At 63.6% G+C, this 56847-nt stretch carries 54 protein-coding genes and 1 riboswitch (1 of these 55 running past the window's edge); of the genes, 29 read left to right on the forward strand and 25 right to left on the reverse strand.

Going from position 1 to position 56847, the window contains the following annotated elements:
• Positions 1–79 precede the first annotated feature (79 nt).
• From MUB52_RS10355 to MUB52_RS10370, 4 genes are all read left to right on the forward strand, one after another.
• A complete protein-coding gene (locus tag MUB52_RS10355) occupies positions 80–1027 on the forward strand; it encodes an ABC transporter permease (protein ID WP_263844141.1) in 948 nt (315 codons plus the stop codon).
• On the forward strand, positions 1024–2907 hold the full coding sequence (locus MUB52_RS10360; protein ID WP_263844142.1) for a dipeptide/oligopeptide/nickel ABC transporter permease/ATP-binding protein: 1884 nt from the start codon (positions 1024–1026) through the stop codon (positions 2905–2907). The genes MUB52_RS10355 and MUB52_RS10360 overlap by 4 nt, the downstream gene beginning before the upstream one ends.
• Positions 2904–3857, forward strand: coding sequence for an ABC transporter ATP-binding protein (locus MUB52_RS10365; protein ID WP_263844143.1), 954 nt, complete (start codon positions 2904–2906; stop codon positions 3855–3857). The genes MUB52_RS10360 and MUB52_RS10365 overlap by 4 nt, the downstream gene beginning before the upstream one ends.
• Positions 3858–3942: 85 nt before the next feature.
• A complete protein-coding gene (locus tag MUB52_RS10370; RefSeq protein WP_263844144.1) occupies positions 3943–5013 on the forward strand; it encodes a saccharopine dehydrogenase family protein in 1071 nt (356 codons plus the stop codon).
• Positions 5014–5016: 3 nt separating this feature from the next.
• Here the strand turns inward: MUB52_RS10370 and MUB52_RS10375 are convergent, their stop codons facing one another.
• Complete coding sequence (locus MUB52_RS10375) at positions 5017–5796, reverse strand: aspartate/glutamate racemase family protein (RefSeq protein WP_263844145.1); 780 nt, start codon at positions 5794–5796, stop codon at positions 5017–5019.
• A 111-nt stretch (positions 5797–5907) separates the two neighbouring features.
• Between MUB52_RS10375 and MUB52_RS10380 the strand changes: the two genes are divergently transcribed.
• Complete coding sequence (locus MUB52_RS10380; protein WP_263844146.1) at positions 5908–7152, forward strand: NAD(P)/FAD-dependent oxidoreductase; 1245 nt, start codon at positions 5908–5910, stop codon at positions 7150–7152.
• On the opposite strand, the gene MUB52_RS10385 is transcribed toward MUB52_RS10380, so the two are convergent.
• Entirely contained in the window at positions 7149–7736 is a 588-nt protein-coding gene (locus MUB52_RS10385) for a TetR/AcrR family transcriptional regulator (protein ID WP_263844147.1), read from the reverse strand. The genes MUB52_RS10380 and MUB52_RS10385 overlap by 4 nt on opposite strands.
• Here MUB52_RS10385 and MUB52_RS10390 point away from each other — a divergent pair.
• Together MUB52_RS10390 and MUB52_RS10395 are read left to right on the forward strand one after the other, a co-directional pair.
• Entirely contained in the window at positions 7705–8436 is a 732-nt protein-coding gene (locus tag MUB52_RS10390) for an NAD(P)H-dependent oxidoreductase (protein WP_318527418.1), read from the forward strand. The genes MUB52_RS10385 and MUB52_RS10390 overlap by 32 nt on opposite strands.
• 400 nt (positions 8437–8836) lie before the next feature.
• Positions 8837–9388, forward strand: coding sequence for a dihydrofolate reductase family protein (locus MUB52_RS10395; protein WP_263844148.1), 552 nt, complete (start codon positions 8837–8839; stop codon positions 9386–9388).
• Positions 9389–10048: 660 nt separating this feature from the next.
• On the opposite strand, the gene MUB52_RS10400 is transcribed toward MUB52_RS10395, so the two are convergent.
• The 3 genes from MUB52_RS10400 to MUB52_RS10410 form a co-directional block, all read right to left on the reverse strand.
• Positions 10049–10507 (reverse strand): BLUF domain-containing protein, encoded by a 459-nt coding sequence (locus MUB52_RS10400; protein ID WP_263844149.1) that lies wholly within the window; start codon positions 10505–10507, stop codon positions 10049–10051.
• Positions 10504–12222 carry a putative bifunctional diguanylate cyclase/phosphodiesterase gene (locus tag MUB52_RS10405; RefSeq protein WP_263844150.1) on the reverse strand — a complete coding sequence of 573 codons (1719 nt, stop codon included), beginning with the start codon at positions 12220–12222 and terminating at the stop codon, positions 10504–10506. The genes MUB52_RS10400 and MUB52_RS10405 overlap by 4 nt, the downstream gene beginning before the upstream one ends.
• Positions 12223–12709: 487 nt before the next feature.
• Positions 12710–13606, reverse strand: a complete 897-nt coding sequence (locus MUB52_RS10410; RefSeq protein WP_263844151.1) for a LysR family transcriptional regulator — start codon at positions 13604–13606, stop codon at positions 12710–12712.
• Between the two features lie 138 nt (positions 13607–13744).
• Here MUB52_RS10410 and MUB52_RS10415 point away from each other — a divergent pair, with 138 nt between their 5' ends.
• The 4 genes from MUB52_RS10415 to MUB52_RS10430 are packed head-to-tail and all read left to right on the forward strand — an operon-like array spanning position 13745 to position 16847.
• A complete protein-coding gene (locus tag MUB52_RS10415) occupies positions 13745–14296 on the forward strand; it encodes a carboxymuconolactone decarboxylase family protein (protein WP_263844152.1) in 552 nt (183 codons plus the stop codon).
• Between the two features lie 32 nt (positions 14297–14328).
• Positions 14329–14523 carry a hypothetical protein gene (locus MUB52_RS10420; RefSeq protein ID WP_263844153.1) on the forward strand — a complete coding sequence of 65 codons (195 nt, stop codon included), beginning with the start codon at positions 14329–14331 and terminating at the stop codon, positions 14521–14523.
• Positions 14524–14553: 30 nt separating this feature from the next.
• On the forward strand, positions 14554–15180 hold the full coding sequence (locus tag MUB52_RS10425; protein WP_263844154.1) for a glutathione S-transferase family protein: 627 nt from the start codon (positions 14554–14556) through the stop codon (positions 15178–15180).
• Positions 15181–15215: 35 nt separating this feature from the next.
• A complete protein-coding gene (locus tag MUB52_RS10430) occupies positions 15216–16847 on the forward strand; it encodes an FAD-binding oxidoreductase (RefSeq protein WP_263844155.1) in 1632 nt (543 codons plus the stop codon).
• A gap of 83 nt (positions 16848–16930) precedes the next feature.
• On the opposite strand, the gene MUB52_RS10435 is transcribed toward MUB52_RS10430, so the two are convergent.
• The 9 genes from MUB52_RS10435 to MUB52_RS10475 all read right to left on the reverse strand — a co-directional run bounded on the left by MUB52_RS10435 (position 16931) and on the right by MUB52_RS10475 (position 26095).
• Positions 16931–18436 (reverse strand): aldehyde dehydrogenase (NADP(+)), encoded by a 1506-nt coding sequence (locus MUB52_RS10435; protein ID WP_263844156.1) that lies wholly within the window; start codon positions 18434–18436, stop codon positions 16931–16933.
• A gap of 25 nt (positions 18437–18461) precedes the next feature.
• Complete coding sequence (locus MUB52_RS10440) at positions 18462–19331, reverse strand: NAD(P)-dependent oxidoreductase (RefSeq protein ID WP_263844157.1); 870 nt, start codon at positions 19329–19331, stop codon at positions 18462–18464.
• Complete coding sequence (locus MUB52_RS10445) at positions 19328–20332, reverse strand: 4-hydroxythreonine-4-phosphate dehydrogenase PdxA (protein ID WP_263844158.1); 1005 nt, start codon at positions 20330–20332, stop codon at positions 19328–19330. The genes MUB52_RS10440 and MUB52_RS10445 overlap by 4 nt, the downstream gene beginning before the upstream one ends.
• Positions 20333–20335: 3 nt before the next feature.
• Positions 20336–21046, reverse strand: a complete 711-nt coding sequence (locus MUB52_RS10450; RefSeq protein ID WP_263844159.1) for a GntR family transcriptional regulator — start codon at positions 21044–21046, stop codon at positions 20336–20338.
• Positions 21047–21958, reverse strand: coding sequence for a dihydrodipicolinate synthase family protein (locus tag MUB52_RS10455; protein WP_263844160.1), 912 nt, complete (start codon positions 21956–21958; stop codon positions 21047–21049).
• Positions 21955–23130 (reverse strand): L-rhamnonate dehydratase, encoded by a 1176-nt coding sequence (locus tag MUB52_RS10460; protein ID WP_263844161.1) that lies wholly within the window; start codon positions 23128–23130, stop codon positions 21955–21957. The genes MUB52_RS10455 and MUB52_RS10460 overlap by 4 nt, the downstream gene beginning before the upstream one ends.
• Positions 23131–23133: 3 nt before the next feature.
• Positions 23134–24630 (reverse strand): tripartite tricarboxylate transporter permease, encoded by a 1497-nt coding sequence (locus MUB52_RS10465; RefSeq protein WP_263844162.1) that lies wholly within the window; start codon positions 24628–24630, stop codon positions 23134–23136.
• A 4-nt stretch (positions 24631–24634) separates the two neighbouring features.
• Positions 24635–25075 carry a tripartite tricarboxylate transporter TctB family protein gene (locus tag MUB52_RS10470; RefSeq protein ID WP_263844163.1) on the reverse strand — a complete coding sequence of 147 codons (441 nt, stop codon included), beginning with the start codon at positions 25073–25075 and terminating at the stop codon, positions 24635–24637.
• A gap of 75 nt (positions 25076–25150) precedes the next feature.
• Positions 25151–26095: a Bug family tripartite tricarboxylate transporter substrate binding protein gene (locus MUB52_RS10475; RefSeq protein ID WP_263844164.1), complete on the reverse strand. Its 945-nt coding sequence runs from the start codon at positions 26093–26095 to the stop codon at positions 25151–25153.
• A 204-nt stretch (positions 26096–26299) separates the two neighbouring features.
• Positions 26300–26388, forward strand: a riboswitch (TPP riboswitch).
• Positions 26389–26437: 49 nt separating this feature from the next.
• On the opposite strand from MUB52_RS10475, the gene thiM reads away from it, so the two are divergent.
• The 6 genes from thiM (at position 26438) to MUB52_RS23995 (ending at position 31310) form a co-directional block, all read left to right on the forward strand.
• Complete coding sequence (gene thiM, locus MUB52_RS10480) at positions 26438–27214, forward strand: hydroxyethylthiazole kinase (protein ID WP_263844165.1); 777 nt, start codon at positions 26438–26440, stop codon at positions 27212–27214.
• A complete protein-coding gene (thiE, locus tag MUB52_RS10485) occupies positions 27211–27831 on the forward strand; it encodes a thiamine phosphate synthase (protein WP_263844166.1) in 621 nt (206 codons plus the stop codon). The genes thiM and thiE overlap by 4 nt, the downstream gene beginning before the upstream one ends.
• A 10-nt stretch (positions 27832–27841) precedes the next feature.
• Complete coding sequence (thiD, locus tag MUB52_RS10490) at positions 27842–28660, forward strand: bifunctional hydroxymethylpyrimidine kinase/phosphomethylpyrimidine kinase (protein WP_318527419.1); 819 nt, start codon at positions 27842–27844, stop codon at positions 28658–28660.
• Positions 28657–29595, forward strand: coding sequence for an ABC transporter substrate-binding protein (locus tag MUB52_RS10495; RefSeq protein WP_263844167.1), 939 nt, complete (start codon positions 28657–28659; stop codon positions 29593–29595). Before thiD ends, MUB52_RS10495 begins: the two co-directional genes overlap by 4 nt.
• Positions 29592–30278, forward strand: a complete 687-nt coding sequence (gene tenA, locus MUB52_RS10500) for a thiaminase II (RefSeq protein ID WP_263844168.1) — start codon at positions 29592–29594, stop codon at positions 30276–30278. Before MUB52_RS10495 ends, tenA begins: the two co-directional genes overlap by 4 nt.
• Before the next feature lie 828 nt (positions 30279–31106).
• Positions 31107–31310, forward strand: a complete 204-nt coding sequence (locus MUB52_RS23995) for a hypothetical protein (RefSeq protein WP_318527420.1) — start codon at positions 31107–31109, stop codon at positions 31308–31310.
• 368 nt (positions 31311–31678) lie between these two features.
• Here MUB52_RS23995 and MUB52_RS10510 read toward each other — a convergent pair whose 3' ends face one another.
• Complete coding sequence (locus tag MUB52_RS10510) at positions 31679–32251, reverse strand: type 2 periplasmic-binding domain-containing protein (RefSeq protein ID WP_263844169.1); 573 nt, start codon at positions 32249–32251, stop codon at positions 31679–31681.
• Between MUB52_RS10510 and MUB52_RS10515 the strand changes: the two genes are divergently transcribed.
• Together MUB52_RS10515 and MUB52_RS10520 are read left to right on the forward strand one after the other, a co-directional pair.
• The gene (locus MUB52_RS10515; protein ID WP_263844170.1) at positions 32228–33085 is read left to right on the forward strand and encodes a methyl-accepting chemotaxis protein; all 858 of its coding nucleotides are present in this window, start codon (positions 32228–32230) and stop codon (positions 33083–33085) included. The genes MUB52_RS10510 and MUB52_RS10515 overlap by 24 nt on opposite strands.
• Positions 33072–33587, forward strand: a complete 516-nt coding sequence (locus MUB52_RS10520) for a methyl-accepting chemotaxis protein (RefSeq protein WP_263844171.1) — start codon at positions 33072–33074, stop codon at positions 33585–33587. The genes MUB52_RS10515 and MUB52_RS10520 overlap by 14 nt, the downstream gene beginning before the upstream one ends.
• A 543-nt stretch (positions 33588–34130) precedes the next feature.
• On the opposite strand, the gene MUB52_RS10525 is transcribed toward MUB52_RS10520, so the two are convergent.
• From MUB52_RS10525 to MUB52_RS10535, 3 genes are all read right to left on the reverse strand, one after another.
• Positions 34131–34571 carry a hypothetical protein gene (locus MUB52_RS10525; protein WP_263844172.1) on the reverse strand — a complete coding sequence of 147 codons (441 nt, stop codon included), beginning with the start codon at positions 34569–34571 and terminating at the stop codon, positions 34131–34133.
• A gap of 557 nt (positions 34572–35128) precedes the next feature.
• Positions 35129–37813 (reverse strand): EAL domain-containing protein, encoded by a 2685-nt coding sequence (locus tag MUB52_RS10530; protein ID WP_263844173.1) that lies wholly within the window; start codon positions 37811–37813, stop codon positions 35129–35131.
• A gap of 62 nt (positions 37814–37875) precedes the next feature.
• Positions 37876–38907, reverse strand: coding sequence for a FecR domain-containing protein (locus MUB52_RS10535; protein ID WP_263844174.1), 1032 nt, complete (start codon positions 38905–38907; stop codon positions 37876–37878).
• Between the two features lie 343 nt (positions 38908–39250).
• On the opposite strand from MUB52_RS10535, the gene MUB52_RS10540 reads away from it, so the two are divergent.
• The 8 genes from MUB52_RS10540 to MUB52_RS10575 are packed head-to-tail and all read left to right on the forward strand — an operon-like array spanning position 39251 to position 48608.
• A complete protein-coding gene (locus MUB52_RS10540; RefSeq protein ID WP_263844175.1) occupies positions 39251–40171 on the forward strand; it encodes an SMP-30/gluconolactonase/LRE family protein in 921 nt (306 codons plus the stop codon).
• A 20-nt stretch (positions 40172–40191) separates the two neighbouring features.
• Positions 40192–41052 (forward strand): FAD binding domain-containing protein, encoded by an 861-nt coding sequence (locus MUB52_RS10545; RefSeq protein ID WP_263844176.1) that lies wholly within the window; start codon positions 40192–40194, stop codon positions 41050–41052.
• 14 nt (positions 41053–41066) lie between these two features.
• A complete protein-coding gene (locus MUB52_RS10550) occupies positions 41067–41567 on the forward strand; it encodes a (2Fe-2S)-binding protein (protein ID WP_263844177.1) in 501 nt (166 codons plus the stop codon).
• Between the two features lie 22 nt (positions 41568–41589).
• Positions 41590–44076 (forward strand): xanthine dehydrogenase family protein molybdopterin-binding subunit, encoded by a 2487-nt coding sequence (locus MUB52_RS10555; RefSeq protein ID WP_263844178.1) that lies wholly within the window; start codon positions 41590–41592, stop codon positions 44074–44076.
• A gap of 9 nt (positions 44077–44085) precedes the next feature.
• Positions 44086–45021 (forward strand): BKACE family enzyme, encoded by a 936-nt coding sequence (locus MUB52_RS10560; protein WP_263844179.1) that lies wholly within the window; start codon positions 44086–44088, stop codon positions 45019–45021.
• Positions 45018–45758, forward strand: a complete 741-nt coding sequence (locus tag MUB52_RS10565) for a TetR/AcrR family transcriptional regulator (RefSeq protein ID WP_263844180.1) — start codon at positions 45018–45020, stop codon at positions 45756–45758. Before MUB52_RS10560 ends, MUB52_RS10565 begins: the two co-directional genes overlap by 4 nt.
• The gene (locus MUB52_RS10570) at positions 45748–48168 is read left to right on the forward strand and encodes a transketolase (protein ID WP_263844181.1); all 2421 of its coding nucleotides are present in this window, start codon (positions 45748–45750) and stop codon (positions 48166–48168) included. Before MUB52_RS10565 ends, MUB52_RS10570 begins: the two co-directional genes overlap by 11 nt.
• A gap of 53 nt (positions 48169–48221) precedes the next feature.
• Positions 48222–48608, forward strand: coding sequence for a VOC family protein (locus MUB52_RS10575; protein ID WP_263844182.1), 387 nt, complete (start codon positions 48222–48224; stop codon positions 48606–48608).
• Positions 48609–48659: 51 nt separating this feature from the next.
• Here MUB52_RS10575 and MUB52_RS10580 read toward each other — a convergent pair whose 3' ends face one another.
• The 5 genes from MUB52_RS10580 to MUB52_RS10600 all read right to left on the reverse strand — a co-directional run bounded on the left by MUB52_RS10580 (position 48660) and on the right by MUB52_RS10600 (position 53384).
• Positions 48660–49301, reverse strand: a complete 642-nt coding sequence (locus MUB52_RS10580) for an aspartate/glutamate racemase family protein (protein ID WP_263844183.1) — start codon at positions 49299–49301, stop codon at positions 48660–48662.
• A gap of 5 nt (positions 49302–49306) precedes the next feature.
• Positions 49307–50146 (reverse strand): ABC transporter permease, encoded by an 840-nt coding sequence (locus MUB52_RS10585; protein ID WP_263844184.1) that lies wholly within the window; start codon positions 50144–50146, stop codon positions 49307–49309.
• On the reverse strand, positions 50146–51000 hold the full coding sequence (locus MUB52_RS10590) for an ABC transporter permease (RefSeq protein ID WP_263844185.1): 855 nt from the start codon (positions 50998–51000) through the stop codon (positions 50146–50148). The genes MUB52_RS10585 and MUB52_RS10590 overlap by 1 nt, the downstream gene beginning before the upstream one ends.
• A 93-nt stretch (positions 51001–51093) precedes the next feature.
• The gene (locus tag MUB52_RS10595) at positions 51094–52359 is read right to left on the reverse strand and encodes an ABC transporter substrate-binding protein (RefSeq protein WP_263844218.1); all 1266 of its coding nucleotides are present in this window, start codon (positions 52357–52359) and stop codon (positions 51094–51096) included.
• 41 nt (positions 52360–52400) lie between these two features.
• Complete coding sequence (locus MUB52_RS10600; protein ID WP_263844219.1) at positions 52401–53384, reverse strand: ABC transporter ATP-binding protein; 984 nt, start codon at positions 53382–53384, stop codon at positions 52401–52403.
• 226 nt (positions 53385–53610) lie between these two features.
• Between MUB52_RS10600 and MUB52_RS10605 the strand changes: the two genes are divergently transcribed.
• Both MUB52_RS10605 and MUB52_RS10610 read left to right on the forward strand, forming a co-directional pair.
• Positions 53611–54300 (forward strand): GntR family transcriptional regulator, encoded by a 690-nt coding sequence (locus tag MUB52_RS10605; RefSeq protein ID WP_263844186.1) that lies wholly within the window; start codon positions 53611–53613, stop codon positions 54298–54300.
• Positions 54297–55109, forward strand: coding sequence for a GNAT family N-acetyltransferase (locus tag MUB52_RS10610; protein WP_263844187.1), 813 nt, complete (start codon positions 54297–54299; stop codon positions 55107–55109). The genes MUB52_RS10605 and MUB52_RS10610 overlap by 4 nt, the downstream gene beginning before the upstream one ends.
• A 41-nt stretch (positions 55110–55150) precedes the next feature.
• Here the strand turns inward: MUB52_RS10610 and MUB52_RS10615 are convergent, their stop codons facing one another.
• Positions 55151–56326 carry an acetate/propionate family kinase gene (locus MUB52_RS10615; protein ID WP_263844188.1) on the reverse strand — a complete coding sequence of 392 codons (1176 nt, stop codon included), beginning with the start codon at positions 56324–56326 and terminating at the stop codon, positions 55151–55153.
• Positions 56323–56847 carry the 3' end of a bifunctional enoyl-CoA hydratase/phosphate acetyltransferase gene (locus MUB52_RS10620; protein WP_263844189.1) on the reverse strand. The gene runs 885 nt beyond the window's last position, so 525 of the gene's 1410 nt are visible here — the last part of the coding sequence; its start codon lies off the right edge, out of view; it ends in the stop codon at positions 56323–56325. The genes MUB52_RS10615 and MUB52_RS10620 overlap by 4 nt, the downstream gene beginning before the upstream one ends.

A 56847-nucleotide genomic window follows, 5' to 3' on the forward strand; every position in this document is an offset into this window, starting at 1 on the left:
CGCGCGCCCCCCCCGGCCGGGGGGCGTTGCCCCCCGGACCCCCCAGGATACTTGCAGCCAGAAGAAGGGGATCCCGCGCATGGCTGGCTACATTCTCAGGCGACTGCTGTCTGCCATTCCGGTGCTTCTGGGGATCACGGTCATTGTCTTTGTGATCATGGCGCTGATCCCCGGAGATCCGGCCACCGCCATTCTGGGCTCTTTCGCGACGCCGGAGAATGTCGAGAAGCTGAACCGCGATCTTGGGCTCGACAAGCCCTTGGTCGCTCAGTACTTCATCTGGCTTGGCAATATGCTGCAAGGCGATTTCGGTCAGAGCTTCGCGCTCAACCGACCCGTGATCGACGAGGTGCTGGAGCGCTTTGGGGCGACATTGATCCTCGCCGGAACGGCCTTTGTGCTCTGTTCCCTCTTCGGGGTGATCGCAGGCGTCGTCTCGGCGGCGCGGCAATATGGGTTTGCGGATAAGGTGATCACCTTCGTTGTGCTCTTGGGCATTTCGATCCCGTCTTTCTTTCTTGGCATGATGATGATCCTCACCTTTGCGGTGAGTCTGCGCTGGTTTCCCGTCTCCGGCATGTGGCCGATCTATGGTGCGCGAGATCTTGCTGCGCTGATCGACCACCTGACGATGCCGGCGCTGGCGTTGGCGGTGGTGGCGACGGGGGTGATCGCGCGGCTGTCGCGCTCGGCCATGCTGGAGGTGTTGCGGCAGGATTTCATCCGGACCGCACGTGCGAAGGGCGTGCCGGAGGGCCGCGTGGTCTGGCGCCACGCCTTGCGCGCTGCGATGGTCTCGATCATCCCGGTGCTGGGCATCCAGGCAGGCTTCGTCCTTTCGGGGGCCGTCTATATCGAGATCGTGTTTCAATGGCCGGGTGTTGGGCGCATGCTGGTCGACGCGATCCTCAAGCGGGATATTCTGCTGGTGCAGGGTGGCGTGGTTTTGGTGGCCGCCTGTTATGTCATGTTCAACATCGCTGTGGATGTGGCGCAGAGCCTGCTCGATCCACGGATCAAGACGTGAGGGCGTTTCTGACGCTGCTGGCGCGCAACCGGCTGGCGCTGTGGGGCGGCGTGGTTCTGGCCGGGGTCGTTCTGCTGGCGCTGATCACGCCCCTTCTGCCACTGGCTGAGCCCGATGTGACGGATACCGCGAACCGGTTCAAGGCGCCGTTCTCTGAGGGCGCGCTGCTCGGCACCGACCATCTGGGGCGCGATCTACTGAGCCGCTTGCTGTGGGGGACGCGATTGTCCCTGGCGGTTGGCTTCGCGGCCGCGATGATCGCTGCGACCCTTGGGGCGGCCATCGGGATCATCGCGGGGTTTTACGGGGGGCGGGTGGACAACGTCATCATGCGCGGCGTCGATATGCTGATGGCGTTCCCCTACATCCTGCTGGCATTGGCAATTGTCGCGGCCCTCGGGCCGGGGTTGCTCAATGCGTTGATTGCGGTGGCGGCGGTTAACGTGCCCTTCTTCGCGCGCAATATTCGCGGGGTAACGGTCAGCATTGCGCACAAGGAATTCGTCGATGCCGCGCGTCTTGCGGGGATGAGCAATGCGCGCATCATCCTGTTCGAGATTCTCCCCAATGTGCTGCCGGTGATTGTCATTGCGATGTCGACAACCATCGGCTGGATGATCCTCGAGACGGCGGGGCTATCGTTTCTGGGGCTCGGGTCGCAGCCGCCGCAGGCCGATCTGGGCTCGATGCTGGGGGAAGCGCGCGCAGCGCTGATCACCAACCCGCATACGTCGATTGTCTCGGGCGCGATGATCCTCGTGATCGTGATGTGCATCAACCTCTTGGGCGATGGGGTGCGCGATGCGCTGGACCCGCGGCTGAGGTCCGGCGCGCTGAGCCGCCCGGTGCCTGCCACGGCGGTGTCACGGGAAGACGTCCCCGCGGCGAAGGGTGAGGCCCTGCTGGACGTGCAGGTGTTGCAGACGCAGTTTCACGTCAAGGATCGGGTCTACCGCGCAGTGGGCGGGGTCGATCTGACGGTGGAACCGGGGCAGTGCCTCGGGATCATCGGCGAAAGCGGGTCAGGCAAATCGGTCACCGCGCTGTCGGTGATGGGGTTGGTCGCCTCGCCACCCGGCGTGATCACGGGGGGTGCTGTGCGCTACAAGGGGGACGATCTGATCGGTGCGCCCTACGAGGTCTTGCGGTCGCTGCGCGGAGATCGCGTGGCGTATGTCTTCCAGGACCCGCTGGCGACATTGCATCCGCTCTACACGGTGGGGGACCAGCTGATCGAGGCGGTGCGGGTGCATCACCGCGTGGCACGCGCAGAGGCGCGTGCGCGGGCGATCGAGCTGTTGACCTCGGTGCGCATCCCCAATGCGCAGAGCCGCGTCGACAGCTATCCGCACGAGCTGTCGGGGGGCATGCGCCAACGGGTGGGCATCGCCATGGCGCTGGCCAATGACCCGGAGATCATCATCGCGGATGAGCCGACGACGGCGCTGGACGTCACGGTGCAGGCGCAGATCCTGTCGCTGCTCGATGATCTGCGGCGGGACCGCGGGCTGGCGATCATCTTCATCACCCATGACTTCGGTGTCGTGGCCCAGCTCTGTGACCGGGTCGCCGTGATGTATGCCGGCCGCATTGTCGAAGAGGGGCCGACCGAGGCGATCCTGACCTCGCCTGCACACCCCTATACAGCGCGGCTCATGGCCTGCGTGCCGGAGCTGGGGCAGGGGCGGCGGCGCTTGGAGGCCATCGCCGGGCTGCCACCCGCCGTCGACAGATTGCCAGCCGGCTGTGCCTTTGCCGAGCGCTGCGTGAAGGCCAGAGAGGCCTGCCGGGCCAGCGAGATCGCGCTTGCGGGCACAGGCGCGCGCGCGGTGCGCTGCATCGATCCCGATGTGCCCCTCGCGGCGGAGACTGTGGCATGACCCCCGCGCTGCGCCTGATCGATCTGTCGAAGACCTTCGAGGTCGGCAAGTCTTTCTTCGGCCCGCCGAAGGGCAGGGTGCATGCGGTGCACCCGATCACGCTTGATGTGCAGGCGGGTGAGACACTGGGCATCGTGGGCGAGTCGGGGTGCGGAAAGTCTACGCTCGCGCGGTTGCTGGTGGGGCTGACCGCCCCGACCACGGGCCGGATCGAAATTGAAGGCGATGTGCTGAGCACCGCCGATCCGGCAGCCTTTGGCAAGCGCATCCAGTATGTCTTTCAGGACCCGATCAGTAGCTTGAATCCGCGCAAGACGATCCGCGAGATCATGGAGGCCCCGCTCAAGCACCTGCATGGGCTGAACCGCGCGGACCGGTCCGTGCGCATTGCCGAGATTTTCGATGCGGTCAATCTGCGTCAGGAGTTTCTCGACCGCTACCCGCATGAGTTCTCGGGCGGACAGGCCCAGCGGATTGGCATCGCTCGCGCGCTGGCGGCTGAGGCGCGAATCCTGATTCTGGACGAACCGGTCTCGGCGCTGGATGTCTCGGTGCAGGCGCAGGTGTTGAACCTGCTCGCCGATCTGCGGCGGCAGATGGGTCTCACCTATCTCTTCATCAGCCACGATCTGGCGGTCGTCGAAGCGGTGAGCGACCGTGTTGCCGTCCTCTACTTCGGCTCGATTGTGGAGATCGGGCGGGCTGAGACCATATTTGCCAAGCCGGCGCACCCCTACACCAAACTGCTCGCGGACAGCGCGCCGGTCGTGGGGCGCGCACTGACAGCACCGGAAGGGCGAGAGACGGAGCTGCCGGATCCGCTCAACCCGCCGGAGGGCTGTGCGTTCCGCGCTCGTTGCCCGCGCGCGAGCACACTCTGCGCCACGGTCGCACCGCCGCTGCGGGATCTGCGTCCGGACCATCGCGTCGCCTGCCACAATCCCGTCTGAAAAAGCGGATTGCACTCTGTGTCAGAACGCGATTTCCATGGCACCGGGGCGGCACAACGCTGCCTGACACCATGAAGAGGCCGCCATGAACCGCGTTGTTGTCTTGGGCTTGGGAAAGGTCGGCACGTTGGCCGCCGAATTGCTGCACGAAGCTGGTTTTACGGTGACCGCGGTCGACATGAACGGCGGCGACAGGGCTCTGCCGTTCGAGACTCGGGCGTACGATCTTGCAGAGACGAACCAGCTCGAAGCCGACCTGCAGGCGGCGGATGCGGTTCTGTCCTGCCTTCCCTACCACTTGAATGCGGCGGTCGCGGTCTTGGCGCACCAGGTCGGCCTGCATTACTTCGACCTCACCGAAGATGTGCCCACCACAAAGGCGATCCGCAAGATGGCCAAGACGTCGCGGGGCCTTATGGCGCCGCAATGCGGGTTGGCGCCGGGCTTTGTCGGCATTGTCGGCGCCGACCTGATCGGCCAGTTCGACGACTGCCGGATGTGCAAGATGCGGGTGGGTGCGCTGCCGCAGCATCCCACCGGCCTCATGGGGTATTCCTTCAACTGGTCGCCCGAAGGCGTTGTGAACGAGTATCTGAACGACTGTGAGGTGCTCGAGGACGGGCAGATCAAGGTCGTGTCGCCCATGGAGTGGATCGAGAAGCTTTACATTCACGGCACGGAACTGGAGGCCTTCACCACCTCCGGGGGGTTGGGCACGATGTGTGAGACCTACCTCGGTCGGGTGCCGAACATCGATTACAAGACAATGCGCTACCCCGGTCACGTTGCGCTGATGAACTTCTTCTTTCACGAGCTCCTGATGCGCGACCGGCGGCAGGAGGCGGGCGAGATCCTAGTGAATGCAAAACCGCCCGTCGAGGACGATATCGTCTATGTGCACGTCTCCGCAGAAGGAATGATCGGCGGCCGGCTTGCGCGGCGTGAATTCGTGCGGGGCTACAAGCCCATCTCTCTGGCGGGGCAGCGGCGGACCGCCATTGCCTGGACAACCGCCTGCTCCGTGGTCGGCGTGATCGAGCTTGTGCGCGACGGCGGCTTGCCGGGATTGGGTTTTCTGAAACAGGAAGACGTCCCGCTTGCCGGCTTCCTTGAGACCCGCACGGGTCGGATCTATGCCCAGGAGGGCGCGTTCTGATGCTCAGAGGATCCGTGGGTCTGCGATTTCGGTCGCGAAGCGGGGCGGCGACAACGCGCTCTGGAACCAGTTCACCAATGTGTAGATCGAATAGACCGGGCGCCCTGTGGCAAGGCGTACATCCTGCGCGTAGGGCACCATATTTGTGCATTCAAGCACGATTGCGCCCACATCCGGATGCGCCTTGACCAAGGCCGCGGCGCTGTCCAGCATGTCGAGACGGCATGCCTCGAAGTCGATCGTCGCTTGATCGGTCAGGAACGCCTGCGAGAAGGCGCGCCCGCCTTCGGTTCCGACGATGGGAACGTCTGGCGCGGCACCGGCCGATGTCAGATGGGCGCGGCTCAGGCTGGTTTTGGAGACGGTCAGCACACCCACCTGCTGGCCTTGGGGCAGGGTTCTCTGGATCATCGGGATTTGCATCAGGGCGGAGCTTGCGACCGGCACGCCCAGCCCGAGTGCCAGATCGCTCTGCAACACGGAGAGAAAACCGCAGTTGGTGACGATCCCGTCACAGCCCATGCGCACGAGCGCCTTGCCTTCCGAGATAAAGGAGTCGCGCATCGCGCGGGCGTCTTTCAAAACGATCAGGTCGGGTGTGGCGCCTTCGACAACCCGGTAGTGCACCGGGAACCGCCATGTGGTGGCATTGCCGATGTCCCCGGGTATCCGCGGAAACCGCGTCTCCAGCATCAGGATGCCGACGGTCGCCCCATAGACTGTTTTGCCGCCCGACTGGACCTCCATGGGACGCTGCTCCGTGCTGGTTGCTTCCCGTTTCATCTTGCATGCTGACGCAGTTGGCGGCAAAGGGCAAATCCGCGGTGCGCTCGGGCAACGATTGACGAGGGCGCGCGGGCCGGCAAAACTGGGGCGCGTTGAACTGGGCACGGCATGACGAGGCAGGTGATCATCATCGGCGCCGGAATTGTGGGCGTCTCGACCGGCATCTGGCTACGTCGTTATGGTGTCGAGGTCATGCTTGTCGATCGGCAAGCACCGGGCCAGGGCACCTCCTACGGCAATGCCGGCGTTCTTGCCGCCTGTTCGATGGTTCCCGTCACGGCGCCTGGCCTCATCGCGAAGGCGCCGGGCATGTTGCGCGACAAGGATTTTCCGTTGTTTTTGCGATGGGCCTATCTGCCCAAGCTGGCGCCTTGGTTGATGCGGTATCTCAGCCACGCAAACGACAGCGAGACGCGCCGGATCGCCGAAGGGCTGACGCCGATTGTCGCTGATACGGTGGCGCAACACAAAGCCTTGGTGCAAGGCACCCCGGCCGCTGAATGGGTGACCGACAGCCCCTATCATTTCGCCTACCGGGACCGTGCGGCCTTCGAGGCGGATCGTTACACCTGGGATCTGCGCCGCGAGGCGGGCTTCGTACCCGAGATCGCGGAAGATGCAGAGGTGCAGGAGATCGAGCCGAACCTCTCGACCACCATAGGCTGTCTGGCGACCATGCAGGATCATGGCTTCATCCGAGATCCCGGAGGCTATGTCGCCGCGCTTGCCGAGGTGTTCCGTGACATGGGAGGGCAGATCAGAACCGCAGACGTGACGGAGTTCGAGCGGGTTGACGACCGGGTCGTCGCAGTCTGCACCACCGAAGGACGGCTGCGTTGCGATGAGGTGGTGCTTGCAACAGGGGTCTGGTCCAAGCCACTGATGCGGAAACTCGGCCTCAAGGTGCCGCTCGAGAGCGAGCGGGGCTATCATATCGTCTTCGAAGAGGCCCGGAACGGCCCCCTGGCTCCCACGATGGTGGCCCGCGGGAAATTCGTTGCAACGCCCATGGCCGCCGGGCTGCGCTGTGCCGGGGTCGTCGAATTCGGCGGCCTGGAGCTGGGGCCGTCGCAGGCGCCCTTCGCTTTGCTGCGCAGGCAGGTCCGATCAGCCTATCCCGCGCTGACCCATGGGCGGGAAGAAGAATGGATGGGCCACCGCCCGGCCCCCGCGGACAGCCTGCCACTGATCGGGGAAATCGGTGCCAGCGGGGTCTACAGTGCCTTCGGGCATCATCACATCGGATTGACGGGCGGTCCGAAAACGGGCCGGCTGATCGCGGATCTGCTGACCGGGCGGACGCCGAACATTGATCTGCGCCGCTACAGCCCCAACCGGTTTGCAAGCAGCTAAGCCGCGGCGCCCCCGGGCGTCAGCCATGCGTCGAGGTAGGTCTCCAAACGCGTGATCATCGGCTCACCGTTGTGGATAGCGCAGAATTGCAGGCCCATGGCCTGTATCGCGAAGGCCTGAACCCCATCGGCGAGCAGATGCGGCGAGATATCCTTGCGGAAGGGCCCGTCGGCCAGCCAGTCGGCGATTACGCTGATTTGGCGGGAAAAGGTCTTGGCGATCGGGCCGATCTCTTCGCGAGCGGCGGCACCTGAGTGCCGTAGGATCACATCGAAGACGTAGCGTTCCTGGGTCATGAACCCCAGAAGCGGGCGCAGATGGGTGACCAGTTCTCCAACGCTGGTAGGGGCGTCTTGCTGGGCCAGTTTATCGAGCTCAGCATCGATGCGCGCGCCGATCATCAGGTCCATCAACGCATCCTTGTCCGGAAAGTGAGCGAAGAAGGTGCCCTTGGCCACGCCCGCTTTCTGCACCACCTCGTCGATCCGCATGTCCTGATAGCCTTTCGCCGCAATGATCTCCTGTGCGGCCGCAATCAGGTTGCGACGGGTGATGAGCGTGCGTTTCTGGACGGGTTTGGTCATGGCTCAGTCATACACTTTAAATGACCGTGGTCAAGTTTTTATTGACCGTGGTCATTTCCATATTTATGACCGCGGTCAATTATGGAATCAGTTGGAGCACACACCCATGTCTGGCAAACGCATCTTCGTCCTGAACGGTCACCCCGCGCAGACCTCCTTAAACCGACATCTGGCGGAAACCTATGCCGCAGCGGCGCGCAAGGCCGGTCACGAGGTCCGTCTGACACACCTTGCGGATATGGAGTTTGACCCCGATCACGGCTTTGCGGGATACGCGCAGCACAAGCCTTTGGAAGCGGTTTTGCAGGCCTTTCGGTCGGACGTCGAATGGGCCGAACATATGGTGCTCACAACTCCGATGTGGTGGGGCGGTCTTCCAGCCAAGCTGAAGGGCCTGATCGACCGCACATTTCTGCCCGGATGGGCCTTTGATACGCGAAACCGCAATCGCATCGGGATGCCTCGACCGATGCTCGGCGGCCGTACGGCGCGGGCGATCGTGACGTCGGATTCGCCGGATCTCTTCTTTGCTCTGATGTATCGCAAGGCGTTGCTGCGCCAGATCAGAGGCCAGATTTTCAACTTCGTCGGCATGCGGCCGGCCAAGACCACCCATCTCGCGCCGGTCGGTGAGGCGAACGCTGGCACGATAGAAGGCTGGCAAAGGCAGATTGACGCGCTGGGTGCCGCCGGGCGCTGACAAGCGGTTCCTAGGCGGTCGAAAGCGGCGGGCGCGAGCCGACGAAATTGGGCAGGGGCGTCAAAGACAGCGGAATGTGTCTCGAACGCGCGTGCCACTGGCCGGTCCCGTGCGCGACGACCCCGGCACGGCTCGAAGGCTCCGATCTTGCGTCGTGGATCCGTTCGAGGGCACACTGGTTTCAAAGGCGTTTCGGCTGCTGGTCGCCGGCAAGAGCGATGGCTTGGGCCGCTCCCACCGATCCCGGACGGCGTCGGAGCGCAAAGCTGCAGGTGATGATCTGTCTTTGCCGATTGTCCCGCCCGCGGCGAAGCAGGCCACATTCTGTTGAGAACTGGCTGCGCTGAACCCGTTCAGCGGCCAGCACGCACCGAATCCCAGCAATGAGAAAGGACGCGCCATGGCGAAATTCGTGTTCGGAATGAACCTGTCTCTGGATGGCTATGTCGATCACGAGGCATTTGAACCCGGAACGGCCCTGTTCCGATACTTTATCGCGCAAACAGAGCGGGTGAGCGGAAGCCTCTACGGCCGTCGCATGTACGAGGTCATGCGATACTGGGACGAGGACGATCCAAGCTGGAGCGACGATTTCTGCAACTTCGCTGACGCGTGGCGCCGGCAGCCGAAATGGGTCGCCTCCCGGACCCTGCGCTCTGTTGGCCCGAACGCCACACTTGTCGAAGATGATCTGGGGTCATTTGCGAAGAACTTGAAAGGCGCGGTGTCGGGGGAGATTCAGGTCGCTGGGCCGGACGTGGCGCATCATCTTGGGCAGCTCGGTCTCGTTGACGAGTACCAGCTTTTCCTTCGGCCCGTCGTGCTTGGCGCGGGTAAGCCGTTCTTCAAGGGAGCGCGCCCCAAGCTCCAGTTTGTGGGCAGTGACAGAATTGGAGAGGACGCCGTAAGGCTGACTTATGCGAACCCAGACCCGGAACCGTTCGCAGAGTGACGCCTCCCACCGTCTGCTTCCTTTGCAATAGGACGATCTTATCCCCAATGCCGATAGTCGCGCCGGCAACGTTGCGGGGTCTGAGCCTTAGTTGATCCAACTCAGTCTTTTGTCAGCCCAGGAGGTGAAGCCTATCGATGGCCTAGGAATTCTTTTGCCGATCTGGCATCAGCAAGAGCGGTGGATGCGAGCACTGGTGATCTGAAGGCGTGCAAAGTCGGGTGGAACCGAATGCAACGGAGATGGCGCAAGCGGGGTGGTGGTCAGGACACTCACTCAGCAAAGCGACCTTGGCCGTTGATTTCTCAATCCATTGTCGGTTCGAGGAGCAGTGCGAAGGCCGGGGCCGTTCGTACGAAACCTGCCATGCATTCGGCTCCGGCACACTGGATGTTGCGTGTCCTGCGGATGCTAGCGCGGGCCGCACGACAAAAGCGACTGCGACCGACTTGAAGACTTAGCAGTCACACGCGACACAATGACCGACGACAGCCGACGTTGTCGACCAACAACCGGCGATGCCACTGGTCTCCACGCTCGTGCTTGAGACCAGCTTCGAACCTAACACACCCCGCGAAGCAGGCTGACTGCCGAGCTACGGCCAGATTGAGCTGCCCTGCACAGACCCGTGCTACCGACGACTTCGCTTTGAACCGAGGATCAGGCCGCGCGGTCGGATATCTCGTTCTTGAGGGTCAGCGCGTGCAGTGTCTCAAAGATCTGCTGGCCGCTCAACCGCGAGATGTCAAAGGCTGTCTTGGAGCCGATCTCGCCGAAAAGCTCGGCACAGACGCTGTCGCTGCCGATAAAGCCCATGGACCAGCGGGGAAACGATCTCTCGGTGATGCGGCTGGTATCCAGAACGGTGATGTGATCATGCCGTTCGTCCATCTGGATGCGCTCAAAGGTCTCTTCTACGGCGTCAATCGGGCCTTCGAGCACCTGTCCGAACACACCCGAATTGAAGATGAGCGCCCCGGTGACATTGAACCGTCCGTTGTTGAACTGAGATTTTTCCAGGATCTTGTCTATTTCCCAGGCCATCATTTCACGATCGGTATCGTAGGTCTGGTAGCTGAAATAGACAACGCGAAGCAGGTCCTCTTCTGTATGCGTCATGATGTGCTTCCTTCTTTTGGGGGTGATTGCAACGAAGCCAGTTCGGGAAGTGGGACTTCGAGAAAAGATCCGATTTCCGCTGGTTTGATGGGGCGTCCGATCAAGTACCCCTGGATCGCCGCGCAACCGTTCTGACGAATTCTCGCAAGCTGTTCGACGGTCTCGACCCCTTCTGCCAGCACATTCATGCCGAACGCCGTGCCCAGCTGCGCAACGGCTTCGACGATGTGGTGGGCGTTTTCATCTGCAAAGGGCTCGCGCACAAATGACTGGTCTATCTTGACCTTGTCGAAAGGATACTTGCGCAGGTAGTTCAGGGATGAATACCCTATTCCAAAGTCATCCAGGGATATCCTGACACCAAGAGCCCGCAGGTCGTTCATGCGCTCCAGAACAACGCTGTCGTTCTTCAGCAACGTCGTTTCGGTGATTTCCAACTCAAGCCGATGCGGTGACAAACCGGACTTTTCCAGTGCGGACCCGACCGCGGTCAGGAACCCGTCGTCTTCGAACTGAATTGAGGACACGTTCACCGCGACAGCGATGTCCTCCGGCCAAGTTACGGCCGTCTTGCACGCTTCCGCCAGAACCCATGTTCCGATTTCGACAATGAGCCCGGTTTCTTCGGCAACACTGAGGAAGTCCAAAGGAGCAACCTCGCCCCGGACCGGGTGATCCCAGCGGATCAGGGCCTCGAAACCACTGACTTTCTGTTGCTCAAAGCTCATTTGCGGTTGAAAGACGATCTTGAATTGATCCAGAAGAACGGCCTTGCGCAGATCGATTTCTATTTCGCGCCGTTTCTCCAGCTCGGCAAACATCTCGTCTTTGAACCAATTGAACTGGTTCCGACCGCCGCGTTTGCTCTCGTAGAGCGCAATATCGGCCCTTTGCAGCATCTTGTCGGGGTCGTTTTCATTCGGGAGGCGCGCAGCCAATCCGACACTCGCGCCGATTGTGATCTGGTGCCCATCGATCAGGAAGGGGCGGCTGATCATCTTGATGATGCGGCCCGCGACATCTTCAGCGGCCGGGAGGGCGCGATCGGACACCAGGATTGCAAATTCATCCCCACCCACGCGCGCCACAAGGTCGTCACGGCGCACTGTTTTCTTCAACCGCTCAGCGACCTTGCACAACAGACCGTCCCCGACCGCGTGCCCCAGCGTATCATTGACTTGCTTGAAGTGGTCGAGGTCGACAAAGAGTGCGACGATCCGCTGATCTCTCCGATCGGCGTCTTCTGACATTCTTTCAAAGCAGGCCTTCAGATGTTTCCTTGTTCCCAGTCCGGTCAGCTCATCCGGTTCGAAGAGCAAGGCGGGGCGCGCTGCTTGGCTCGGTGGAGCAGTGACGACGCCAATCCATCCGCCTGCGCTGTTCGACGACCAGATGATCTTTGCCGTTCGGTCCGATGCGGCGTCAGCCGTTCCTGTTTCGTCGCCAGTGCGCCGCAGTGTGCTGGACGGCAGCGGGCAGGTTGGACAGACGTCTTGGAAGCTCTTCCCGAGGACGGCTGCGCATTCGGTCTCTGGCAGGTCGAATGCTGCAAGAAATGCGTTGTTGACGAATGAGATTTCGTTGTTCGCCGAGAGCGCCACAAGGCCGACGCCGGCATCGCGCAAACCGTGAAGGATCTCGACCGACGGATCGTCGGACGGCGCTGCGGAACTGGATGGGTCAGTCATGCCCACTGCCGAATGATGCTGAGACAACGCAATACTCCTTCACTACGGCCAAAAGACGTATCATCGCAATCGTGTAAGAAATATTGACGAGTAATGCGCTTACATATTGTATTTATTCGAATTTTTAAGGATGCTTGCGCTCTTAAGGTTTTGGCGCCGACGGGGGCAGGGCCTGCTGTGTGACATCGCGCCGCGTTGGGGGTCTAGTGTACGGCCTTGACCTGCCTGTGACTTCTCTTGGGGTCACTTGGCTCAGGGATGCCATCGGTGACCGACAGTTAAGCCTTTCCCGTACCGCGCCTTTTCGGCCTCCTCGACGGCCCGCCGCGGGCCGCGAGGCCGTCCGTGTTGCAGGTCACCTGAGGCATTGCGAAGATCGAACCGCCGGTGGTCGAGATCAGATGCGGCTGCGAAAAGCGGGTCGGCCTGCGCTGGTCGGTTTGGTGCGCGCGCATATTGCCTTTCCCGGGCACAGTCGCATGCGGGATTGACCCAAACGAGCAGGGGTTGTCGTTCAATTCAGGATGGCAATGCCGCGCAGGCGGTTCTTTGCGAAATCGATGAACGCCCGGACCTTTGCAGGCGCGCGGCGTCCTTCCACATGGACGAGGTGGATGGGCAGAGGTTCGGGCTCGAACTGTTCCAACACCGATTGCAGCACGCCTTCCTCGAGATCCGGCCCGACCTGGTAGGACAACACGCGCGCCAGACCCCAGCCTCGGCGGGCAACGGCGATGGCGGCTGCCACGCTGCTGACGGTGAGGCGAGGGGCCACGCGCACGACATCTTGCATGTCGCGGCCGAAGCGCCACTCCGACACCGGGCTGACGGGCGCCGCCGAGACGATCTGATGCGTTGCCAGCTCGGACGGTGTCTGCGGGATACCGTGACGCTTCAAGTAGTGCGGCGCGCCACACACGATCCGCCTGACTCGTCCGACCCGCACAGCCGACAAACCGGACGAAGGCAGCGGCCCGATGCGTACAGCCACATCGAAGCCTTCTTCGACCATGTTCACGATGCGGTCGACCATGAGCACATCGCCCGTCACATCCGGGTAGCTGTCGAGAAAGTCGGTCAGGATCGGAGTGACATAGATCCGGCCGAACTCGTTTGAGCAGGTGATGCGGAGTTTCCCAACCGGGTTCGTGGCGGCCCCGGCCGCTGCGTCATCGGCTGCCTGCACCTGAGCCAGGATATGGCGTGCGTCCTCGAGATAGGCTCGCCCCACTTCGGTGAGCCGAACCCGCCGGGTCGTGCGGGAAAAGAGCCGAGCCCCGAGACGCGCTTCCAGCGCATTCACGCCGCGCGTGGCAGAAGGGGCGCTGAGGCCAACGGTCCGGGCGCCGCCGGCAAAGCTTTCGGCCTCGGCCACCGCGATGAACACTTCAAGGCTTTGCAATCGATCCACGTCGGCACCTTCGATTAATATCAAAAACCGAAATAATGTCTTTCCAAGAAGATATATTCATTTGCCTTTTGGGGCAATCTAACTTCAGGGCACGGGTCAATACAGCCCATCACAGTCAACTCGACACAGGAGACGACGATGTCCCGCATACCCACACCCGAAACTATCTCTGCGGCGCCCGCCGCCAGTCAGCCGCTCTTGATCGCTGTCGAAAAGATGCTCGGTTCGACACCGAACATGGTCCGCCTGATCGGCAACAGCCCGGTGACGCTGGAAGGCTATCTCGGTCTCAACAGCGCGCTGGGCAAAGGCCGGATCAGCGCTGCCACACGCGAACGCATTACTCTGGACATCGCCAATTTCAATGGCTGTGACTACTGCAACAGCGCGCACACTTACCTGGGCAAGGCCCTCGCCAAGCTGGACGACGCCGAGATCGCGGCCAATCGCACGGGCCGATCCACCGACGCAAAGGCCGATGCCGCCGTACGCTTCGCGGTGTCGGTCGCCGAGGCGCGCGGCCGGGTGACGGCCCAGGACGTCGCCGCGGTGCGCAACGCCGGCTATTCGGATGCGGAAGTGGTCGAGATCGTCGGTCATGTCGCGCTCAACGTGCTGACCAACTACATCAACGAGGTGTTCGAGACCGAGATCGACTTCCCGGTCTTTGAAGCTGGGCGGGCCGCCTGAGCCCTCCGATCGGCCGCAGGAGGATCACCAGTATGACCCGCATCGCACCCGCTACACTTCTTGAATTGCGCGCCCGCCGCTTCGACGCGTTAAGCTGCGCCTTGGCGCGCGCGGGCCGCGCGATCCTCCTGCGTCTGCGTTCGCATGCGTCGGTGGCCCTTCCGCACCGGCCCGAAACCCAGCAGCACGACCTGACCGCCCCCCCAATATGTCTCCAGCCTCACTGACCTTGGCTTCCACGTGAAAGGACACCTGCCATGACCACAGCCGTCAAACTCTACCGCAACCCCAAATCCGGCCATTGCCACCGTGTCGAACTGATGATGTCGCTTCTGGACGTGCCTTACGAAACGATCGATCTGGACATGGCCAACGGTGCGCACAAGGCGCCGGCCTATCTGGCCATCAGCCCTTTGGGCCAGGTGCCGGCCATCGACGACAACGGCACCACGCTGTCGGACAGCAACGCCATCCTCACCTATTTGGTCGCTCGCTACGGAGATGACGCCGAATGGACAGGGACGACCCCGGTCGAGAAAGCCGAGATCCAGCGCTGGCTGTCCATCGCTGCGGGCGAGATTGCCTCGGGCCCAGCTGCCGCGCGGCTGGTTACGGTCTTTGGCGCCGGTCTCGACCACGCTGCCGCCAAGGCGAAGGCGCATGCGCTGTTCACGGTGATGGACGCAGCGCTCGAGGGGAAGACCTTCCTTGTGGGCGAGCGGCTCACCATCGCTGACGTGGCGGGCTACAGCTACATCGCGCATGCCCCGGAAGGCGGCGTGCGCCTCGAAGGCTACCCCAACATCCTGGCCTGGCTCTCGCGGATCGAAGCCCAGCCGAAATTTGTCGCGATGGCGAAGTCTCCGGTCCCCGCGGGCGCCTGACAGCAGCCCCCTTCACTCAACCAAAGGACAGACCGATGCGCGATGCAGCCGATCCTTTCCACGCCGGTGAACTCAGGGCGCAAGCCCTGGCCGGCAAGACGGATGTTCCGGAATGGGCAGCCGGCTTCATCCGCCCCTTCATGCCCGACCAGCACCGCGATTTCTTCTCGCAACTGCCCTTCCTGGTTCTGGCGGGCGCAGATGATGCAGGCCGGCACTGGGTCACGCTGCTCGACGGTCCTGACGGGTTTGTCCGCTCGCCTGACGATACGACACTCGCGATCGCCTCCACATTCGATGCGCAGGATCCATTGGCCGCGGCACTCGGTGCCGGAACCGACGTGGGTGTGCTCGGGATCGAACTGGCCACGCGGCGTCGCAACCGGATGAGCGGCAGGTTGCGCCGGAGCGGCGCCGGCTTTGTCATCGATGTCCGCCAGAGCTTTGGCAACTGCCCGCAATACATTCACGAGCGGGAGTGGCGCCGCGTGCCGACACACGATGCACCGGACGCCCTGCGCAGCACCGCTTTGACGGCGGACCAGACCGCCCGCATCCGCGCGGCCGACACGCTCTTCATCGGAACCGGGCAGATGAGCCGGGACGATCATGCCTCGAACGGGTTTGATGCCTCGCACCGGGGTGGTGCGCCTGGGTTCGTGTCGGTCGTGGATGCGACGCATCTGCGCATCCCGGATTACGCGGGGAACAATTTCTTCAACACCATCGGAAACCTGCTGGAGAACCCCGCAATCGGGCTTGCCTTTGTCGACTTCGAGACAGGCGGGCTGTTGCAGCTGAGCGGGACGGCCAAGATCGACTGGGATGCCACGGACAGCCATGATCCGGGCGCGTTGCGGATGATCGATGTCACCATCGACGCGGTTGTGGATCGTCCTGCGGCCCTGTCCTTGCGCTGGTCGGCGGACACCTCTGACCTGCAAGACTTGGTGGTGGCGAAAAAGGTCGACGAGGCGCAAGATATCACCTCGTTCCACCTGGTTGCTGCGGATGGTGGCGCGCTTGAGCCCTTCGAAGCAGGGCAACATTTGCCGATAGAACTCGAGATCCCGGGCCAGCCCGGCCGAACCCGGCGCAGCTATTCGCTATCGGGCGCCCCCGACAGTGGGACATATCGGTTGAGCATCAAGCGAGAAGGCCAGGGGCTTGCGTCGCGATACCTTCATGACAGCGTCCAGGTGGGAGACCGCATCCGCGCCCGCAGGGCGTCTGGCGAATTCGTCGTGCCCTGCAGCAACTGCCCCTTGGTTCTGGTCAGCGCGGGGGTTGGCCTCACGCCCATGGTCTCAATGCTGCATGCCGCCGTCTCTGAGCGGGCGGACCGGTCGGTCTGGTATGTGCACGGTGCCCGCAGCGGCGCGCATCATGCGCTCAAGTCCGAGGTCGATGCCCTGGTAGCGCGGCGTCCAAACCTGGTCGCCCACACGCTCTACAGCCGTCCGGAGGAGACCGACAGGCCGGGCATTGATTTCCACGAGACGGGGCGCGTGACGGCGAAGACCCTGCTGAACCTGACCCCGGGTGACGATGCGCATTACATGCTCTGCGGTCCGGCGAAGTTCATCGCCGACATCCGCGATGGCCTTGAGGCGGCCGGGGTGCCCGCGCAGCACATCCATTTCGAAACCTTCGGGCCTACCGGATAAGGCGGCAGCACGCTCGAACAGGGCACGTCGTGCGGGCGCATGTCTCGCAGCACGGCGCGGCGTTGCCAAACCGGCAGCTGGCGTCAGAAGACCTCGGGCAGAAGCGCGTCCGGGACGTTCTGATAGCAGACCGGTCGCAGGAAGCGTCGGATCGATAGGGTGCCGACGGAGGTTGCGCCGAAGTTCGTCGAGGCCGGGAAGGGCCCGCCGTGGACCATACTGTCAGCGACCTCGACACCGGTGGGAAAGCCATTGACGAGCACGCGCCCGGCCTTGCGTTCGAGAACCGGCATCAGCGATTGGGCAAGCGGCGTGTCGCCATCATCCATGTGGAGTGTGCAGGTCAGCTGGCCGTGCAGCGCCTGCGCGATCTCGGTCATCTCATCGGCGGTCTCGGCGGTGACGACGATGCCAAGGGGGCCAAAGACCTCTTCCTGTAGCTCGGGAGTGGCGCGCCACTCCCTGGCGGAGACGCGGAAGAGGTAGGGCTTGGCTTCCCGTCCGGCGCAGGCCGCGCCCAGCAGCTCGGTCACGCCGTCCGCACCCGCGACCCGCGCCGTGCCGCTTCGGTAAGCCTCGGCGATGCCGTCGGTCAGCATGGTTTGTGCCGCAGCCTCCCGGAGGGCGGCTTCCGCGGCCTCGATGAAGGCGTCCGATCCGGGCAGCACAACCGCGATGCCGGGGTTGGTGCAAAACTGCCCCGCTCCCATGGTCAGCGAGCCCGCCCAGCCCGTGCCGATCTCTCCGCCCCGCGCCTTGACTGCTTCGGGCAGAAGGAACATCGGGTTGACCGAGCCCAGCTCACCAAAGAACGGGATGGGCTCCGGCCGGGCTGCGCAGAGATCGAACAGCGCCCGTCCGCCGGCCAGCGACCCCGTGAAGCCCACCGCGCGGATCATCGGGTGCTGAACGAGGGCCGTGCCCACGTCGCGTTTGCCGCCCTGGATCAGGCCGAAGACGCCCGCGGGCATCTTGCAGTTTGCGATGGCCGCATGGACCGCTTCGGCCACAATCTCGCCTGTGCCGGGGTGAGCGGAATGCCCCTTGACCACCACCGGGCAGCCCGCAGCGAGCGCCGCTGCCGTGTCTCCGCCTGCGGTCGAGAAGGCCAGTGGGAAGTTCGACGCGCCGAACACGGCCACAGGGCCGATGGGCCGCTGCAGCATCTTTAGATCCGGGCGTGGCAAGGGACTGCGATTCGGCAGGGCCGGATCATGGCGCCGGTCAAGATAGTCGCCCTTCCGGATATGATCGGCAAACAGCCTCAGCTGCCCGGTGGTCCGTGCCCGCTCTCCTTGCAGGCGGGCTTGGGGCAGCCCGGATTCCTGTGTTCCGATCTCTGTGATGGCCTCTTCCCGCGCATCGATCTCGTCGGCGATGGTGTCAAGGAAGTCCGCCCGCGCCTCGCGTGAGGTGTAGCCGTAGGACAAAAGGGCCTCTTCCGCCGCTGCACAGGCCCGATCGACAAGCTCCGGCGTGCCGACGCAAAACGCATGCGCCGGACCATGTGCCGGCGCGGAGGTGAAGGTCTGGTCGCTGTCGACCCAGTGACCTGCGATCAGGTGCTTGCCGTGGGGAGTGAAGCTCATCTTTGGCATCCGTCCATTCAGTGTTTCAGGAAGTCTCGGGTTTCAGCATGGTGCTGACGAAATCATCGCCGTGCCCCGCTCGGGCGAGCGCGCTCAAGCGGTCGGCCAGAACAGCGGCGAGCGGTGCCCGCGAGGGCGCGGATTGAGCAAGCAGCGCTTCGGCATAGCGCAGATCCTTGGCGGCGTTTGCGATGGTGAACTTGGCGCCGGCATAGTTGCCCTCGAGCGCCGGGCCCACGGCGTTCTGAAGCGTGCCGGACCGTGCTGCCCCCGTCATCATCACGTCGTAAAGCGCTTGCGGGTCGACCCCGATTTTGGCGGCACATTGGTAGGCGTCGCTGAGAAGGATCATCGTGCCTTGGGTCACGAGGTTGTTGAGCAGCTTTGCGGCATGCCCGCTGCCGGGCGCGCCGAAGCGACGGATGGTTTTCGAATAGGTCCCGACGATGGCTTCGATGGCCGGACAGTGCTGTTCCACGCAGCCGACAAGTGAGGCGAGGGTCCCGGCTTCGGCTTGAGGGGGCCCGCCGGTGACCGGGGCATCGGCGAAAATAGCGTCACGCTCGCCCAGGCGTTCGGCCAGTTGCACGCTGGTGCCAGGGCGGGACGTTGTGGTGTCGATCCAGATTTGACCGGCACGAAAGCTCGGGACCAGCGCGTCGGCGAGGATTTCCACCACATCGGCATTGGGCAGACAGGTCAACAGAACGTCGCACCGATCCAGCAGGGCAGTGCCATCGGGCGCTTCCTGCGCGCCCCGGTCGAGCAGCGCATCGACCGGGGCGCGGTTGCGATGCGCCACGACATGCACCGGATGGCCTGCCGCCAGAAGCCGGTGCGCCATGCCCGCGCCCATCAGTCCGACCCCGATCACCCCAATCGCGGATTTGCTCATGCAGCGGCCTCGTTTCTGGCGGTGTGTGCCATGCGCACGAGCAAGTCGAAGGCCTGACGCGTTGCGCCTACATTGGCGATGCCCTGGCCTGCGATGTCGAAGGCCGTGCCATGCGCCGGAGTAGCAACCGGGATAGGCAGCCCGCCGGCCACGGTCACGCCCCGCTCGAAGCCCATCAGCTTGATCGCGATCTGACCCTGGTCGTGATACATGGTCACCACCGCGTCGACCTCGCCGCGCTTGGCCTTCAGAAAGACGGTGTCCGAGGGCCAGGGGCCGGTCACATTCATCTGCCGCGCCTGGCAGGCTTTGACAGCCGGTTCGATCACGTCGATCTCCTCGCGTCCGAATTTGCCGTTGTCGCCCGCATGAGGGTTGAGGGCGGCCACCGCCACATGGGGCCGCGCCTTGCCTGCGCGCGCGAGGGTCGCATGCGCCAACTCGATCGCACGCTCGATGCCGGGGCCGTCGATGTTCTGCGCCACCTCCTTCAGGCCGATATGGCTGGTCACGCGGGTGGTCATCAACTCGTCGAGCACATTGATTTCCGAATGATACCCGGTGAAGCCCAGATAGCGCGCCATGTACCGGTGCTCATCTTCGGCATCGAGGCCTGCGGCGGTCATCGCGGCCTTGTTGAAGGGAGCAAAGAGCACGCCATCCACATGCCCCGCCTGGGCCAGATCGAGCGCCTTGTCGAGACAGCGAAGTGACGTGGTGCCGCCGGCGACGGTCACTTCGGCGATGCGCACGTCGTCCGCATCAACGGTAGCGAGGTCGAGATGCAGAAGGCCTGTGAAACCGGGGACTTCCGCCTCATCGATCGTCGTCAGCGCGATCTCCAGCCCCGCCTGCGCCGCTCCGCGCTGCCATAGATGCGCGTCGCCCACGAGCAGGATGTCCGCGGCCTCGCGCACGCCGTCCTCGGCGAGGAGTTTGGCGATCAACTCCGGCCCGATCCCCGACGGATCTCCCGGAACGATTGCAAGTCTCGGACGCATCTTTCAGGCTCCTTCCTGTTCGGTCGCCTCGGCCATGGCGGCGGCGATATTGGTCTCCGCGGTGCGCAGGTGCTGGGTGAGCGCGCGCCGCGCCGCGGAGACATCGCGTGCCTTGAGCGCCTCGACAATCTCCAGATGCTCGCGGCGCGTGGCCTCTCGACCGGCCAAGCGCTGTGAGGACAGAAAGCGCACGCGCCAGAGCCGCGCGTTATAGCTGGCATGGGTTTCGCGCAGCGCAGCATTGCCCGAGGCGGCGACAATGGCTTCGTGAAACGTCATGTCCCGGCGGAAGGCCTCCAATTGCCCGTCCGCATCGCGTGCTTCCTTGATCGAGGCGTTGATGCGCGCGATCTCGTCAAGTTCTGCATCGGTCGCGGCGCCACAGGCCAGCTCGCCCGCCAGCGCCTCAAGGGCGCCTTGCACGCGCAGCCAATCGTTGATTTCCCGAAGAGACGGATCGGCGACAAAGGGCCGCCGGGTGGGCCCGTAGACAATGAGCCCTTCGCTTTCAAGAATGCGCAGCGCTTCTTTCAGGGGCGTCCTGCTGATGCCGAAGGCGCTGGCCAGATCGCGTTCGCGCACGGGCATGCCGGGCGCGAGCTTGCCGAGCATGATGAACTCGCGCAGATTGTCAGCGGCCTCGGAGGCGAGCGAGCGGCGCGGCTTCAGCTCGACGAATTCGCGCAACTCATTGGTCCAGATTTCATCAGCCATTTACGTACCCCACCGCAAGACGAGAGGATCGAGAGGCCTCAGCAGGTCGATCAGCCGAGAGCGGATCGCCGGGTGCAAGGGCGGGATCGGGTGGCGACAGAATTCGGATTTGATCACGCCACCCTCGACCATCGCTGCCTTGCAGGACTGCCAGCCGCATTGTCGGTTTTCGTGGTTGATGGCCATGGCCACCCGCCCGTAGGCCTCGGTTGCACCCGCCACATCGCCTGCAAGATGCCTGGTGATCACCGGTTTGATCTGATCGACGATCATGCCGCTGGTCATGGACCCCGTTGCGCCCGCATCGAGATCGGCGAGCAGCGTGATGCCCTCTTCCCCGTCGAAGGGGGCCTCAATGGCATCGCCACCCTGTTCGATCAGCGCGCGGATCTTGTTGGCGGCACGTGGGCATTCGATCTTGAAGAGCTTCACCGCCTCGATCTCGCGTGCCATGCGCACCAGCAGCGGCACGGGCAGATCGACGCCCGAGAGCGGCGCGTCCTGGACCATGATCGGGATGCCGACCTCGCCCACGGCGGCGAATTGCTCGAAGCTCTGCTCAGGCGTGCCCTTCAGCAGCGCGCCGTGGTAGGGCGGCATCATCATCACGATATCCGCGCCCAGGTCCTTGGCAAAGCGGGCGCGTTCCACCGCGATCTGGGTGGCATAGTGGCTGATGGTGACGATCAGCGGCACACGGCCGGCCACATGCTCGACGCTCAACCGGGCGAGCGCGTCGCGCTCGGCGTCCGAGATCAGGAACTGCTCGGAGAAATTGGCCAGCACGCAGATCCCATCTGCGCCCTGGTCGATCAAACAATCGAGCACGCGCCTCATGCCGTCCAGATCAAGCGTTCCATCATCATGGAACGGGGTCGGGGCGACGGGCCAAATGCCGGAGTATTGGGTCATTCTATGATCTCGAAATGCTTCAGGTGTTTGTCGCTAATGGTGATGCCCAGACCCGGCGTGTCGTCATCCAGTTGCAGATATCCGCCAGAGGCCTCGGCATCGCCCTCAAAGATGTAATAGAACAGCTCGTTCCCGACCTCGACATCGAAGACCGGAAAATACTCGCTGATCGGGCAATTCGTGTTCGCCATGGTCAGGTGATAGTTGTGCATCTGCCCTGCATGGGGGATGACCGGAATCTGCGCGGCCTCGGCGATCGCGTTGATCTTCTGCGCCGCGGTGATACCGCCCACCCGGTTGGTGTCATATTGCAGGACGCTCACCGCCTTGCGCTGGATGAGCTCATTGCAGCCCATCACGCTGAACTCATGCTCTCCGCCGGAAATCGGCACAATGCCCATGGCGTTCAGCTCGGCATAGCCTGCCACATCATCGGCGATCACGGGCTCTTCCAGCCACCGCGGCTCGAACTTTGCAAGCTTGGGCAGCATGCGCTTGGCGTAATCGAGGGTCCAGCCCATGTAGCATTCGAGCATGAGATCAACATCGTAGCCCAGCACCTCGCGCAGTGCCTCGACGCGCTTGAGATTCTCGCGCATGCCCGCCATGCCATCCTTCGGGCCAAAGCCGAAGCGGGACTTGAAAGCGGTGTAGCCGTGGCGCGCAGCCTCTTCGGCCTCGCGCTGCATCGCCTCGATGCTGTCGGCGTAAAGCTTGGAGTAATAGACCGGGATCTTCTCTTTCGTGCGCCCACCCAACAGCCTAAACACCGGCTTGCCCACCAGCTTGCCCATCAGGTCCCAGATCGCGATGTCGATGGCAGAGATTGCTGTCATGCCGATGCCCTTGCGCCCCCAGGCATGCGTGCGGCGGTACATCTTTTCCCAGATATAGGCGTAGTCGAACGGGTCTTCGCCGACCACCAAGGGCGCGTACCAGTCGTCAATCGCCTGCTTCACGACCGTGGGCGCAAGCGCGGCGTTGCCGATGCCGGTCGTGCCGTCCTCGGTCTCCACTTCGCAGGTCAGCCACTGGTGAAATCGGAAGGAGGCCATGGCATCGCCCTTCATCCAGAGCGCGTCCGAGGCGTTGGTGCAGAAATTCCCCTGCGGCGGGACGGTGGGGCCTGTCCAGCTCCAGACACGGGTGCGAACGGATTTGATTGGGCTCACGGCTTATTCTCCCATGGACACCATCGGATCACGTCGCTTCAACCGGCCCCAGAGGAGCGGGCCGAATAGGGCGAGGATGGTCAGTACAAAAAACAACAGGGTCAGCGGGCGGGTGAACATCAGCCACCACTGATCGTCCAGCATGATCAGCGACTGGCCGAGGCGCTTCTCCAGCATGCCGCCGAGGATCAGACCGATGGCCAGCGGCACGACCGAATAGCCAAAGCGGCGCATGAAGTATCCGATCACACCCGAGGCCAGCGCGATGAAGACGTCCAGCATGGACTGATCCAGCGCATAGGCGCCGACAATCGAGAAGGTGAAGACGATCGGCCAGAGGATCTGCACCGGCACGAAGGTCACGCGCGCGAAGAGCTTGGCACCGAAGAGGCCGACGAAGATGAACATCACATTCACCAGCAGCATGGCCCAAAAGATCGCATAGGCGAACTCGGCCTGTTCGGTGAACATCGTGGGCCCAGGCTGCAACCCATGCACCATGAGGCCCGCGAGGATCACCGCTGCCGTGGGGCTGCCGGGTATACCAAGCGCCAGCGTCGGCACCATCGCCCCTCCGGTGGCGGAGTTGTTCGCAGCCTCGGATCCGGCGATACCCTCGACGGAGCCCTTGCCGAATTCCTGCGGTTTCTTCGACCAACGGCGCGCCTCGTTGTAACCGATCATCGAGGCGACCGTGGCGCCTTCGGCGGGCAGGATGCCGATAAACGTCCCGATGCCCGAGCTGCGCAGAATGGTCTTCCAGACCCGGCGGTAGTCTTCTCGGCTGGGCAGCTTGATCGCCTTCATGACGACCTGCTTGCGCTCTACGTTCAGCCGTTCCGCCTGCACCAGCAGTTCCGAGATGCCGAAGATGCCGATCATGACCGGCACGAAGCCGATGCCTTCCGAGAGTTCGTTGAACCCGAAGGTGAAGCGCTCCACGGTGGTCAGCAGGTCTTTCCCGACGGTCGCCAGCAAAACCCCCAGCGCGCCTGCGATGATGTTCTTGAGCGGTGTACCATCGCCGATGGTGGCCAGCATCGAGATGCCGAAGACCGTAAGGGCGAAGTACTCTGGCGGCGCGAAGTTGTAGGCCATGCGCGCCATCAGCGGGGCGGCCAGCATCAGGCACACCACCGAGATGATCCCGCCAATGGTCGAAGACACCGTCGCCATGCCGAGCGCACGCCCGGCCTCGCCGCGCTGCGCGAGCGGAAAGCCGTCAAGGCAGGTGGTCGCGCTCGCCGAGGTGCCGGGCGTGTTGATCAGGATGGCCGTGATCGCACCGGCAAAGGTGGCAGCACAATAGATCGTGGTGAGGATGGCGATGGCCGGGATCGGGTCCATCGTGATGGTGAAGGGCAGGAGCAAGGCGGCACCGGTGGTGGCGTTCAGTCCCGGCAACGCGCCGATGATCACGCCGCCCAGCGTGGCCGCAAAGAGCAGGATAAGCAGGTTGGGCTCCAGCAGCGCGGTCAGTCCCAGAAACAACGCGTCCATCAGATCACCCGTACCAGAGGTTGGTCAGCAGACCGCGCGGAAAGCGGATCTTGAAGACCTGGTCGAAGAGCAGAAAGATCAGCAGCGGGCTGACCAGCGAGACGAGGCCGAGACCCCAGAGGCGGCGCTCGCCCCAGGCCCAGGCCAGCGCGACGGCAAAGACGCCGAGGCCCAGAAAGAGATCGACCTGCGCGACCAGAGCGAAGACCACGAACAGCCCCATGCTGGTCCAGACGTTCGGGGCAACCGGTTCATGCTCGATCGGCTGGTCGAAGATCATCACGAGGACCGACAGCGCCATGATCAGCAGCAAGACCATCTGCGGGAAATCTGCAGGCTGCATGCCCCGCAACAGGATCGGCGGGACCCGATCGAACTGCGTGCTGAACCAGAAAGCGACCAGGCAGAAGACGATTATTCCAGACGGAACGGCATAACGGATCATCGCCACAACCTCCTTGGAGCGGGCAGAGCGGTTGGTCCGCGGCAATGAGCACCGCGGACCGATCTGACGGCGGGCCTACTCGATGAAGCCCAGCTCACGCAGGGCCGCATCCATGTCGGCCTGCATGGAGGTCAGCTGATTGCCCCAGACCTCCGCGCCAGCGACGGACGTTTCGTCAAGGCCAACGGACGTCAGAAACCCTTGATACACAGTGTGGTTCATGGCGTTGAGCAGCGCTTCCTCGATCTTGGCCGCAACCTCATCCGGGGTGTCCTTGTGCACCACGAAGCCGCGGACCGTGGAGAAGTTGGCATCGATGCCAAGCTCCTGTGCGGTGGAGACATCGGGCAGGCCGCTCATGCGCTCGGGCGCCAGAACGACGATGGGGCAGATGTCGCCCGCCTCGATCTGCGAGCCAGCCTCGGCGAGGTTCAGCACGGCCACATCCACCGCACCTGCCACCAGCTGAGTGGCAAGCTCGCCGCCACCCTCGAAGGGCACGATCTTGGGCGTGGCCAACTCGCCGCGGCGCGCGAACATGAAGGCCGAGACGTCATCGATCCCACCGAGATGCGTGGTGCCATATGTCAGCGGCTCGCTCTTCTGTGCATCGACAAAGGCCTGGGCGCTGTCATAGACGCCACAGCGCGTCATGAGGATCTGCGGGTCATCCGTACCGCGCGCAATCGGGCGGATATCGTCGAGTGTCATATCCGTCTTGCCGAGCGCGACGGTGGCCGAGTGGCCGATCGTGAAGGTCAGGATGCTGTGCCCATCGGCGGGTTGCGTGATGTAGTAATCCATAGCGGACGCGCCACCACCACCGCGCTTGTTTACGACGACCATATCGGTGCCAAGCTCGCGGCGTGCTCTGATCATCATCATCCGCGTCGTCACGTCGGTGCCGCCCCCATTGCCGGCATGCGTGACCACCTCGATGGTCCGCGCCGGGAACTCCTCGGCGACGATTTCACTCCCGATGACCGCAGCGGCCGCCGCCAGAACGAATAGTTTTTTCATTGCATCCTCCCATGCGTTGGCGCGCAAGCCGCGCCCTGCGACTCCGTCTAGCATGGCATTCAATATTTTGGAATACCAAATTTGCAGAGATGATCCGGCACGGTGCCAAACATGTCGAAATGCTGATTGCGCCGGTCGGTCCGGCAGCGTTTTCTTGCCAGCCGGTCAATGCCGTTTGACGACGACACGCTGTTGGGCTACTCCCGATCTCACCAGGGGCGCTGAAAAGCTGAGATGTACCCTTTGAACCTGAACCAGATAATGCTGGCGGAGGGAGGTCACAGTCGCTGAACAACGGCCAGCAGACAGGGGCTCTTTTTCGCCAGACGAGAAAGAGACCGCATGGCCCGACAAGATCTCCTGACCCCGTTGCGCGCCGAGACGCCTTTGGTCCAGTGCATTACCAACTATGTCGCGATGAATGTCGCGGCCAATGTGGTGCTGGCTTCAGGGGCGTCGCCGGCGATGCTGCACGCAGCGGAGGAAACCGCCGAGTTCACGCCGATCTGCGGCGCGCTCACGATCAATATCGGTACCCTCTCTCCGCCGTGGGCCAAGAGCATGTTGCTCGCCGCCGAAACGGCAAAGGCGCACAACATCCCTTGGGTGCTGGACCCGGTGGCGCATTTCGTGAGCGGATACCGCAGAGAGGTCGCCCAGAACCTCCTCGCCTTGCGTCCGACGATCCTGCGTGGAAACGCCTCGGAAATCCTGGCGCTTGGTGGTGAGGCCGGGTCAGGCAAAGGGGCAGACAGCGGCGATCCGGTCGAGGCGGCGGAAGGCGCCGCGCAATCCCTGGCGCAGAACTATGGCTCTGTCGTCGTTGTCACCGGACCGGTTGATTTCGTCACCGATGGAGCGCAATCGCTGCGGCTGAGCGGCGGGTCCGAGATCATGCCGATGGTCACGGCACTGGGCTGTTCGCTGACAGCCTTGATGGGGGCCTACGCCGCGGTCGGCCCTGCGTTTGATGCGGCGTGGAGCGCCGCGGCGCACTTCAAGGTCGCAGGCAGCGCTGCTGCCGAGAAGGCGCAAGGCCCGGGCAGTTTCCAGACGCATTTTCTGGATGCGCTGGCGATGACGAAGCCGGGTGATCTCGGGGCCGTGGTGCGCGCATGACACCTCTGCGTCAGTCTCTCCGCCTCTATCTCGTGACCGATCCGCATCTTTGCTGCGGGGTCGGCGTGATCGAAACCGTGCGCCAGGCGGTGGCGGGCGGGGTGAGCATGGTGCAGCTGCGCGACAAGGACGCGCGCCGGGAAGACCGCGTGGCATTGGCCCTCGCACTCAAGGAGGTGCTTCAGGGCAGCGGCGTGCCATTGCTCATCAACGATGACGTCGAGGCAGCGGTCGCGGCAGATGCAGACGGCGCCCATATCGGGCAGGACGACATGACGCCCGCGCGGGCTCGCGCGCGGCTTGGGCCCGGCAAGATCCTCGGATTGTCTTGCGAAACTGAACTGGCGGTCCGCGCGGTGCCGCCGGGTGTGGTGGACTACCTCGGGCTCGGCCCGGTGTTCGGCACCCGAACAAAGACGGATCACAAGGCGCCGATCGGTTTTGACGGCTTGGCGCAGCTGGTTGCCCTGTCACCTGTTCCCGCCGTGGCAATCGGCGGGTTGAAGGCCGACCACCAAAAGGCGGTCCGCGACAGCGGCGCCGATGGGTTGGCCGCCGTTTCTGCCATCTGCGGCCAGCCCGATGTCCGCGCCGCCGCCCGCGCCTTTTCCCGATAGGAGAGCGATCATGATACCCAACGTGCTGAGCATCGCCGGGTCCGACCCCTCAGGTGGGGCGGGCATCCAGGCCGATCTCAAGGCGATCTCGGCCAATGGCGCCTTTGCTATGGCAGCAATCACCGCGCTGACCGCGCAGAATACACAAGGCGTACAGGGCATTCACCTCGTACCGCCGGCCTTCGTTCAAGCCCAGATCGAAGCGATCTTCGAAGACATACGCGTCGATGCGGTCAAGATCGGCATGATCGCGACGGCCGAAATTGCCGAGACCGTCGCCCTGTGCTTGCAGGGCTGCGATGCGCCGATTGTGCTGGACCCGGTGATGATCGCAAAAGGCGGCGCGCCGCTGTTGCAGCCTGATGCCGTGGCCGTGGTGCGGGACAGGCTGCTGCCACTGGCCACGCTCGTGACCCCCAACCTTCCCGAGGCGGCGCACCTTTTGGGCACTCAGACCGCCACAACCCGAGCTAAGATGGAGGCGCAAGGCCGCGCGCTTGTCGAACGCGGCTGCCACGCTGTCCTGATGAAGGGCGGGCATCTGACAGAAGGCGCGAGTCCGGATTGCCTGGTGACGCAGGACGACCTGCGGTGGTTCGAAAGCAAAAGGACCGACACCCGAAATACGCATGGGACAGGCTGCACGGTGTCGGCTGCGCTTGCCGCGCAACTGGCGGCGGGTCGGGACATCTCTACCGCCGTCGCGGCGGCCAAGGCCTACATCGCACAGGCTATTGCGCATGCCGATGCGCTGACGGTCGGGTCCGGCCATGGACCCACGCATCATTTTGCCGCCACCTGCGCCCCTATTCAGGACATCTCATCATGACAGCAAATCTCTCCGCCGTCGTCTTTTCGTTCTGCACCGGCCCGCTGTGGGCACAGGACCAGATGACGCTGCTGCTGGACTGGTTCGACAACCCAGACCACGGGCCGGCGATCATAGCGCAGGAAAGGGGGTACGTCGCCATTCTCGATCTTGAGGCCGAGATCATCGCACCCGCTGATCCGTCGCCGCACCTGCGGCTGGTCGCGGCGGATCGGGCGGACCTCGCGGTCTCCCAACAGCCGGCGCTGCGTCTGCAGATCCTCGAAGGCCTGCCTCGGAAACGCATCGGCACGCTGACCGCCACACCCCTGAAGTGTCTACTGGTCGTCGAGGACGGCCCCATAGAAACACCAGCTGATCTGTGCGGCCGCAGGATCGGCGTTTCGGCGGGCGGCGTGGAAGAGGCGGTGCTTGGCCGGCTGCGCGAGACCCACGGCGTCCGCACGGATGAGGTCGAACGGATCAACGTGAACGTCTCGCTCTCGCCCGCACTCATGTCCGGTCAGGTTGATCGGGTGATCGGCGCCTGTTGCAACGTCGAGCTGAACCAGATGGACATCGAAGATGTGCCGGGTCGGTGCTTCTATGTCGAGGAAGAGGGGCTGCCGGCCTACGACGGGTTGATCTATATGGCCAATCCGCTGACGATGGATCCGGACAGGCTCCGCCGCTTTCTCGCCGCGACAGAACGCGCCATCCAGGACATCATCAGTCATTCGCAAGACAGTGGGGAGATTTTCGCCCGCTTGGCGCCCGAGATGCGGGATGACTTGAACCGCCGTGCGTGCGGCGACACGAGCCCGCGCCTTGCCTTGTGTCCTGCCGCGATGGGCGCGGGCCGCTCCGCGCGTTTCGAGGTCATTCTGCGCGAAGCGGGCCTGATCCCCGACTCAAACCCGGTGTCCGACATTGCCATCGATGTGACGGCCCCATGAGCGGTCTAGAGTACGGCAGCACCTTTGCGCTCTGGCGCGACGGAAGCCAGGCCGAATGGCGGGCCTTTGTGCATCACCCCTTTGTCGAGGGTCTGTCCGACGGGACCTTGCCGCGCGCCGCCTTCCTTCACTATCTTGTGCAGGACTACGTGTTTCTTGTTCACTTCTCGCGGGCCTGGTCGCTTGGCGTCGTGAAGGCTGAAACGCTGGACGAGATGAAGGTCTGCGCCGGCACGGTGGACGCGCTGGTCAACCACGAGATGGCGCTGCACGTCGAGACCTGTGCCGCAGAGGGGATTGGCGAGGCCGCGCTCTTCGAGGCGCCTGAAGCCTTCGAGACCCTGGCCTACACGCGATATGTCATGGATGCGGGCCTGCAGGGCGATTTTCTCGATCTGATGGCGGCGCTCGCGCCCTGCTGTTTCGGGTACGGCGAGATCGGCGCGCGCTTGGCGCGGGAGGCTCCGACCGACGCGCCCTATCGCACTTGGATCGATACCTACAACGGCGCAGCATATCAGGACGCGATGATCCGGGTCGGCGAGATGATCGATGCAGCCCTCGCCCGGCGGCTGGGGCCGGAGCCCGCACACGCCCCGCGCTGGCCCTATCTGCAACAGCGCTTTGCCACGGCGACGCGGCTGGAGACAGCCTTCTGGGACATGGGGCTGCGCGGCGGTTGAGCGGCGACGCCCCGGGCCTTCAGGTTCGGGGTGGCTCGTTGTTGGACGGCGCGGCCGTGTTCGAACCTCTCGGGCTCACGCTGCGGGGAGGAGACGGGACCCGTCTTCTGGGACGCCCGGGTGTCGGCAAGACCACCCTGCGGTGCCTGATCGCCGGCCTGAATTGTGCCGGTGCAGGCCAGGGCATCGGATGGCCACCCGGTCGACCGGCGCGCGGCCTTCATGGTGCAGTCGGATCTCCGACTGCCTTGGCTGAGCGTGTTGGAGAAAACACTGTCCTCAGTGCGCGGATGCGCGGGGAGGTGCCGGATCTGGTCCGCGCGCGGGATCTGCTCCGCAGGGTTCGCCTTTGCGATCATATGACCCGATAGTGCGCGCAGCGCTGGTCTCTTCCCGTGGCGGGTCCGCTGCGCGACGTCTCCGCTCTCCATGTCGTGGCCTGCCAGTCCGACGTGTTGGACTGTGCTATGGCCCTGGAAGGATCCGTCTTCGCTGCGCGTTCGGGGCCGCAGCGATCAGTCTTCTGCTGTGGCAGGCCATGGTCTGGGTGACCGGTGTTCCACATTTCCTTCTGCCGTCGCCTGTAGTTGTGGCCTCTGCCATGTCGCAAAACCGGCTTTTGCTGCTTGAGCATGCGGGTATCACGCTGACTGAGGTCACGCTTAGGGGGGTAAGCCTCGGTGCGCTCACTGCCGTAGCGCTTGCATTTTGGCCTGTCTGCAGCGGCTGATGATCCCGTTTCTGGTGCTGACGCAGGCTATGCCCGTCTTCGCCCTGGCCCCAATCCTGACGCTCTGGTTCGGGTAGGGCATCCCTTCAAAAGTGGTGGTGGCTGCGCTGATCATCCTCTTTCCGGTCGTCCGGGCGTTCCAAGACGGTCTGATGCGCGTGCCGAGGGGCATGCTCGATCTGGCCCGACCGATGGGGAGCATCGAGGCGCCGGATTGTGTGGCGGATCCGGGTGCCGCACGCCATGCCATCACTTGGAACGGGCTGAAACGTACGGCGTCCATGCGCCCATTGGCCCGGTGATTGGTGAGTGGGTCGCAGCATCGCGCGGATTTGGCTATTTGATGCCGCTGGCCAATGGTCGCGCCAAGGCGTACCTGATGTTCGCCGGCCTGATCGTGCTGGCGCTCCGGACCATCGCGCTGCATGCTGTCGTGCCAGAGTGGTCGAGATATCTTGAGGACAGATGACCGCAGCCCTGCTGCGGCAGTGGTCATGCCGGTAACGGTCCGGCTCTTCTGTTGACGCGCCGGTTCGAAGCTAAAGTGCGCCCATTGCGACGCTGAGGGCAGGTTCGAGCGGCCCTCTCCCGGCTCGGTCGGCCATACGCAGATTTGAGGGAAACGCGGCCCGGCGATCTGATATGTGTCACAGCAACGCCGCACGTGAGATCACCCGAGCGTGGCCAGGTATTGCTCGGCCATCTGGTTGCGCAAGTCTGCCAACTCGCCACTGTCTTCCAGCGGTTTCAGGACAGCATCGATGACCGGAACGATGTCCTTTTTCGATACATGGACATCGTGATAGAGGGGCTGTGTGTTCAGCACGGGCTCAAGCGCCTCGATACTGTCCATATTCAGCGTACGGAGCGCGGCAAGCCCGTCCATACCGCTCGAGACGGCAACGTCTGCGCGCCCGGCATCGACCATCTTGAAAGGAGAGGTCGTCTTGTTCACCTCTTCGACCCTCGGCGCGCCTTGCGTGATCGCGCGCGTATGCAGGATGCCGCGCACAATCACGTTCGAATACTGCTTCAGATCGTCCTGCTGCGTGACTTTGACACCAGAGCCTTTCTTGGCAAAGGCCACTGTGGTCAGCGTGGTCAAGGGGGCCGGAACCCGGATCAGGCAGCGCACATTCTCCCCCAGCGCGAATACGCGGACCACCTCGCCGTCCTCCTGCCCGGCAGAGGCGAGTTGCAGGGCCTGCTTGCCCGCCTCATGTCCGGCGACCAAGAATTTCATCTGATGTATGAAGGAGACTCCTGGCAGCCCGCGTGGGACCGTGCCCTTGCTGATCTGGAGAGCGAGACTGCCGCTTCAGCGACGATGGTGTCGGGCTCGCTCTTGGTTTCCCGGACGGCCCTCTACCACGTGGATGGGACACAAATCGGTACTCTGTTCACCGGGTTTTCCACCGAGGCCATCCAGCAGTCGATCCGAGACACCAACTTGATGGCTGGGGGCCTCGGAATAATGGCATTACTGGGCTTCGCGACCATATCCTATTTCATCGCGCTCTCGGTGACGCAGCCGCTCAAACGTTTTGTCGACAACATCAACCAACTGCAAAACGGCGAGACGGACATCGACGAAGCACCGTCGCACCGCGCAGATGAAATCGGTCTCCTGGGTAAGGCCTTGCTCGCGTTTCGAGACGCGACGGTCGAAACCAAACGGCTTGAGCGTGAGACCGCTGAGCGCGACAAGGCCGAACAAGCTGCGGAGTTACACCGCCTCAAGGAGCAGCGCGAGCGCGACCAACTTGAACAGAAGCGCGCCAAAGAACTGGAAGAGACCGCAGCGGCCATCGACGAGTTGGCGAGTTCGGCCAGATCGGCTGCTGAAGGGGCGGATCAGGCTGCCGATATGTCGACCAATGCGCAAACGGGTGTGGAGGTCGCAAAGCAGGGGGTCAGCGCCATGGAACTCATGCAGAATTCCTCGAATGAGATTTCAAAGATCACATCTGTCATCGATGATATCGCGTTCCAGACCAATCTTCTTGCGCTGAATGCTGGTGTCGAAGCCGCACGCGCGGGCGGGGCCGGTCGGGGGGGGTGCCGTGGTCGCGACTGAGGTCCGAACGCTCGCTCAAGGGTCGTCCGAGGCCGCGCGGGAGATCAGCACACTGATCTCGACATCCGTGAACCAGGTGAATGAAGGCGTCCAACTCGTCGACCAGACTGGCCCGGCGCTTGAAAAAATCCGGCAAGCCGTTGAGCAGATATCATCCCGGATTTCAACGATCGCGGCATCTGCGAAGGAGCAGTCTTCTGCTCTGGGCGAGATCAATACGGCCGTGAACAGCTTGGACGGCGTCACCCAGCAGAACGCGGCCATGTTTGAAGAAACCACCGCAGCAAGCCACGCGTTGACATCCGACGCAGAGGCGCCTGCAAAGACGGTATCTCATTTCAAACTGGACAACATCCATCACGCCTCGCCTTCGAAAGAGCCCAGAAAACCGTCCGTAGCAGGTGCCATCCGGAAAGCACCGAGAGCGCCATCCCTGGCGGGCAACGTCGCTTTGAAAACGGAAGACGCGGCACCGCAACAAGGGGGTTGGGAAGACTTCTAGGTGTCGCTGTCTGGCGAAACTTGCTACCGACTGCCAAAGGGTCTCGTGCCTGCACCGCGGACATATCCGCCTGTTGGCAGGCACCAATATCGCCTCCGTGGGGCCGAAAATCCTTTGTAGTGAGACAGCTTGAGATACGCGTACGGGCTCCGTGCCGATCGGGTGCTTCGGAATAGCAGGGCGCAGATGTAGCGCAATCGGTCCGGCCGGATCGCCCTTTCTTCAACGTCGGCATCCGTTTCGTAAGGTGCGGGACGTCAAGCGCCTTATTGATCCAGAACCCGACGACCGAAAGTCAAGACATAGCCATTACCAAACACATCGACCTGCAGGGTTTGGTTGACGGTGAAGACCGTGCACGCACGCTCGAAACTCGACGGGACTTTGAGCGGTCCGGTATTTGGACCCAGGAGATCTGAAGGCCATTTCCAGGCTTGTGTGCTCGTTCCAATAACCAAACGTATCGGACCGCTCAGAGACTGCGTTGAAGGCAACGTTCGGGAGATGATCCCCGAGTGCGCAACCTGCGCCACCAAAAGCTTGTCACAGCTCCGATTGCCAGCGATACATCGAGCACGTCAGCAAATTTGCGTTTGGGGTGAGTAGTGTGTCTGCGGCGGTGATGCTGCTGTTGTTGGCGTTGATCATCAGCGCGATTTTTTTCTCCCGGCACGCGAGCGTCAGGTTCGGTTTGTCGATGCTGTCGTGGTTTGAGAACTTACGCAATTGGTGAGTGGATCCATCAACGTGCGACGGACGCTGCCCCGGCCATACCATGATCAACGTCTTTGTCGGAAAGATCGCTCGAACGGGCATTGGCCACTGCAGACCCGCTGGCCTTTTCTTCTCTGTTCGGGCGGAAATCACGACACGTCGCACTTTTCCCGGCTGTGCTGTCCGTGAGCGCAATGGCAGCGTCACAGGGCCGCGCCAAGCTCGCTGTTTCAATCCTTTGGCATACTCAACCGTCGCGGTCATCTCCATCTGTCGGGCCTCATCTGGCATCGGACAGACCACGCGGCGCAGCCGTTCAGCACCGAGATAAGTGGCGGAGCACCTTCCGTGCCCGGCTGGCGTTTGTCTTTCGTCGAAAGATGATCGGCTTGGCAACGTGAAATCGGCCGGAGCGCAGCCCGTTGCTGATCATCGCTGCCCATGTCTTTGCGCCGCCGCCGGTCACACTACTGCGGAGGTCGCTGGCCGTTATGGATACCCCGAAGGTCAGGAGCATCTTTTGGTCACCGCTCAGGGGCCGTGGCGGTCCCCGGAGACGCCTCGTCTTTCGATGAATGAAAAGCCAAGCGGCGCCGCATCTATTGGCCAGACCGCACAGCCTTCAGGCTCCGGCGGCGGTCAGAAGCCGGTGCGCGCCCACATCTGGTTCGACATGCGGGCACAGGCTGAGCCAGCAAGGGGGGGCGTCCCGCTGCGCCGCTTCATCGGTGCAGACCCCCAACGGGTGCGCGCGCGGCACTGCGTTTCCCCAGGAGTTGATCACGAGCGCTTTTCGCGGCGTTCTCGGGGGGCTGGTTCAAATTTGGTCAAGGTGCGGATCCGGCGACACCCGCGGTCTTTGCCTTCTCGCGTTCCGCATAGGCGTGAAAGTCGGGATAGGGCATTGGTTTTCCAAAGAAGTAACCCTGCGCCTCGGCGAAATGGTGCTCCCGGAGGAAATCGAGGTGTTCCTGGGTTTCTACACCTTCGCACAACAGCGTCATGCCCAGCCCCCGGCACAGGTCTCCGACTGCGGTCAGGATCGGTTCCGCGGCCGGGTCCGACCCCAGGCTGAGCGTGAAGGATTTGTCGACCTTCAGCTTGTCGATGGGCAGGCGCGACAGGTACCCCAATGACGAGTAGCCGGTTCCGAAGTCGTCCAGCGCCCAGGAAACGCCGCGAAACTGGATATCCCGCATTTTTTCGACGAGATCCTCTGTCCCGTCGAACAACACCGTCTCTGTCAGCTCAAGACAAAGACGCGAGGGGGCAAATCCGGTGTCATGCAGCACGCGGCTGAGGTCATCGACAAAACCGTTGCCCATCATTTGAAGGCCCGAGACATTCACCGCGACGCTGAGCGGGGTTGGCAGGCTCTGCGTATCGCGGACGGATCTCTCCAGCACCCAGGCGCCCAGTTCGTTGATGAACCCCGTCGATTCGGCGATCTCGATGAATTCATCCGGGAAGATCTGCCCCAAGGTGCCCGATTTCCACCGCAGAAGCGATTCCGATCCGATCAACGCAAGGTCGCTCAGGCGATGCTGGGGCTGATACCAGACCTCGAACTCCTCGCGATCCAAGGCGCGGCCCATGGCCCGTTCGATCTCTCTGGAGCGGAACTGCTTTTTCGAGAGCGTCGGGTTGTAGGGCCGAGGGCACCCGGTACCGGAAAGCCGCGCCGCGTCGAGCGCTTCTTCGGCCTGAGACAAGGCCTCGGCGGCCCCAAGCTCTGCAGCGGGATCTACCATGGCATACCCCATCCGGACGCCAACACGGGCGTTGGCACTCTCCAACTCGTAGGGGCGTTCAATGATCTCGCACAAGCGCTGCGCCAACTGCGCGGCCTCCTCCTCTTGTGCCGGGAATTCCGTAAAGCAGGCGAACGTATCGCCGCCCAACCGCGCGGTTGCCGAGATGTTCAGTTCCGCCTCTTCGAAGCGCTTGATGACATGCTGCAACAGCGCATCTCCGACGTCGCGCCCCAAGACAACGTTGACCGTCTTGAATCGGCTCAGGTTGAAGACGAAAATGGCAAAAGGCTCGCCGGCGGAGGCGCGCAGGCTGATGAAGTCCATGAAGACGCCGCGCCTGAGCGCGCCGGTGAGGGCGTCATAGCTCGACAGATAGGCGATTTCGCGTTCCTGCTCCTTTACTTTGGTGACGTCCCGCATCGACAGGGTCGCAATTTGCGACACCTGTTCCTTCCCCTTTTCAAACGAGATCGTTTGAGAGGGGGTCACGGTGTATTCCAGATGCAGCGGTGTGGCGCTGCCGAAGACCTCGAATGTTCGAACAGACCTTTGACCGCCGGTCTGCATGGCCTCCAGCGCCTCTTTCCTCAGCCGATCCGGCAGCCGCAGTTGCTCGGCCTGATCGGTTCCGAACATTCGCACGGCCGAGTCGCTGTGCATCTGGATCGTGCCGGCTTCATCCACAATGACGATGGCGTCGAAACTGTCGTCAAATACCTGCCGCAAGAGCGCCGAGGTGTTCGCCACCTGCTGCCGCTGGCGGTTGATGATCCATCCGCTGAGCTTCAGCTTCCACAGCAGCGACCAACTGCAAAAGACGAGCAGGCTGGGATAGAGCGCAGCGGTCGGCACGACCATCGCCCGCTGCGCGAAGACCCCGAATGCGGCGGCCTCAGTCGCCAGCAGCACGAGGCCGGCGCTCAAAATCAAGGCCGGCGGCCTTTGGAAGAGCCGTGTTTGCAAAATCAGAAGCACCAGGAGCAGCGCCAGCAGCAGCCATTCCACTGCGAATGTCGCGGGAATGATGCCCGCCGACATGGTTTCGGCCGCCAGAACGTGCACCAGCGGACCGGGGATGATCCCGTGCACCGGTACGGCGAAGAGATCGCCCAATTCGATGGCCGAGGCGCCAACGACCACGGATCGTCCGGCAATCTGGTCTGGGTCAAACTGCCCGGATGCAACATCTGACGCTGAGAGGATCGGAACGCTGTCGGGCAGGAACGAGAAGTTGATCGGAAAGCTTCCTGGGGTTTCTGAGAACCTGCCGGTGAGCAAGGCGGCCGCCGACGGGATGTAGTCTCCGTCGATGACGTCGCCGTAGGGGTAGAAACGCACCGTGCCTTGTCTGTCGCTGAAGACGTTCACCAAGGCGGGCCAGCTTCGCTCGGCAAAGAGGTCGAGCGGCCAGTTCGTGATCTGTTCGCCGTCCGCGGTCCGGCCGACTTGCCGGAAGACCGGCAGATAGGCGCTGCCTGACCGATCCAACGCCGCGGCGAAGGCACTGTCACCCGCCGCATCCGAGGAGAAGGCGAAATCGATATCGAAGAAGACATCAAGGGCGCCGGCCTCGGTCAGGTTGTCGAGAATGTCCGCGTGCACCTGGCGTGACCACGGCCACATGCCAACAGCGCGGATGGAGTCAGCGTCGATCGCAACAAAGACGAAATTGCCCGATACGGGCCGTTCTGCGTGATCCGATCGAATATCTTCGAGCCGATCGTTCCATTCACGCAGAAAGCCGCCGCGGTCCGCCAAAAAGGCCGCGGCGACAATCAGATGCGCTATGAGGACATGGCGCAGGAGATCGGCATAGCGGGTCAGTCTTGGCCTCCATTGCCGCCGCCGTTGCCGCCGCCGTTGCCGCCACCGTTGCCGCCGCCGTTGCCGCCGCCGTTGCCGCCGCCGTTGCCGCCGCCGTTGCCGCCACCGTTGCCGCCGCCGTTGCCGCCGCCGTTGCCGCCACCGTTGCCGCCGCCGTTGCCGCCACCGTTGCCGCCGCCGTTGCCGCCTCCGTTTCCGTTGCCGTTCCCGTTGTTGCCGTTCCCGTTTCCGCCGCCGTTCCCGTTTCCGTTCCCGTTGTTTCCGTTGCCGTTTCCGACGCCGTTGCCGTTGTTCCCGGCCCCGTTGCCAACGCCATTGCCGAGGCCACGACCATTGTTTCGATTGCCGGTCGCCGCCGACAAGCCAAAGGCGTTGCCATTTGCGAGCCCGGTCGCGCTGGCGTTCCGTGCGCCAGCCGCGGCTGCCGGGCGGGGTGCTTCGCGCAGCTCGAGACTGAAGGTATTGGGCGAGCCGGGAACGCTGCTGGTCACCTCTGCAGCCCCGACGCTGAGCGAACGACCATCTGAGACAGCCTCGCGCCCTGCACTCACGTCAACACTGCGACCATCGCTGCGGACCTCGACCAGGCCTTTGTCAACGCGGACGGAGGCCGAATTTTCATCGGTTGTCACCTCGAGAACTGTACCCTTGACGACAGCTGCGAGATGCGGCGTGACGACATTCGTGCGTTTCCTTTGCTTTGTCACCACGGAGAGAAAGACCGAGCCACGCTGATGCGTGACTTGTGTCGTCTGCCCTGTGGGTTGCGAGACGGACACGGCAGCGAGGGTGTTGGCGCGATAGACGATCCGCTCGGCACCACGCGCAAGGATCGCGCGACCGCGGGCACCCGTCTTGATCCAGGTACCGCTTGTCAACTCCGTCCCGTCTTTGGCGCGGCTCCAGGTCTTGCCGTCAACGGAGACCCGCACATTCCCATCTGCACGCTGAAGCTGCCACCCTTCGGCCGCCACGGCGATGCTGCCGCCGAGCAGAAGAATGATCGTGCACAAAACCCTCAAGAACATGTCTCACCTCTCCAAAAAAAAGCGACCTCTCTTTGGGCGCTAAATCTAAACAAAGTCTGAATCCGGCCTTGGTTTCGGGCGGAATGGTTAACGGTTCGAGCGCCGAATTCCGGGCAGCTGTGGTGAGCGTGAGACCTGAACGGTGGCCCGCGATTCGGCTGCGGAAGGCGTTCTCCTTCGCGACGCATTACATTGATCCCGCGCGGTTGTCCTCAAGCGCTGGTCTCGAAGCTGACAGGACTACGCTCCGTATTACGCATTGGGAAATAATGAGAAATATTTTATTGTACAAATGTATAAATTAAAATAAGCTTGAGAGAGTTCAGCGTTGCGGGAGGACAGCGTGATACCAGAATTCTCGGTCGAATGCCTGCTGACCTGCGCCAACCATCTTGGAGAGGGCCCGGTCTGGGACGTGCAGACGCAATGCCTCTACTGGGTCGACAGCACGGGCAGACGCGTCGGCAATCACGCGATCTGGCGCCTGGACCCGGCCTCGGGCGATGTCGACAGCTGGCCGCTTGATCGGGACGTGGGCGCGATGGCGCTGCGCGAGAACGGCACAGCCATTTTGGCGCTCGATGACGGGTTCTACGGCTTTGATTTTGAGAGTGGCGCGACCGATCTCATCGCAAAGGTGTCCGATGATCCCTCGCGCGCACGGTTGAATGACGGCAAATGCGACCGCGCCGGCCGGTTTTTCGCCGGCGGCATGGACGACAAGGAAGAGCTGGGCATTTGCGGGCTGTGGCGGCTCGATCCGGATCTGAGCCTGACCCGTGTCGAGGAGGGCATCATCTGCTCGAACGGGCCGTGCTGGAGCCCGGATGATCGTATGTTCTACTTTGCCGACACGTTTCAGAACGAAATCTGGGCCTACGACTATGATTTGAGCACGGGAGACCTGTCGAACCGCCGCGTCTTTGCGTCCACCTCCGAAGACACGGGCTTTGCCGATGGATCGACCGTCGATGCGGAGGGCTACTTGTGGAACGCACAGGTCATATCCGGCGATCTGATCCGCTATGCCCCCGACGGGACCGTGGAGCGCAGAATTTCGATGCCGGTGCGCAACATCACCTCGGTGATGTTCGGCGGGCCGGATCTGATGGATATCTATGTCACATCGATGGCGCGGGTCAGCCACCCCGCGACTCACGACAACTTTTCAGTGGAGACCAAGCCGCAGTTCGCGGCGGGCGGGCTCTTTCGGATCCGCGGTCTCGGCATTCAGGGTTTGCCGGAAACCAGATTTGCCGGCTGAGGGAGGGGAGGGAAGACAGAATGAAACCAGCGGCTTTTGAGTATCACAGGCCAGATGACCTGCCGAGCGCCTTGGCGCTGCTGCGGGCGCATGAGGATGCCAGCGTGCTCGCGGGCGGGCAGAGCCTCGTGCCCATGATGAACTACCGGCTCGCCCAGCCGGATCACCTGGTCGATATCAACCGGATCGACGAGCTCGATTTCATCCGCGCGGAAAGCGCCGTGATCGTCATCGGGGCGCTGGCCCGACACCGTACCATCCAGTCCTCGCCGCTGATTGCGGAGCGCCTGCCGATGGTCGCCCATGCCTATGAGTGGATCGCCCATGCGGCCGTGCGCAACCGGGGCACGCTCTGCGGCAATCTCTGCCATGCCGATCCGGCCTCGGAGATGCCGGCGCTGATGCAGGTTCTGGAGGCCGAGATGGTGCTGGCACGTGCCGATGGGACGCGCCGCGTTCCGGCGGTGGAGTTCTTCACCGGAACCTATGAAACCGCGCGGGCCGCAGGCGAGATGCTGACGGAGGTGCGGATTCCGACACCGCCCGCGGGCAGCGGCTGGGGCTTCGAGGAGGTCAGCATGCGCAAGGGCGATTTCGCCTGGGCGGCTGTGGGCTGCCAGCTTCGGATCGACAACGGGGCCCTTGTGGACGTGCGTATGGCGGCGGCGGGTGTCGGGGACTGCGCCCTGCGGCTGCGCGGGATCGAGGCCGCGCTGGAGGGCGAGCCCCCGTCGGCAGATCTTTTCGCGCAGGCGGCGCATGACGCGGCCGAAGCGCTTGATCCGCCGGACACGGCGGCGGTGAGCGCCGATTACCGGCGTGATCTGGTCCGCGCGCTGGCGCCGCGGGCGCTGACGGCCGCGGTCGCGCGCGCCGAGTGATGGGGGAGAGGGATATGGACAAGGTTGCAATCGAATTGACCGTCAATGGCCGCGCCCGACAAGCGCTGGTGGCGCCACGGGTGCTGCTGAGCGATTTCATCCGTCAGCAGTTGGCGCTGCCGGGCACCCATGTGGGGTGCGAGCATGGTGTCTGCGGGTCCTGCAACGTGCTCGTGAACGGCGTGGCGGTCCGGTCTTGCCTGATGTTTGCGGTGCAACTGGACGGCGCGGAGCTGACGACCGTGGAGGGTTTCGGAGGTGCGGACACGCTGCACCCGATCCAGGAGGCGTTCTGGGAAGAACACGGGCTGCAATGCGGTTTCTGTACGCCGGGCATGCTGGCGGCCGCGAGTGAGTTGCTGGCGCAAACGCCTGATCCGACCGAGGCCGAGATCCGTGAGGCCATTGCAGGCAATCTCTGCCGCTGCACCGGCTATCAGTACATCATCGAGGCGATCCGCTCGGCCGCAAGAAAGTTGCGCGAGGCACGCGTCGAGACAACAGAGCCGGTCTGAAGGCGGCCAAGGGAGGACCACCATGTCATCGCACCTGAAAAGCAACGTCATCCCGCCAAGCCGCCAGCGTGAGAAACCGCGCGCCGGGCTCACCTGGATCGGGCAAAGCATCAAGCGGGTGGAGGACCCGCGCATCCTCACCGGCAAGGGCGGATACATCGACGACGTGGTCGTCGCGGGCATGGCGCAGGCAGCGATGGTGTCGAGCCCGCACGCCCATGCGCGCATCGTCTCGATTGATACCTCGAAGGCGAAAGAGGTGCCGGGGGTCATCGGCGTCTATACGGGCGCGGATCTGGCCACGGTGGTGGATCCGTGTCCGAGCTTTGCCTCGCCCCCAGTGCCGCAGCACGCGATGGCGATCGACAAGGTGCGCCATGTGGGCGAGGTCGTGGCCGCCGTGGTGGCGGAGGACCGCTATATCGCCGAGGATGCCGCCGCGCTTGTCGAGGTCGAGTGGGAGGTGCTGCCTGCCAATGTCGACATCGAGGCGTCGCTGGAGGCCACGGGAGACGCCGTGTTACATCCCGACGACCGCAAGAGCAATTGCGCGCTGGATGAGAGCTTTGCCTTTGGTCCGGTGGAGGCGGATTTCGCCGCCGCAGACCGGGTGATCACGCGGCGGCTGCGTTGGAACCGCTCGTCGGCCCAGGCCATCGAGACCTGTGGCGTGGTGGCCCAGTGGGATGCCTTCAAGGGCGGCTATACCATTCACGCCAATACGAATTTCTACAGCTTCATCCCGTTTGTGATCGGCGGCAGCCTGCGGGTCTCGCCCGGCGAGCTGAAGATGATCCCCGTGCTCACCGGCGGCAGCTTTGGCTCCAAGGTGTTCATCCACAAGATCATTATCCTGACCGCTGGCCTCGCCCGGCTCGCGGGGGTGCCGGTCAAATATATCGAGGACCGGCTGGAGCACTTCACGAATTCCGACAGCCATGGCTCCGACCGGCTTTACGATTGCGAGCTGGCGGTGATGGAGGACGGCAGCTTCAAGTCCATGCGCTTCACCGTGCTCGACGATTACGGCGCTTATCTGCAATTCGGCGTGGGGACCCATGGCAACGCGATGGCGCAGGTGACCGGCCCTTATCGGATCGGCAGCTTCGGGATGCGCGTGATCGCTGTGCTCACCAACAAGTGCCAGCAGGGGCCCTATCGCGGGTTCGGCTCGGAAGTCACCAACTGGGTGATGGAGCGCATGGTCGATGCCGCGGCAGAAGAGCTGGGCCGCGACCCGCTGGAGTTGCGCGAGCAGAACATGATCCAGCCCGATGAATTTCCCTACATGATACCCACGGGTAACATCTACGACAGTGGGAACTTCCAGGAGGTGCTGGGGCAGGCCCGCGAGATGTTCGATCTCGACACCTGGCGGGCCAAAGTTCGGGCCGCCCGGGCCGAGGGTCGCTGCGTCGGCGTTGGCGTGGCCACTTGCATGGAGCGCAGCGTCTATGGGCCCACCGAATGGTGGTCGCTCAACAACCGTGAGACGCCCGGGTTCACACTGACCTCCACGCCCGAGGGCATCTCGGCGCGGATCGATCCCTCGGGCAAGCTCTTCGTGACGCTGAATTCCTGCATGGTCGGCAACAGCCCGGAGACGGTGGTAACGCAGATCCTTGCAGAACGGCTGACGGTCGATCCCGCGGATGTGGTGATCAACTACGCAGACAGCCAGACCGGCTTCAACGGCGTCGGTCCGCAGGGCAGCCGCTTTACCGCGATGGTGGCAGGTGCCTGCGTAACCGCTTCGATCCGGCTGGAGGAAAAGCTCAAGCGCTTCGGTGCGCATATGCTGCAGCGCCGACCAGAAGACGTCGAGCTGCGCGGCGGAATGGTGGCGGTCAAGGGTCTGAAGGATCAGGAGAAGAGCTTTGCCGAGATCGCGCTGACCTCCAGCTTTTTCCGCCTCAGCTTCCCCGACGGCGAAGAATTCGACAGCGGGATGGAAACAACGGCGGTCTACGATCACCCGCTCTCGACCGATCCGCACCCCGAACGCGAGCATCTGGGCATCTTCTACCCGATCGTCGGCCATATCTGCCATATGGTCGCGGTCGAAGTGGACCCGGAGACCGGCAAGGTCGAGATCCTCGACTATGCGGCGGTGCATGACAACGGCACCATCGTGAACCCGCGCACCCTTGGCGGGCAGGTCTGGGGCGGGACGGCCAATGGCATCGGCACGACGCTGAGCGAGCAGTTCGTCTACGATGCCGACGGTCAGTTCACCAACCCGAACTTCGCCGAGTTCGCCATGCCCACCGCCCATGAGATGCCGACGAACTTCAAGCTCGGCCATGTGGAAACCCCCAGCCCCTACACCGAATACGGCATCAAGGGCGGCGGTGAGGGCGGCCGGCTGGGCGCGCCCTCGGCGCTGACAAGTGCGATCGAGGATGCGCTGCGCGACAGGGGGGTTAAGATCGCCGCATTGCCCGTGACGCCGCCGATTCTGCGCGGTCTCATTCGGGATGCCGACGCCGCTGCGGTGGCAGCAGAGTAAGGAGCACATATGGCCCAGCCCCGGCCCGTCATTATCACCTGTGCCATCACCGGCGCCATCCACACGCCCTCGATGTCGCCACACCTGCCTGCGACCTCGGATGCGATTGTCGCCTCGGCCATCAAGGCCGCCGAGGCCGGGGCGGCGATCCTGCATTTGCATGCCCGCAATGACGAGACCGGCCAGCCCGATCAGAGCGTGGAGGGCTTCGGGCGGATCGTGCCGCGGATTGCCGCGGCCACCGATGCGGTGCTGAACCTGACCACGGGAGGCAGCCCTTACATGACGGTCGAGGAGCGCGTGCGCCCGGCGGCGCATTTCGCGCCGCAGCTCGCCTCGCTCAACATGGGCTCCATGAACATGGGGCTGTTCCCCATGCTGCGGCGTCATCCCGATCTGCCGGGCTGGGAGGCGCAGCACCTCGAAGGCTCGCGCGATCTGGTGTTCCGCAACAGTTATACCGACATCGCCTATGTGCTCGAGGCCTGCCGCGCAGGAGGCACACGATTCGAGTTCGAATGCTACGACACCGCGCATCTCTACAACCTTGCGCATTTTGCCGATCAGGGGGCCGTGGATCCGCCCTTCTTCGTGCAGACCGTTTTCGGCCTCTTGGGCGGGATCGGCGCGCATGTGGATGACATCACCCATATGCGCCGCACCGCCGAGCGGCTCTTTGGCGACGATCTTGTCTGGTCGGCGCTGGGTGCGGGCGCGCATCAGATGCGCGTAGCTGCGACGGTGGCTTCGGCTGGCGGACATGTGCGCGTAGGGCTGGAGGATTCGCTCTGGGCCGGACCCGGGCGGCTTTCGACGTCGAATGCAGATCAGGTCCGCACCGCCATCGCACTGCTGGACGGGCTCGGCATGCGGGCAGCCACCCCGGAGGAGGCCGCAGCCATGTTGCATCTGGCGCCGCGTCGGCAGGCGGAGGGGGCTGCATGACCGACACGCCGCCGGATCTGGAGACGGCTTTCGCGGCAACTCCGCCGTCGCCGCAACGTGTGCCGCGCCGCAAACCGGGCCGCCCAAAGGGCATATCCTCGGAGCAGACCCGCGCCCGCATCCTCGACGCGGCCGAGCGGCTCTTTGCGGACGAAGGCTATGAGGGGGCGGCGCTACGCGATGTGGCGGCGGCGGCGCAGGTGCAACTGCACGCGGTCGGCTATCACTTCGGCCCGAAGGAAGCGCTCTTCGACACCGTGGTTGCCCGTCGCTCCGTGATCATGACCGAGCTCAGGCTGGCGGCGCTCGAAGCTGCGAAACAGGCCGCTGGGTCTGGATCCATTCCCATCGCCACGCTGGTGCGCGACTACATTAGCCCCTTTGTGCTCTCGGCGGGCCGGGGCGATCCGGGCTGGCGCACCTACGCAGCGCTCATGGGCCGGCTCGCCAATTCGCCGCTCGGCACCGAGATCATTGCGCGCCACTACGACAGCACCGCACGGGCCTATCTGTCCGAGTTCCGGCGCAGTTTGCCGGGCGTGCCGGAGGCCGATGTGATCGAGGGGTTTTCGGCCATGGTGGCCGCGATGCTGGGCCTCTGTGCCGATACCGGACGACCGGCTCGGCTGGCCGATGAGCCCGGCGAGGTGCCCGGCCCCGCAGAGAGCCTCGACACGCTTGTGCGCTTCCAGACGGCCGGCTTTCTTGCATTGCAGGAGGCATCCGATGATCGATGACGCAGACGCGACGCCGGCGGTCCGGCAGTTGCAGGTGATCGATGCCAAAGTCCTGCGGGCGATCGAGAAGAAACTGCTCTGGCTGGCCTGCTGGACCGTCCACAACGCCAACCACCTGCGCCAGAAGGATGAGGTCAAGGTCGGCGGGCATCAGGCCTCCTCTGCCTCCATGGTGACGATCATGACCGCGCTCTACTTCGCCGCCCTGCGGCCGCAGGACCGGGTCGCGGTCAAACCCCACGCCGCCCCCGTCTTTCATGCGATGCAGTATCTGATGGGCAATCAGAGCCTGGAGAACCTGCAGAACTTCCGTGGCTATGGCGGTGCGCAGAGCTATCCCAGCCGCACCAAGGACGTGGACGACGTGGATTTCTCCACCGGCTCGGTCGGCCTTGGAGTAGGCATCACGGCCTTTGCATCAATGGTGCAGGATTACCTGCACGCGAAGGACTGGGCCGCGCCGCCGCAGGAGGGGCGGATGATCGCGCTGGTGGGCGACGCTGAACTGGACGAGGGCAACATCTACGAATGCCTCCAGGAAGGCTGGAAGCACGGGCTTCGCAATACCTGGTGGATCATCGACTACAACCGCCAGAGCCTCGACGGCGTGGTGCGCGAGGGCCTCTACACGCGGATCACCGACATCTTCCGCGCTTTCGGCTGGCAGGTCGAGGTGCTGAAATACGGCGTCTTGCAGCGGGCGGCTTTCGCGCGCCCTGGTGGCGATCGCCTGCGCGCCTGGATCGATGACTGCCCGAACGCGGTCTATTCGGCGCTCATCTTTCAGGGCGGCGCGGCCTGGCGCAAGCGGCTGATGGACGACCTGGGCGATCAGGGGGATGTGAGCCGTCTGATCGACAGCTATTCCGACGCCGCCCTTGCGCAACTGATGGAGAACCTCGGCGGGCATTGCCTCGAGACGCTGGCGGAGGCTTTCGCCGCCGTCGATCACGACCAGCCCGTTGCCTTTCTGGCCTATACCGTGAAGGGGTGGGGGACACCGCTCGCCGGGCACAAGGACAACCACGCCGGGCTGATGACCAGGGCCCAGATGGAGAGGTTCCGCGACAGCATGGGCATTCGCGAAGGGCACGAGTGGGACCTCTGCGAAGGGCTGGAGGTGCCGGAGGCCGACATGCGGACGGCCCTCTCGCGTGTCCCGTTCTTTGCCGACGGGCCGCGCCGCTATCGCGCAGACCGGGTGGCGGTGCCCGCGGTTGCAGCACCCGGAGATGCGGTGATCTCGACCCAGGCCGCGTTCGGCAAGGTTCTGGACGCGCTGGCCAAGAGCGACAGCGCGCTGGCCGAGCGGATCGTGACGACCTCACCCGATGTCACAGTCTCCACCAACCTCGGACCTTGGGTGAACCGCCGCGGCCTCTTCGCCCGGCAGGACATCCCCGACACCTTCCGCGACGAGCGCGTGCCCAGCACGCAGAAGTGGCGCTTCTCGGCGGCGGGTCAGCACCTGGAGTTGGGCATCGCCGAGATGAACCTCTTCTTGCTGCTTGCGGCCGCGGGCCTCTCTCATGCGCTCTTCCGCGAGCGGCTCATTCCGGTGGGCACGCTCTATGATCCGTTCGTCAGCCGCGGCCTCGATGCGCTGAACTATGCCTGCTATCAGGACGCGCGGTTCCTGCTGATCGGGACGCCGTCGGGCGTGTCGCTGGCCTCCGAAGGCGGCGCACATCAGTCCATTGCCGCGCCGCTCATCGGGATGAGCCAGGACGGGCTTGCCGCCTTCGAGCCGGCTTTCGCGGATGAGCTTGCGGTGATCCTGCAGTGGGCCTTCGACTATCTGCAACGCGATGGCGAGGGTGATCCGGACGAGCGCACGTGGCTGCGCGACGAAACCGGTGGCTCGGTCTACTTGCGACTCTCCACCCGGCCGGTCGAACAGCCTGGGCTTGAAATGACGCCAGCCCGCCGCCAGGGCATCATCGACGGGGCCTACTGGCTGCGCCCGCCCGGACCGAATTGCGAGGCCGTGATCGTCTACCAGGGCACGGTGGCGACCGAGGCGGTCGCTGCGGCCGGACGTGTGGGGCCGGATCGCCGGGATATCGCCGTGCTCGCCGTGACCTCGGCGGACCGGCTCAACGCCGGCTGGCAATCGGCGCAGCGGCAGCGGGCCAATGGAAACCGAAGCGCGCGGGCGCATATCGAGACGCTTCTCTCCGGTCTGTCCCGTGACGCGACGCTGGTGACCGTCATTGATGGCCACCCCGCGACACTGAGTTGGATCGGCGGGGTGCTGGGGCACCGCACGGTGGCACTCGGGGTCGAACATTTCGGCCAGACCGGGACCGTAGCCGATCTTTATCATCACTTCGGGATCGATCATCATGCCATTGTGGGCGCGCTCGATCAGCTGAGTGCGGGGCGACCCATTGCCTTGGCCCCCCTCTAGAGCAGAGACGCCGGGCGCCGACAGACAGCGGATTTGGTAGGAGGAGACAAATAATGGAGATCAGCCGGCTGGATCACGTGAATCTGCGCACGTCCAACCTCGAGGCGATGGCGGACTGGTACACGCGCGTGCTGGGGTTGCAGCGGGGTCCGCGTCCGGATTTCGGTTTTCCGGGTGCGTGGCTCTACATCGGTGATCATGCGGTCGTGCATCTGGTGGGGGTGTCGGAGGAATGCGCCTCCATCGCGCCCAAGATCGAGCATTTTGCCTTCCGGGCCACCGGGTTCGACACGCTGATGGCACGGCTGGACGACAGCGGGATCGCGCCTGACGTCGTGCGGGTTCCTGGCCTGCCGATCGTTCAGGTCAACCTGGCCGATGTGGACGGGAACCACATCCACATCGACTTCGACAGCGCAGAGGCGGACGCCGTCTCGTGATCGGGCGGCGCGGCCCAGCCGGGCTGGGGTGCGGGGTAGGCTGACCGCATCTCAGACCAGCCACAACATGCTGGAGGCCGCCACCGCGACCGGGTCGATCACCTTGATACCAAGCGACTGCGCGAGCGTTCCGGTGACGTTCACCATGCCCGCGCACCCCAAAACGACGGCGTCGATATCGTCTTCGCGTTCCGCGGCCCGCGCCTCTTCAAGGATCATCTGCTCGGAGGCATCGGCGCGGCGTTCCAGATCGAGAACGGCGACGTTCGAGGCGCGGACCCGGCTCAGATGTCCGCCAAGGCCGAACCCGCGGATGTTGTGCTCGATGATGGGCACGGAGACCGGCAAGGTCGTGACAACACTGAAGCGCCACTGGCGCAGCGCCGCGAAATGATAGGCGGCCTGGCCAATGCCCACCACCGGGCATCCCGCGATCTTCGCCGCCTCCGCCAGCCCGGTGTCATCGAAACAGCCGATGATGATCCCATCCGCACCGCGCTCGGCGGCCTTGCGCACGAGGCGGAGCAGCGGCGGCGTCGCGGCCGCACCATCCGCCTCACCCTGGATCGACGCAGGACCCTCCTCCGAGGTCCACCCCTCAAACTCGCGACCGGGCGCTGCGTGCCTGGCGGTCCGCACCATGGCCTCGGTCATGGATGCGGTGCTGTTGGGGTTGATGATGACGACAGCCATCGACCTCAGACCATGCCCTTGCCTGCATCCGAGCCATGCGCCTTGCGGCGCCGGTCCGTCACCCAGACGACGGCCAGAAAGAGAACGATGACCAGGAAGGAGAAGATTGTCGTCAGCGTGCCAAGCGCAAAGATCACCGGGGTGGTGACATTCGTCGTCATGCCGAAGATCTCCAGCGGCAAGGTGTTATAGCTGCCCGAGGTCAGAAGCGTCCGAGCGAATTCGTCGTAGCTGAGCGTAAATCCGAAAAGTGCTACGCCGATCAGCGAGGGCGCGATGATCGGCAGCACCACATGCCTAACGGTCTGCCAGGGGGACGCGCCCAGATCGCGGGCAGCTTCCTCATAGCTGCGGTCGAAACGGTTGAAGACGGCGAACATGATCAGCAGCCCGAAGGGCAGCGTCCAGGTCAATTGCGCGCCGAACCCCGAGGTGGACCAATGCACGGTCATCCCGGACTGGGACCAGATCAGCCCGACGCCGAGGGAGACGAGGATCGACGGGATCACCAGCGACGTGATGATCAGGTAGAAGAGGATGCCCGACCCGGCAAAGCGTTTGCGGAAAGCCAGCCCGCCCATGACCGAGACCACGACGGTTGTCACCATGACCATCAGGCCGAGTACAAAGGATCGCCGGAAGGAGCCCCAGATGTCGCCCACCGCCTGCTGTTCGAAGAGATCGCGAAACCAGTGCAGCGACACCCCCCGCATCGGGAACGTGAGCCCGCCGCCCGGCCCCTGAAACGAAAGGATGGCGATGGTCAGCGTCGGGCCGTAGAGAAAGATCAGGAACAGCACGAAGACTGCTGCAAGCGCATAGAAAGACCGGGGCCGCGGTTCCATCAGAGCTCTTTCCGAATGTCGACGAAGCGGAGCAGGATGCCGATGATCATCAGAACGGTGATCAGCAGCACGACTGCGGTGGCGGAGGCCGAAGGATACTGCAGCAACCCGATATCGTTCTGGATCATGCGCCCGACATTCGCCGATTGCGATCCGCTCATGAAGCGGACGGTGATGAAATCGCCCATCACCAGCGTGACGACGAAGATCGTGCCGATCATGATGCCGGGCTTCGTCAGCGGAATGATCACGTGCCAGAGCGTTTGCCACCCGCTCGCCCCCGCATCCGCCGCAGCCTCGATGAGCGATTTGTCGATCCGCATCATCGTGTTGAAGATCGGGACCACCATGAAGAGTGTATAGAGGTGCACGAAGGCGAGGATTACGCTGAAATCGCTGAAGAGCAGCCACTCCAGCGGTTCGTCGATCACGCCCCAGGAGATCAGTGTCGAATTGGCCAGACCGTTGCGGCCCAGAAACGGGATCCACGAGATCATGCGAATGATATTCGAGGTCCAGAAGGGGATCGTGCACAGCAGGAAGAGCGCGATCTGCCACTTGAGCGACCTAACATGAAACGCAAGAAAATAGGCCACCGTGAAGCCGATCAGCAGGGTGAAGACCCAGGTGATCGCGGCGTATTTGAAGGTGTTGAGAAAGACGCGATAGGTCACGTCGGACCCGAAGAGAAAAGCGTAATTGTCGAATTGAAACGCGGGGTAGATGGAGAACTCGGTCGCCCCCCAGAAGCTGACCACCGTGATCATCACGATGGGCGCCACAAGGAAGATCACCAGAACCAGCGCCAGCGGTGACGCCAGGACCCAGCCAGAGAGATGTCGGTTGCTCAACACACCGCGGCCTTCACCCGTCGAAAAATACTCACAGGGGGGTCTGGGGGGCAGTCTGCCCCCCAGCCGGGCGGCCCCCCCGCCGGGGGGGCAAGCTCACGCGGCAATGAACTCGTTCCACTTGCGCACCATGTACTGGTTTTCATCCATGACCGCGTTCCAGCAGGCCACGGCTCCCATGCGGTCATAGAACGACCCGCCGTCGCGCACGGCGCCGGCTTTCTCCATGACGTCGCCGAAGGGGTTGGTGATGTCGCCCTGAGCTTCCTTGCCTTCGAACCAGAAGCCCCATTCGTCTTCGGTCATGAAGTTCTTGGAAGTTTCCGGCACCGCCGAGTAATAGCCCTGACGCATCAGGAAGCCGCCGACCCAGCCGGAGAGGTACCAGTTGATGTACTCATAGGCCGCATCCAGCTCGATACCGGACAGCGACTTCGAAAGACCGATGCCACCTCCCCAGGAGCGATAGCCCTCTTCTAGCGGCTGGTAGACACAGGGAATGCCTTGCGACCGCACGGCCGTGATCGCGGGCGACCACATGGACTGGATCACCACCTCACCGGAGGCCATCAGGTTCACGCTCTCGTCAAACGTCTTCCAGAAGGCACGGAACTGACCGGCTTTCTTGGCCTCGGTGAAGATGCCGAGGGTGAGGTCGATCTCCTCCTTGGTCATGTTGCCCTTGTCGGGGTAGGTGTATTCGCCCATCGATTCGACAACCATCGCCATGTCCATGATGCCGATGGAGGAGATGTCGAGGATCGACGCCTTGCCCTTGAATTCGGGGTTCAGCAGCTCGCTCCAATTGGCGATCGGGCGCCCGATCAGGTCGGGGCGGATGCCCAGAGTGTCGGCGTTGTAAATCGTCGGGATCAGGGTCATCCAGCCGCTTTCGGTGTCGACGAATTCCTTGCCGTCCACCCCTTCGACGAACCCCACGGTGTGGGGCGCCGTGCCCTGGGCGATGGTGCTCTCCGGCGTGAGCTTGCCGTCGCGGAAGATGCCGACGATCTTGTCGTAGTTCTCGATCTTCGAGGTATCCATCGCCTGCAGGTTGCCCGTGGGCCAGACCTTCTTGCAGATCCAATACTCGATGTCTGCGATATCGAAGCTGTCGGGCTGTGTTGCGGCGCGCTGGGTCACGCTGTCGGAATCGAGGGCCGTCATCTCCAGCGTGAAGCCGAGGTCTTCCTTTACCTTTTCGGCCACTTCATTGAGGTTCGATACGCCCGTGCCGAACTGGCGCAACGTCACGTCCTTGATGGCCTGGCCCCAGACCATCGGCGCAGGCAGCGCAGTTGCCGCCAGCGCCGCACCGCCCGTCTTCAGCATCGATCGGCGCGAATATCGGATCTTTGGAATTGTCGTCATCTTGGTTTCCCTGTCGTTGGAGGTTGTCGTTGTCAGGCCGTGAGGGGGTGGGCCGCCTGCCTGTCCCAATCGAGGCCCACGGCCTCGCCCAAATCCTTCGGCGCCCCGAAGAAATCCACATCCGAGAGAAGCGCCGTCACGTCCTGGTCGCCGGCAATTGCGGCGGTCAGGGCGACGTGGGTGCCCTGGTACTCGATGTTGGTGATCCTTCCCTGCAGCTGCCCGCTGTCTGGCGCCCTCAGTTTCAGTGCGTCGGAGCGCACCGCGATCTCGCCATCGGGCAGCTTGATCACATTGTGCGATCCGAGGAACCGCGCCACGAACGAGGTCCTCGGCGCGTCAAACACATCGCGGGTCCTGCCCGCCTGTTCGATCCGCGCGTTGTTCATCACCACGATTTCATCGGCGAGCGCGAGCGCCTCGTCCTGCCCATGCGTGACGTGGATGAAGGTGATGCCGAGCTCGCGTTGCAGCCGCTTCAGTTCCGCCCGCATGCGGACGCGCAAGAACGGATCGAGTGCCGAGAGCGGTTCGTCCAGCAAAAGCACCTGCGGTTCGGTGATCAGCGCGCGTGCCAGTGCCACGCGTTGCTGCTGACCGCCCGACAGCTGTGCCGGGAACCGGGCGGCGAAGTCGGACATATCGACAAGGTCGAGCATCTCGCCGGCACGCCTCGCGCGCTCGGCCGGATCGATGCCCTTCATCTTCAGGCTGAAGGCGACATTGTCCGTGACGCTGAGATGCGGGAACAGCGCGTAGCTCTGGAACATCATCGCCGTGCCGCGTCGGGCGGGCGGCAGATGAGAAATGTCGCGCCCAGCCAGCAGGACTGCGCCTGCCGTGACACTTTCGTGCCCTGCGACCATCCGCAGGGTCGAGGATTTCCCGCATCCCGACGGGCCGAGAAGACAGGCATATGTGCCGGTGGCGAAATGGTAGCTGATCTCATCGACGGCGATTGTCCCGCCATACCTCTTTGTCAGCCCCACAAACTCCAGGTCGAGCTCGTTGCGCAATGACACCCCCACAACTGTTCGATGACAGACTGGAAGTATCTAGGCATGCGGCAGAAGCGTTTTCCGGCAGCGCGCCCTCACCGAAGCCGTCGCTGCTCAAAGTGCACGCGAACGAGTGGCAAACTGTCTAAAAAGTGAGCAAATATTGTATACGATTTTGCTTGGCTTCGAGGATAATCTTGTCGTTGTCTGGTGGCTCTGCCAGTCAAGCTCGCAGGAGGATGTGATGAGTGACGCGATTCCCGTGACCGAAGCGTCCGCCGAAGCCATTGTCTTGCGGCTCACGGAGGCCGTGCACGAGCATCGCGTGCTTCCGGGTATGAAGCTCAGCGAAGATGAGGTGGGCGAGGTCTTCGGCGTCAGCCGCACCATCGTGCGCCAGGCCCTGCGCAGCATGGCGCATGGCGGTCTGGTCTCGATCGAGCGCAACAGGGGCGCTTTCGTGGCCAAGCCATCGGTCAAGGAGGCGCGTGAGGTGTTTGAGGCGCGGGCCTTGCTCGAACCGCAGACTGCCCGGGCGGCCGCCGAGCGGGCCACCCCAGCCGACATCGAAGCACTCGAGCAGCACATCCGGCGCGAGCACGCCGCTCTTGCGGCAGGAGAGGCCGGTCGCGCGCTGAAGCTCTCCGGGCTCTTCCATGTGGAGATTGCCCGCCTCGCCGACCAGAAGACCATTCACGCGTTCATCGAACAGCTTGTCTCGCGGTCGTCGCTTGTGATTGCGCTTTACTGGCAGCGCAGGAATGCACTCTGCGAGAGCCATGCGCATGATGCCCTGCTCGATGCGTTGCGTCGCAATGATCCGGACAGCGCCGAAGAGCTGATGAAGGGACATCTCGTCGATCTCGTCTCACAGCTGAACCTGCGCGAGACGCCGGACGAAAGCAGATCTCTGCGCGAGGCGCTGCTCGGATGATGCATGTCCGCACCGCAACGCGCGATGATCTCGGGCAGGTTCTGGCCTGGGCCGCTCAGGAAGGCTGGAACCCCGGTCTGGATGACACTGCGGCCTTCCACGTGGCCGATCCGCAAGGCTTTTTCGTCGGGGTCGCGGATGATCGGCTTGTCGCGGCCATCTCGATTGTCAATCACACAGCCGATTTCGCCTTTCTGGGCCTCTACCTCGTGCATCCCCTATATCGGGGTCGCGGGTTTGGCTATGCGCTTTGGCGAGAGGCGATCCAGCACGCTGGCGCACGGACGGTCGGCCTTGACGGTGTGGAGGCGCAGCAGGCGAACTACATGCGATCCGGTTTCACGTATGCGGGCGGGACGACGCGGTACACAGGCCTCGTCACTGCGGGAGAGGTGCAAGGCATCCGCGCGGTCCGCAAAGAGGAGATCCCGGATCTGATCAGGCGCGAGGCCGACGCCTCCGGCGTGCTGAAGCCGGCTTATCTGTCGGCCTGGTTTACCGATACGCCGCACCGCAGGACGCTTGTTCACCCGGCCGGGTTCTGCACTGTGCGCAAATGCCGGGAGGGCGCGAAAATCGGGCCGCTTCTGGCGGAGCATCCCGAGGCGGCCAGCCAGTTGATACATGGCGCGGCGGCGGTCTTTGATGGCAGCGTCACGCTGGACGTTCCGGAGACGGCGGAGAGCCTGACCCGGCTCTGCAACGACCTTGCACTGGTCCCCGGCTTCAAGACGGCGCGCATGTATCGCGGCACAGCCCCCTCCGGCACAGGCGGGCTCTACGCCGTGGCGTCGCTGGAGCTTGGCTGAACCGGTCCGTGCATCCCACGGTGTCTCGGTGAGTTGGCCGGTCAGGATGCGCGCTTGCGCTGCTCGTGCAATGCAGCGCTCACCGCGCGGGCGATGATACGCTCCTCGTCCGTGGGGATGACCATGACCCGCGTGTCGCCGCTGTGGATCTCGCGCGCGTTTTGCCGGTTTCGCGCGGGGTCGATTGCGACCCCCAGATACTCCAGGCCTTCGACAATGCGCTGCCGGATGGGGGCTGCGTTCTCTCCGATCCCGCCGCAGAAGACAAGCGCGTCGATCCCGCCGAGCACCGCCGTCAGCGCCCCGATCTCGCGCCGGGCTCGGAAGACATAGTAGTCGATGGCCTGTGCGGCTTCCGCGCGATCCGAGCCCAGCAAGGTGCGCATGTCGCTGGACTGATCCGATAGTCCAAGAAGGCCGCTCTGCTGGTAGAGCATCTTCATGACATCATGCGGCGCGATGCCTCTTTGCTCGATCAGATAGAGTACCACACCCGGATCGATCTGGCCGCAGCGCGTGCCCATGGGCAGCCCGTCGAGCGCCGAAAACCCCATCGTGGAACCGACGCTCTTGCCGGCCCGGACGGCGCACATGGAGGCGCCGTTGCCCAGATGCGCGATCACCAGCCGCCCCTTGTGGAGCTCCGGATAGTCCTGCGCGATCACGCCCGAGATGTAGTCGTAGCTGAGCCCGTGGAACCCGTAGCGCCGAATGCCTTCCTCGTAGAAGCGCCGGGGCAGGGCGAAGGTGTCGTTGACCCACGGGTGACCACGATGAAACGCCGTGTCGAAGCAGCCCACCTGCACCGCCTGGGGAAAGGCCACCTTGGCCGCCTCGACACCCGCGAGGTTGTGCGGCTGATGCAGCGGCGCCAGCGGCGAGAACTCCGCCAACGCGCTCAGAACGTCCGCGCCCAGGACGACCGGTTCGGCGAACTTCGGACCGCCATGGACGATGCGGTGCCCGATGCCCGAGATCGCGAGGCCCGTCATATGTGGTCGCAGCGCCGCGATGACCTCGTTCAGAGCGGCGGCATGCGTAAGCGCGCTGATAGCCTGGCTGGTCTTTTCGCCGTCCCGTTCCAGCACCAGCTGTGCAGCGCTGCCAAGGCTGTCCACCTGACCGGTCAGAAGCATCACCGGATCGGGTGCGTCGCGGTAGAGGCCGAACTTGAGCGAAGACGAGCCGGTGTTGAGCGTGAGAATGGCTGCCGTCATCGGGCCACCGGAGCATTGAAGAGCGCTGCGATCGCCGTTGAGGCGATGCGGGTGCGCCGATCGTCCGAGCGACTGGTGAGAATGATCGGCACCTGTGCTCCCAGCACGAGCCCCGCGGCCTCGGCTCCGGCCAGATACACGAGCTGCTTTGCGATCATATTGCCAGCCTCCAGATCCGGGGCCACCAGAATGTCGGCCTGACCGGCCACGGCCGAGGTGATCCCTTTCGAGGCCACGGCCCGCATCGAGATTGCGTTGTCGAAGGCCAGCGGCCCATCGAGGACGCCGCCGGTGATCTGCCCCCGGTCGGCCATCTTGCAGAGGGCACCGGCCTCGACGGTGGATTGCAGGCGGGGTGTGATGGTCTCAACCGCCGACAGCAGCGCCACCTTCGGTGCCTCGATGCCGATGGCATGTGCCAGATCGATGGCGTTCTGCACGATATCGGCCTTGGTCTGCAGGTCCGGCGCGATGTTGATGGCCGCATCGGTGATCAGCAGCGGCTTGGGGTACGTCGGCAC

This window comes from Roseobacter sinensis (assembly GCF_025755255.1).
Lineage (GTDB): Bacteria > Pseudomonadota > Alphaproteobacteria > Rhodobacterales > Rhodobacteraceae > Roseobacter > Roseobacter sinensis.

Bases quoted from the DNA above. Each gene is read 5' to 3' on its own strand.
- MUB52_RS10390 (WP_318527418.1), top strand. From the start codon at position 7,705: ATGAGCGTGCGTTTCTGGACGGGTTTGGTCATGGCTCAGTCATACACT.
- tenA (WP_263844168.1), top strand. From the start codon at position 29,592: ATGAGCGGTCTAGAGTACGGCAGCACCTTTGCGCTCTGGCGCGACGGA.
- thiM (WP_263844165.1), top strand. From the start codon at position 26,438: ATGGCCCGACAAGATCTCCTGACCCCGTTGCGCGCCGAGACGCCTTTG.
- MUB52_RS10570 (WP_263844181.1), top strand. From the start codon at position 45,748: ATGATCGATGACGCAGACGCGACGCCGGCGGTCCGGCAGTTGCAGGTG.
- MUB52_RS10550 (WP_263844177.1), top strand. From the start codon at position 41,067: ATGGACAAGGTTGCAATCGAATTGACCGTCAATGGCCGCGCCCGACAA.
- MUB52_RS10585 (WP_263844184.1), bottom strand. From the start codon at position 50,146: ATGGAACCGCGGCCCCGGTCTTTCTATGCGCTTGCAGCAGTCTTCGTG.
- MUB52_RS10395 (WP_263844148.1), top strand. From the start codon at position 8,837: ATGGCGAAATTCGTGTTCGGAATGAACCTGTCTCTGGATGGCTATGTC.
- MUB52_RS10380 (WP_263844146.1), top strand. From the start codon at position 5,908: ATGACGAGGCAGGTGATCATCATCGGCGCCGGAATTGTGGGCGTCTCG.
- MUB52_RS10605 (WP_263844186.1), top strand. From the start codon at position 53,611: ATGAGTGACGCGATTCCCGTGACCGAAGCGTCCGCCGAAGCCATTGTC.
- MUB52_RS10435 (WP_263844156.1), bottom strand. From the start codon at position 18,436: ATGAGCTTCACTCCCCACGGCAAGCACCTGATCGCAGGTCACTGGGTC.
- MUB52_RS10430 (WP_263844155.1), top strand. From the start codon at position 15,216: ATGCGCGATGCAGCCGATCCTTTCCACGCCGGTGAACTCAGGGCGCAA.
- MUB52_RS10610 (WP_263844187.1), top strand. From the start codon at position 54,297: ATGATGCATGTCCGCACCGCAACGCGCGATGATCTCGGGCAGGTTCTG.
- MUB52_RS10615 (WP_263844188.1), bottom strand. From the start codon at position 56,326: ATGACGGCAGCCATTCTCACGCTCAACACCGGCTCGTCTTCGCTCAAG.
- MUB52_RS10575 (WP_263844182.1), top strand. From the start codon at position 48,222: ATGGAGATCAGCCGGCTGGATCACGTGAATCTGCGCACGTCCAACCTC.
- MUB52_RS10560 (WP_263844179.1), top strand. From the start codon at position 44,086: ATGGCCCAGCCCCGGCCCGTCATTATCACCTGTGCCATCACCGGCGCC.
- MUB52_RS10440 (WP_263844157.1), bottom strand. From the start codon at position 19,331: ATGAGCAAATCCGCGATTGGGGTGATCGGGGTCGGACTGATGGGCGCG.
- MUB52_RS10555 (WP_263844178.1), top strand. From the start codon at position 41,590: ATGTCATCGCACCTGAAAAGCAACGTCATCCCGCCAAGCCGCCAGCGT.
- MUB52_RS10445 (WP_263844158.1), bottom strand. From the start codon at position 20,332: ATGCGTCCGAGACTTGCAATCGTTCCGGGAGATCCGTCGGGGATCGGG.
- MUB52_RS10365 (WP_263844143.1), top strand. From the start codon at position 2,904: ATGACCCCCGCGCTGCGCCTGATCGATCTGTCGAAGACCTTCGAGGTC.
- thiE (WP_263844166.1), top strand. From the start codon at position 27,211: ATGACACCTCTGCGTCAGTCTCTCCGCCTCTATCTCGTGACCGATCCG.
- MUB52_RS10450 (WP_263844159.1), bottom strand. From the start codon at position 21,046: ATGGCTGATGAAATCTGGACCAATGAGTTGCGCGAATTCGTCGAGCTG.
- MUB52_RS10385 (WP_263844147.1), bottom strand. From the start codon at position 7,736: ATGACCAAACCCGTCCAGAAACGCACGCTCATCACCCGTCGCAACCTG.
- MUB52_RS10475 (WP_263844164.1), bottom strand. From the start codon at position 26,095: ATGAAAAAACTATTCGTTCTGGCGGCGGCCGCTGCGGTCATCGGGAGT.
- MUB52_RS10545 (WP_263844176.1), top strand. From the start codon at position 40,192: ATGAAACCAGCGGCTTTTGAGTATCACAGGCCAGATGACCTGCCGAGC.
- MUB52_RS10425 (WP_263844154.1), top strand. From the start codon at position 14,554: ATGACCACAGCCGTCAAACTCTACCGCAACCCCAAATCCGGCCATTGC.
- MUB52_RS10415 (WP_263844152.1), top strand. From the start codon at position 13,745: ATGTCCCGCATACCCACACCCGAAACTATCTCTGCGGCGCCCGCCGCC.
- MUB52_RS10400 (WP_263844149.1), bottom strand. From the start codon at position 10,507: ATGACGCATACAGAAGAGGACCTGCTTCGCGTTGTCTATTTCAGCTAC.
- MUB52_RS10470 (WP_263844163.1), bottom strand. From the start codon at position 25,075: ATGATCCGTTATGCCGTTCCGTCTGGAATAATCGTCTTCTGCCTGGTC.
- MUB52_RS10375 (WP_263844145.1), bottom strand. From the start codon at position 5,796: ATGAAACGGGAAGCAACCAGCACGGAGCAGCGTCCCATGGAGGTCCAG.
- MUB52_RS10525 (WP_263844172.1), bottom strand. From the start codon at position 34,571: ATGGAGATGACCGCGACGGTTGAGTATGCCAAAGGATTGAAACAGCGA.
- MUB52_RS10355 (WP_263844141.1), top strand. From the start codon at position 80: ATGGCTGGCTACATTCTCAGGCGACTGCTGTCTGCCATTCCGGTGCTT.
- MUB52_RS10370 (WP_263844144.1), top strand. From the start codon at position 3,943: ATGAACCGCGTTGTTGTCTTGGGCTTGGGAAAGGTCGGCACGTTGGCC.
- MUB52_RS10495 (WP_263844167.1), top strand. From the start codon at position 28,657: ATGACAGCAAATCTCTCCGCCGTCGTCTTTTCGTTCTGCACCGGCCCG.
- MUB52_RS10565 (WP_263844180.1), top strand. From the start codon at position 45,018: ATGACCGACACGCCGCCGGATCTGGAGACGGCTTTCGCGGCAACTCCG.
- MUB52_RS10580 (WP_263844183.1), bottom strand. From the start codon at position 49,301: ATGGCTGTCGTCATCATCAACCCCAACAGCACCGCATCCATGACCGAG.
- MUB52_RS10535 (WP_263844174.1), bottom strand. From the start codon at position 38,907: ATGTTCTTGAGGGTTTTGTGCACGATCATTCTTCTGCTCGGCGGCAGC.
- thiD (WP_318527419.1), top strand. From the start codon at position 27,842: ATGATACCCAACGTGCTGAGCATCGCCGGGTCCGACCCCTCAGGTGGG.
- MUB52_RS10420 (WP_263844153.1), top strand. From the start codon at position 14,329: ATGACCCGCATCGCACCCGCTACACTTCTTGAATTGCGCGCCCGCCGC.
- MUB52_RS10510 (WP_263844169.1), bottom strand. From the start codon at position 32,251: ATGAAATTCTTGGTCGCCGGACATGAGGCGGGCAAGCAGGCCCTGCAA.
- MUB52_RS10465 (WP_263844162.1), bottom strand. From the start codon at position 24,630: ATGGACGCGTTGTTTCTGGGACTGACCGCGCTGCTGGAGCCCAACCTG.
- MUB52_RS10455 (WP_263844160.1), bottom strand. From the start codon at position 21,958: ATGACCCAATACTCCGGCATTTGGCCCGTCGCCCCGACCCCGTTCCAT.
- MUB52_RS10515 (WP_263844170.1), top strand. From the start codon at position 32,228: ATGTCCGGCGACCAAGAATTTCATCTGATGTATGAAGGAGACTCCTGG.